The sequence below is a fragment of the Enterobacter sp. CC120223-11 genome, assembly GCF_900215375.1.
Classification (GTDB): domain Bacteria; phylum Pseudomonadota; class Gammaproteobacteria; order Enterobacterales; family Enterobacteriaceae; genus Scandinavium.
On sequence record NZ_OBEF01000001.1, the window covers coordinates 115,344 to 173,014 of the forward strand.

The 57,671-nt window shown below is 56.4% G+C and carries 51 protein-coding genes (2 of these 51 cut by a window edge); 18 read left to right on the forward strand and 33 right to left on the reverse strand.

All coding sequences use genetic code 11. The annotated features are described in order from the left end of the window. Window positions 1-67 carry the 3' portion of a cytochrome d ubiquinol oxidase subunit II gene (gene cydB, locus CRO87_RS00510; RefSeq protein WP_097160968.1) on the forward strand. 944 nt of this gene lie to the left of the window's left edge, so 67 of the gene's 1,011 nt are visible here — the last part of the coding sequence; the start codon falls outside the window, past its left edge; the stop codon is at window positions 65-67. Next, on the forward strand, window positions 67-192 hold the full coding sequence (locus CRO87_RS00515; RefSeq protein ID WP_097160969.1) for a DUF2474 domain-containing protein: 126 nt from the start codon (window positions 67-69) through the stop codon (window positions 190-192). The genes cydB and CRO87_RS00515 overlap by 1 nt, the downstream gene beginning before the upstream one ends. Window positions 193-255: 63 nt before the next feature. Here CRO87_RS00515 and CRO87_RS00520 read toward each other — a convergent pair whose 3' ends face one another. Further along, window positions 256-1,314, reverse strand: a complete 1,059-nt coding sequence (locus CRO87_RS00520; protein ID WP_097160970.1) for an SDR family oxidoreductase — start codon at window positions 1,312-1,314, stop codon at window positions 256-258. Window positions 1,315-1,411: 97 nt separating this feature from the next. Between CRO87_RS00520 and CRO87_RS00525 the strand changes: the two genes are divergently transcribed. After that, window positions 1,412-2,305, forward strand: coding sequence for a LysR family transcriptional regulator (locus CRO87_RS00525; RefSeq protein WP_097160971.1), 894 nt, complete (start codon window positions 1,412-1,414; stop codon window positions 2,303-2,305). Window position 2,306: 1 nt separating this feature from the next. Here CRO87_RS00525 and CRO87_RS00530 read toward each other — a convergent pair whose 3' ends face one another. Next, a complete protein-coding gene (locus tag CRO87_RS00530; protein ID WP_097160972.1) occupies window positions 2,307-4,271 on the reverse strand; it encodes a U32 family peptidase in 1,965 nt (654 codons plus the stop codon). Here CRO87_RS00530 and CRO87_RS22435 point away from each other — a divergent pair. Next, window positions 4,251-4,472 (forward strand): hypothetical protein, encoded by a 222-nt coding sequence (locus tag CRO87_RS22435; protein WP_141398649.1) that lies wholly within the window; start codon window positions 4,251-4,253, stop codon window positions 4,470-4,472. The genes CRO87_RS00530 and CRO87_RS22435 overlap by 21 nt on opposite strands. 30 nt (window positions 4,473-4,502) lie before the next feature. On the opposite strand, the gene CRO87_RS00535 is transcribed toward CRO87_RS22435, so the two are convergent. Further along, the gene (locus CRO87_RS00535) at window positions 4,503-5,054 is read right to left on the reverse strand and encodes a helix-turn-helix domain-containing protein (RefSeq protein ID WP_097160973.1); all 552 of its coding nucleotides are present in this window, start codon (window positions 5,052-5,054) and stop codon (window positions 4,503-4,505) included. Window positions 5,055-5,144: 90 nt separating this feature from the next. Here CRO87_RS00535 and CRO87_RS00540 point away from each other — a divergent pair, with 90 nt between their 5' ends. Next, window positions 5,145-6,305: a benzoate/H(+) symporter BenE family transporter gene (locus CRO87_RS00540; RefSeq protein WP_097160974.1), complete on the forward strand. Its 1,161-nt coding sequence runs from the start codon at window positions 5,145-5,147 to the stop codon at window positions 6,303-6,305. Here the strand turns inward: CRO87_RS00540 and CRO87_RS00545 are convergent. Beyond that, window positions 6,285-7,157, reverse strand: a complete 873-nt coding sequence (locus CRO87_RS00545; RefSeq protein ID WP_097160975.1) for a helix-turn-helix domain-containing protein — start codon at window positions 7,155-7,157, stop codon at window positions 6,285-6,287. The genes CRO87_RS00540 and CRO87_RS00545 overlap by 21 nt on opposite strands. A gap of 186 nt (window positions 7,158-7,343) precedes the next feature. On the opposite strand from CRO87_RS00545, the gene CRO87_RS00550 reads away from it, so the two are divergent. Beyond that, window positions 7,344-8,252, forward strand: a complete 909-nt coding sequence (locus CRO87_RS00550) for a DMT family transporter (RefSeq protein ID WP_097160976.1) — start codon at window positions 7,344-7,346, stop codon at window positions 8,250-8,252. An 87-nt stretch (window positions 8,253-8,339) separates the two neighbouring features. On the opposite strand, the gene CRO87_RS00555 is transcribed toward CRO87_RS00550, so the two are convergent. Beyond that, a complete protein-coding gene (locus CRO87_RS00555) occupies window positions 8,340-9,008 on the reverse strand; it encodes a DUF3313 domain-containing protein (RefSeq protein ID WP_097160977.1) in 669 nt (222 codons plus the stop codon). 135 nt (window positions 9,009-9,143) lie between these two features. Beyond that, entirely contained in the window at window positions 9,144-10,736 is a 1,593-nt protein-coding gene (locus CRO87_RS00560; RefSeq protein ID WP_097160978.1) for an ABC transporter substrate-binding protein, read from the reverse strand. A gap of 93 nt (window positions 10,737-10,829) precedes the next feature. Between CRO87_RS00560 and pepT the strand changes: the two genes are divergently transcribed. Then, window positions 10,830-12,062 carry a peptidase T gene (gene pepT / locus CRO87_RS00565; RefSeq protein ID WP_097160979.1) on the forward strand — a complete coding sequence of 411 codons (1,233 nt, stop codon included), beginning with the start codon at window positions 10,830-10,832 and terminating at the stop codon, window positions 12,060-12,062. Here pepT and tehB read toward each other — a convergent pair. Continuing rightward, a complete protein-coding gene (gene tehB, locus CRO87_RS00570; protein WP_097160980.1) occupies window positions 12,059-12,655 on the reverse strand; it encodes a tellurite resistance methyltransferase TehB in 597 nt (198 codons plus the stop codon). The genes pepT and tehB overlap by 4 nt on opposite strands. Further along, entirely contained in the window at window positions 12,655-13,656 is a 1,002-nt protein-coding gene (tehA, locus tag CRO87_RS00575; RefSeq protein WP_097160981.1) for a dicarboxylate transporter/tellurite-resistance protein TehA, read from the reverse strand. The genes tehB and tehA overlap by 1 nt, the downstream gene beginning before the upstream one ends. Before the next feature lie 112 nt (window positions 13,657-13,768). On the opposite strand from tehA, the gene ydcK reads away from it, so the two are divergent. After that, entirely contained in the window at window positions 13,769-14,749 is a 981-nt protein-coding gene (gene ydcK / locus CRO87_RS00580) for a YdcK family protein (protein WP_097160982.1), read from the forward strand. Here the strand turns inward: ydcK and rimL are convergent. Then, on the reverse strand, window positions 14,741-15,307 hold the full coding sequence (gene rimL, locus CRO87_RS00585; RefSeq protein ID WP_097160983.1) for a 50S ribosomal protein L7/L12-serine acetyltransferase: 567 nt from the start codon (window positions 15,305-15,307) through the stop codon (window positions 14,741-14,743). The genes ydcK and rimL overlap by 9 nt on opposite strands. Before the next feature lie 141 nt (window positions 15,308-15,448). Between rimL and hpxO the strand changes: the two genes are divergently transcribed. Next, a complete protein-coding gene (gene hpxO / locus CRO87_RS00590) occupies window positions 15,449-16,606 on the forward strand; it encodes an FAD-dependent urate hydroxylase HpxO (protein ID WP_097160984.1) in 1,158 nt (385 codons plus the stop codon). A gap of 2 nt (window positions 16,607-16,608) precedes the next feature. Here the strand turns inward: hpxO and CRO87_RS00595 are convergent, their stop codons facing one another. Next, complete coding sequence (locus CRO87_RS00595; protein ID WP_097160985.1) at window positions 16,609-17,520, reverse strand: LysR family transcriptional regulator; 912 nt, start codon at window positions 17,518-17,520, stop codon at window positions 16,609-16,611. Window positions 17,521-17,690: 170 nt separating this feature from the next. Here CRO87_RS00595 and CRO87_RS00600 point away from each other — a divergent pair, with 170 nt between their 5' ends. Further along, window positions 17,691-18,476 carry an SDR family oxidoreductase gene (locus CRO87_RS00600; protein ID WP_097160986.1) on the forward strand — a complete coding sequence of 262 codons (786 nt, stop codon included), beginning with the start codon at window positions 17,691-17,693 and terminating at the stop codon, window positions 18,474-18,476. Window positions 18,477-18,533: 57 nt separating this feature from the next. On the opposite strand, the gene CRO87_RS00605 is transcribed toward CRO87_RS00600, so the two are convergent. From CRO87_RS00605 to CRO87_RS00635, 7 genes are all read right to left on the reverse strand, one after another. After that, the gene (locus tag CRO87_RS00605) at window positions 18,534-20,189 is read right to left on the reverse strand and encodes a glucan biosynthesis protein D (protein WP_097160987.1); all 1,656 of its coding nucleotides are present in this window, start codon (window positions 20,187-20,189) and stop codon (window positions 18,534-18,536) included. 209 nt (window positions 20,190-20,398) lie between these two features. Next, complete coding sequence (locus CRO87_RS00610; RefSeq protein ID WP_097160988.1) at window positions 20,399-22,810, reverse strand: DUF2235 domain-containing protein; 2,412 nt, start codon at window positions 22,808-22,810, stop codon at window positions 20,399-20,401. Next, on the reverse strand, window positions 22,798-23,397 hold the full coding sequence (locus tag CRO87_RS00615) for a DUF3304 domain-containing protein (protein WP_097160989.1): 600 nt from the start codon (window positions 23,395-23,397) through the stop codon (window positions 22,798-22,800). The genes CRO87_RS00610 and CRO87_RS00615 overlap by 13 nt, the downstream gene beginning before the upstream one ends. 45 nt (window positions 23,398-23,442) lie before the next feature. Beyond that, a complete protein-coding gene (locus CRO87_RS00620; protein ID WP_097160990.1) occupies window positions 23,443-24,042 on the reverse strand; it encodes a DUF3304 domain-containing protein in 600 nt (199 codons plus the stop codon). Between the two features lie 45 nt (window positions 24,043-24,087). Beyond that, window positions 24,088-24,684 (reverse strand): DUF3304 domain-containing protein, encoded by a 597-nt coding sequence (locus tag CRO87_RS00625; RefSeq protein WP_097160991.1) that lies wholly within the window; start codon window positions 24,682-24,684, stop codon window positions 24,088-24,090. A gap of 248 nt (window positions 24,685-24,932) precedes the next feature. Then, window positions 24,933-25,706, reverse strand: coding sequence for an ABC transporter substrate-binding protein (locus tag CRO87_RS00630; protein ID WP_097160992.1), 774 nt, complete (start codon window positions 25,704-25,706; stop codon window positions 24,933-24,935). A gap of 12 nt (window positions 25,707-25,718) precedes the next feature. Beyond that, window positions 25,719-26,888: a pyridoxal phosphate-dependent aminotransferase gene (locus CRO87_RS00635; RefSeq protein ID WP_097160993.1), complete on the reverse strand. Its 1,170-nt coding sequence runs from the start codon at window positions 26,886-26,888 to the stop codon at window positions 25,719-25,721. A 147-nt stretch (window positions 26,889-27,035) separates the two neighbouring features. Here CRO87_RS00635 and CRO87_RS00640 point away from each other — a divergent pair, with 147 nt between their 5' ends. Further along, window positions 27,036-28,646: an FAD-NAD(P)-binding protein gene (locus CRO87_RS00640; RefSeq protein WP_097160994.1), complete on the forward strand. Its 1,611-nt coding sequence runs from the start codon at window positions 27,036-27,038 to the stop codon at window positions 28,644-28,646. 46 nt (window positions 28,647-28,692) lie between these two features. Next, entirely contained in the window at window positions 28,693-29,556 is an 864-nt protein-coding gene (locus CRO87_RS00645) for a LysR family transcriptional regulator (protein ID WP_097160995.1), read from the forward strand. On the opposite strand, the gene CRO87_RS00650 is transcribed toward CRO87_RS00645, so the two are convergent. Together CRO87_RS00650 and CRO87_RS00655 are read right to left on the reverse strand one after the other, a co-directional pair. Then, window positions 29,528-31,036: a carboxylesterase/lipase family protein gene (locus CRO87_RS00650; RefSeq protein ID WP_097160996.1), complete on the reverse strand. Its 1,509-nt coding sequence runs from the start codon at window positions 31,034-31,036 to the stop codon at window positions 29,528-29,530. The genes CRO87_RS00645 and CRO87_RS00650 overlap by 29 nt on opposite strands. A gap of 76 nt (window positions 31,037-31,112) precedes the next feature. Beyond that, entirely contained in the window at window positions 31,113-32,456 is a 1,344-nt protein-coding gene (locus tag CRO87_RS00655) for a VOC family protein (protein ID WP_097160997.1), read from the reverse strand. A gap of 244 nt (window positions 32,457-32,700) precedes the next feature. Here CRO87_RS00655 and pcaH point away from each other — a divergent pair, with 244 nt between their 5' ends. The 3 genes from pcaH to CRO87_RS00670 all read left to right on the forward strand — a co-directional run bounded on the left by pcaH (window position 32,701) and on the right by CRO87_RS00670 (window position 35,149). After that, window positions 32,701-33,441, forward strand: a complete 741-nt coding sequence (pcaH, locus tag CRO87_RS00660) for a protocatechuate 3,4-dioxygenase subunit beta (protein ID WP_097160998.1) — start codon at window positions 32,701-32,703, stop codon at window positions 33,439-33,441. After that, window positions 33,438-34,058, forward strand: a complete 621-nt coding sequence (gene pcaG / locus CRO87_RS00665) for a protocatechuate 3,4-dioxygenase subunit alpha (protein WP_097160999.1) — start codon at window positions 33,438-33,440, stop codon at window positions 34,056-34,058. Before pcaH ends, pcaG begins: the two co-directional genes overlap by 4 nt. A 164-nt stretch (window positions 34,059-34,222) precedes the next feature. Beyond that, window positions 34,223-35,149, forward strand: coding sequence for a LysR substrate-binding domain-containing protein (locus tag CRO87_RS00670; protein ID WP_097161000.1), 927 nt, complete (start codon window positions 34,223-34,225; stop codon window positions 35,147-35,149). A gap of 94 nt (window positions 35,150-35,243) precedes the next feature. Here CRO87_RS00670 and cybB read toward each other — a convergent pair whose 3' ends face one another. After that, complete coding sequence (cybB, locus tag CRO87_RS00675; RefSeq protein WP_097161001.1) at window positions 35,244-35,771, reverse strand: cytochrome b561; 528 nt, start codon at window positions 35,769-35,771, stop codon at window positions 35,244-35,246. 181 nt (window positions 35,772-35,952) lie between these two features. Between cybB and gap the strand changes: the two genes are divergently transcribed. Beyond that, a complete protein-coding gene (gap, locus tag CRO87_RS00680; protein WP_097161002.1) occupies window positions 35,953-36,954 on the forward strand; it encodes a type I glyceraldehyde-3-phosphate dehydrogenase in 1,002 nt (333 codons plus the stop codon). A 52-nt stretch (window positions 36,955-37,006) separates the two neighbouring features. Here the strand turns inward: gap and CRO87_RS00685 are convergent, their stop codons facing one another. The 4 genes from CRO87_RS00685 to CRO87_RS00700 all read right to left on the reverse strand — a co-directional run bounded on the left by CRO87_RS00685 (window position 37,007) and on the right by CRO87_RS00700 (window position 41,283). Then, window positions 37,007-38,161, reverse strand: coding sequence for an acyltransferase (locus CRO87_RS00685; RefSeq protein WP_097161003.1), 1,155 nt, complete (start codon window positions 38,159-38,161; stop codon window positions 37,007-37,009). Window positions 38,162-38,260: 99 nt separating this feature from the next. Then, a complete protein-coding gene (locus CRO87_RS00690) occupies window positions 38,261-38,677 on the reverse strand; it encodes a GFA family protein (protein WP_097161004.1) in 417 nt (138 codons plus the stop codon). A gap of 158 nt (window positions 38,678-38,835) precedes the next feature. Further along, a complete protein-coding gene (gene aldA, locus CRO87_RS00695; protein ID WP_097161005.1) occupies window positions 38,836-40,275 on the reverse strand; it encodes an aldehyde dehydrogenase in 1,440 nt (479 codons plus the stop codon). 210 nt (window positions 40,276-40,485) lie between these two features. Next, window positions 40,486-41,283, reverse strand: coding sequence for a YdcF family protein (locus CRO87_RS00700; RefSeq protein ID WP_097161006.1), 798 nt, complete (start codon window positions 41,281-41,283; stop codon window positions 40,486-40,488). 404 nt (window positions 41,284-41,687) lie between these two features. Between CRO87_RS00700 and CRO87_RS00710 the strand changes: the two genes are divergently transcribed. Continuing rightward, a complete protein-coding gene (locus CRO87_RS00710; RefSeq protein WP_097161008.1) occupies window positions 41,688-43,007 on the forward strand; it encodes an MFS transporter in 1,320 nt (439 codons plus the stop codon). A gap of 52 nt (window positions 43,008-43,059) precedes the next feature. Here CRO87_RS00710 and hrpA read toward each other — a convergent pair whose 3' ends face one another. Next, window positions 43,060-46,962 (reverse strand): ATP-dependent RNA helicase HrpA, encoded by a 3,903-nt coding sequence (gene hrpA, locus CRO87_RS00715; protein ID WP_097161009.1) that lies wholly within the window; start codon window positions 46,960-46,962, stop codon window positions 43,060-43,062. A gap of 200 nt (window positions 46,963-47,162) precedes the next feature. On the opposite strand from hrpA, the gene azoR reads away from it, so the two are divergent. Further along, on the forward strand, window positions 47,163-47,768 hold the full coding sequence (azoR, locus tag CRO87_RS00720; protein WP_097161010.1) for an FMN-dependent NADH-azoreductase: 606 nt from the start codon (window positions 47,163-47,165) through the stop codon (window positions 47,766-47,768). A 411-nt stretch (window positions 47,769-48,179) separates the two neighbouring features. Here the strand turns inward: azoR and CRO87_RS00725 are convergent, their stop codons facing one another. From CRO87_RS00725 to paaG, 8 genes are all read right to left on the reverse strand, one after another. Further along, window positions 48,180-50,090: an alkyl/aryl-sulfatase gene (locus CRO87_RS00725; protein WP_217992660.1), complete on the reverse strand. Its 1,911-nt coding sequence runs from the start codon at window positions 50,088-50,090 to the stop codon at window positions 48,180-48,182. Window positions 50,091-50,783: 693 nt separating this feature from the next. Beyond that, window positions 50,784-51,380 carry a phenylacetic acid degradation protein PaaY gene (paaY, locus tag CRO87_RS00735; RefSeq protein ID WP_097161013.1) on the reverse strand — a complete coding sequence of 199 codons (597 nt, stop codon included), beginning with the start codon at window positions 51,378-51,380 and terminating at the stop codon, window positions 50,784-50,786. A 10-nt stretch (window positions 51,381-51,390) separates the two neighbouring features. Then, window positions 51,391-52,326, reverse strand: coding sequence for a phenylacetic acid degradation operon negative regulatory protein PaaX (paaX, locus tag CRO87_RS00740; protein ID WP_097161014.1), 936 nt, complete (start codon window positions 52,324-52,326; stop codon window positions 51,391-51,393). Between the two features lie 176 nt (window positions 52,327-52,502). Continuing rightward, entirely contained in the window at window positions 52,503-53,816 is a 1,314-nt protein-coding gene (paaK, locus tag CRO87_RS00745; RefSeq protein ID WP_097161015.1) for a phenylacetate--CoA ligase PaaK, read from the reverse strand. Window positions 53,817-53,844: 28 nt separating this feature from the next. Continuing rightward, on the reverse strand, window positions 53,845-55,050 hold the full coding sequence (gene pcaF, locus CRO87_RS00750) for a 3-oxoadipyl-CoA thiolase (protein ID WP_097161016.1): 1,206 nt from the start codon (window positions 55,048-55,050) through the stop codon (window positions 53,845-53,847). After that, window positions 55,050-55,487: a hydroxyphenylacetyl-CoA thioesterase PaaI gene (gene paaI, locus CRO87_RS00755; protein ID WP_097161017.1), complete on the reverse strand. Its 438-nt coding sequence runs from the start codon at window positions 55,485-55,487 to the stop codon at window positions 55,050-55,052. The genes pcaF and paaI overlap by 1 nt, the downstream gene beginning before the upstream one ends. Then, window positions 55,477-56,901: a 3-hydroxyacyl-CoA dehydrogenase gene (locus CRO87_RS00760; protein WP_097161018.1), complete on the reverse strand. Its 1,425-nt coding sequence runs from the start codon at window positions 56,899-56,901 to the stop codon at window positions 55,477-55,479. Before CRO87_RS00760 ends, paaI begins: the two co-directional genes overlap by 11 nt. A 2-nt stretch (window positions 56,902-56,903) precedes the next feature. Further along, a protein-coding gene (gene paaG, locus CRO87_RS00765; RefSeq protein ID WP_097161019.1) for a 2-(1,2-epoxy-1,2-dihydrophenyl)acetyl-CoA isomerase PaaG crosses the window boundary here: on the reverse strand, window positions 56,904-57,671 show its 3' portion. 21 nt of this gene lie beyond the right edge of the window; the window shows 768 of its 789 coding nt (coding positions 22-789); the start codon falls outside the window, past its right edge — the gene reads right to left on this strand; it ends in the stop codon at window positions 56,904-56,906.

The window sequence follows — 57,671 nt, forward strand, 5'->3', positions numbered from 1 at the left end:
GATTTATACCTTCTGGAGCTACTACGTGTTCCGTGGCAAAGTCCAAACTGGCGAGGGGTATCACTGATGCAACAACCGCTTTATAAACGGCTGCTCTGGCTGGTGATGTTATGGGGCGGCAGCGTGCTGGCGCTGGCGACGGTGAGCATGTTTTTCCGCCTGCTGATGAGCGCAGCTGGGTTCAAATCCTGAAAGCGTAGCAGGACAGGCAGTCTGTCGGGGTTATCCCCGACAGATGTCACCTCTGCGCCGCCATCACGGAATGATGCGCGCAGCCCTTAACTGGCTAAAGATATTAAAAAACATCTCATCCGTTGCCTGATAACCCGTAAAGCCTGCCCGGCGCAGCTCACTGCCATCGCCAAACATGTCGTAGTTCCAGCCAAACACAAAATCAGCAAACTGCCCGTCGTTTAGCCGTAAAATATCAGCCTCGACAAGCTGCTGTTGCGCCGCCAGCGCATGCCAGACATCGCGGTATTCGTTAAAAAGTGCCCGAAATGAGAGCCGCACCGGAGGCGCAGATTCCAGTTCAAACCACTGCGCGATCTGCGGCCACAGCTCGCTCCAGCGCCAGATATCCCCATTATTGACGTTAAACGATCTGTTTTTCGCGGCCTCTGCGGTCGCCGCCCAAAGCGTGGCGTCGGCAAGCAAACCGGCATCCGTATGATCGACAATGCTGTGCCAGGTTTCTGCCGAGCCGGGAAAGCGCAAAGGAAGACCCTGCGCCTTACAGAGTGAAGCGTAAATCGCAATCCCGAGCGCCAGGTTCATCATATTTCCCGCCACCGCGCTGCCCACCACGCCAGGACGCAGCGCATGCCAGTGCCAGGCTTTATTGCGCTGGAAATTGCTGAGCCATAACTGCTGAGCAGTATTGAATTCAGCGCCGGGGATAAACGGATCGCTTTCACGAGCGGGCGTTTTAAAAGGGCCAGGATGGGCACCGTAGACTTTATAGCCCTGCATCAGGCTGACCGTCTGCAACGGCGCGTTACGTTCGACGTTGCTCACCAGGTTTTGCAGCATCGTCAGGTTGGGTGCCACCATCTCGGCCCAGCTGGCGGCATTGAGCCATGCGCTGTAGAAGATATGGGTGACATTATTCAGGCTTTCCAGCGCCTCAGCACTCTGCCGGGCATCCAGCAAATCAACGACAACGTGCTTTATGTTGTCCTTTTGCGAGGGGATCTGACGCGACAGGCTGATTACCTGCCAGTCATGCTGTAAAAGCGTTTTGACTAACTGGCTGCCTACAATGCCGCTGGCCCCGGCAACCAACGCCACGCCTGAGCGATCGAATGAAGTCATGGTGTTTCTCCTGTGAAGGGTTCATCAGGAGTGTGTGCTACTCTTTTACCGATAAATAGCCCGCTTTTTTGATGGCACCTATCAGAAAAAAACGTAAATGAATAATAAGCTCACAGCCATTCGCACCTTTCTCCACGTCGCCAGCGCAGGATCGTTTTCTGCCGCTGCGCGCCAGTCCGGGATGAAACAATCTGCCGTCAGCCAGCAAATTGCTGCGCTCGAAGCCGAGCTCGGCGCGGTGCTTTTCTACCGGACAACGCGCGTGATGACCCTGACGACGCAAGGCGAGCAATATCGCCAGCAGATCCAGCCGTTGCTTAACGCCATGCAGGAAGTCGAAGATCGGCTGCAACCGGAGCAGCATGCATTTCAGGGGAAAGTTAGCATCCAGCTTCCCGGCGGGATTGGACGCTTCTTTTTGCCGCATTTGCTGGCATTACAGGCGGCTAACCCTGAACTGCATCTGACAATTTCGCTGGAGGATCGAATCTCAGACCTGGTGAGAGAAGGCGTGGATGTCGCCCTGCGGCTCAGCGCAGAACCACCTGATGCTTTTGCGGCGAGGGTGCTGGCCAGGGTTGAAACACCGCTGTTTGCCGCGTCGGGTATTGCCCCGGTGATGAGTCTGGAAGAGCTGAGCGAGAGGCCTTTCGTGCGGTTCAGCGGCATCGGCATGGCTGCGCCGCTGCGGCTGGTTACAGATGCGGATAGCGTTGAACTGACCGTGAATACTGTATTCCGTGCGAGTTCAAGCGAGGCGCTTCTGCTGGCGATTGAGGCGGGTATTGGCGTCGGAGGGTTACAGTTACCGCTTGCGGCAAAGGCACTGCAACAGAAAACAATCGTTCAGATTTTACCGGCCTGGCGCCTGCCCGATCGCTTTCTGTATGCCATTTTTCCTGATGCGCGCTTTATTCCACCGCGCGTTCGCCGGGTTGTTGAGGTCATTGAGTCTCAACTTCCCGGACTGACAGGTATTTTCCCGGTGTGAGTTAAGCGCCCTTGCGTTTCGGCAAAGTCTTCATCAGATCGTCCGGGCTCACGGAGGCCACAATACTGCCTGCGTGAGGCATTTTCAGAATGTGGTTTTTGATTTTTCCCACCACGTGCATTTCGCACGGACGGCAGTCAAACTTCAGCGTCAGCACTTCGTCGCCGTGCATCAGCTGCATGGGCGTTGCTTTCCAGCTCTTGATGTTGCCTTTCGCCTGTTTCGGACACAGATTGAAAGCAAAGCGCAGGCAGTGTTTGGTGATCATCACCGGCACGTCGCCCTTCTCTTCGTGCGCTTCATAGGCCGCGTCGATCAGCTGCACGCCATAGCGATGGTAAAACTCACGCGCTTTATGGTTGTAGACGTTGGTTAAAAACGTCAGGTGCGTTTCCGGGTAGACCGGCGCTGGCGTGGAAACCGGTTTGCGGCTGCCGCGCTCGTATGCCGCCAGGCGCGCTTCGTCGAGCATTTCAACCGTTTCACGGCGCAGCTGGTTCAGCAGGCTGTTTGGCACAAACAGCGCACCCGGCAGATTCACCTGTACGTCACGCGGGTAGTAAATGGTCTGGCCGAGCTTCGCCACGCCATCCTTAAGGTTGCTCAACGCTTTTTCGGCGTTGGACGCTTCTTCAAAATCGCCGTCGAGGGTGTGCGTGACGCTGACGCCCTCTTCGCTGGTCATCGTCAGAATCAGTTGCTCCTGCCAGCCGCCGATCTCGATATCCACCGCAACACGGCGTTCGCTGGAGGTTTTGGTCAGCGCCTGGGACCAGTTGTGATCGAGGTTGCGGTTCAGCGCGGTGTGTGGACGCACCTTATGCAGATCTGCAGGCATTTCATTCGGCCATACGCGATAGCGATTTTCAGCGGTTTTCTCTACCGTATTGGCGCGGAAGCCAACTACTTCGCGTTTGATCAACACGTTCAAACCATCGCCGTTCGCCAGCGGCTCAGTCACTTCAACGTCGAGGTGATCTTTGCTGACCTTCAGCACTTCACCCACCGGCAGGCCGATAAATTTCGGGGAGTCGAATGCGCCAATGTCGCCTTTACGGGCATTCACGAAGTAATCTGTGCTGCCGCGGTGGAAGGTTTTATCGGTGGATGGCACGAAGAAGTGTTCGGTGCGGCCGTGTGAAGAGCGCGCCAGATCGCCGCGATCTTCGATAATTTTGTCGAGCATCTGACGATAGTGAGCGGTGATGTTTTTCACGTAGCTCATGTCTTTGTAGCGCCCTTCAATCTTGAAGGAGCGCACGCCCGCGTCGATCAGTTGCCCAAGGTTGGCGGTCTGATCGTTGTCTTTCATCGACAGCAGGTGTTTTTCATACGCCACCACGCGGCCCTGATCGTCTTTCAGGGTGTACGGCAGGCGGCAGGCCTGAGAGCAGTCGCCGCGGTTGGCGCTGCGCCCGGTCTGAGCGTGGGAGATATAACATTGGCCTGAGTACGCCACGCACAGTGCGCCGTGAATAAAGAATTCAATGGTGGCGTCGGTGTTCTCGTGAATCGCTTTGATCTGCTGCAAATCCAGCTCGCGCGCCAGTACGATCTGGCTGAAACCTACATCGGAGAGGAACTTTGCCTTCTCAACGCTGCGGATATCGCACTGGGTGCTGGCATGCAGCTCAATAGGCGGCAGATCCAGCTGCATAATCCCCATGTCCTGCACGATCAGCGCATCCACGCCGGTTTGGTACAGGTCGGTAATCAGCTTTTGCGCCGGTTCCAGCTCATCATCGTGAAGAATGGTGTTGATGGTCACAAACACCTTTGCGCCGTAGCGATGGGCAAACGGCACCAGTCCGGCGATATCGCTCAGGCTGTTACTGGCGTTATGACGGGCACCAAAGCCAGGGCCGCCGATATACACGGCATCGGCACCGTGAAGAATCGCTTCGCGGGCAATGCCGACGTCACGGGCCGGGCTCAGGAGTTCAAGATGATGGTTTTGCAGGCGCATCGTTATTATCCGTTGGATCAAAATGGCGGCTATTGTAGTCAGAACTGGCGCGGGGTGAAATCATTTTCCGTGCCGTGCAGGCAGGCATTTTCTGCATTCCGGCAAAGCATTGAAGAAATTGCTATTTCACGACGAAGCGGCACGGCATTACAGTGGCTGCGTATTCCGGATTTTTCCTCGTCGCGTTATGAATTTTTATGAAGTTTTATAAAGTCGTCGTTTTGCCGCAGCTCAGCCTGCGGCTTTTTCTTTTTTATTCTGCGGGTAATGGATCAGCGAGTGGAACAGCACCGTCCGATCGGTACTGTTGCGATAGGCGTGCGGCTTGTCGCCCGCGAATCTTAGCCCTTCCCCTTCTGACACCGGCTGCCACTGCCCGTCAATGCACATATCAAGCGTACCGTTGATGGCGACAACATGTTCAATCACCCCGTCCTCATGCGGCGTGGACTCACTTACCGCGCCCGGTGCGAGGGTTATCGCAAAGTGATCGTAGTGCAATACCGGGTCCCAGGGAAATACTGGCGTCACCACCATCGCCTGCTGCTGCGGATCGTAAGCCGTCTCTTCGCCTTCTGGCGGCGTGATAAATAGCGAAAACGGCACGTTCAGCCCGGTGGCGATTTTCCACAGAGTGGCGATCGTCGGGCTGGATTCGTGGCGCTCAATCTGCCCGAGCATCGCTTTGGAGACGCCCGTCTCCTCTGCAAGCTTCGACAGGCTCCATTCGCGCTGCTGGCGAAGGGTTTTCAGGGTGGTGGCCAGATGGTGGGCAATATTCATAGCGACTCCTTTTTTGCCGCAGTTTAGCACTTGTGCGCTATAACGCCCAATGCTACATTCCACGGACGTTATAACGCACAAGAGGATTTTATGCGCGCACTTCCTTTCTCCACGCTGCTCGCCGGATTCGTTGCCGTACTGGTCGGTTATGCCAGTTCCGCCGCTATTATCTGGCAGGCCGCTGCCGCTGCGGGGGCAGACGCACAGACTATCGCGGGCTGGATGACGGCGCTGGGTCTGGCAATGGGTGCCAGCACGCTGGTGCTGACGCTGTGGCGCAAAGTACCCGTTCTGACCGCCTGGTCTACGCCGGGCGCGGCGCTGCTGGTGACGGGCCTGCAGGGCGTGACGCTGAATCAGGCAGTCGGTATTTTTATTTTTGCCAACGCGCTGATTGTGCTGTGTGGCGTCACAGGCCTCTTCGCCCGACTGATGAAAATTATCCCGCATTCGCTGGCGGCGGCAATGCTCGCGGGGATCCTGCTGCGCTTTGGCTTACAGGCGTTCAGCAGCCTGCAAAATGAGGGGCTGCTGTGCGGGGCCATGCTCGCGTCCTGGCTGGCGCTGAAGGCGATTGCACCGCGCTACGCGGTGGTGGCGGCGCTGATCGCAGGCTGTCTGGTTGCTATTTTTAGCGGCGGGTTACAACCTGATGCGCTGCACCTGGAGTTTGTGATGCCGCGCTACGTGGCTCCGGCGTTTGATTTTTCACTGCTGCTTAGCGTCGGCGTGCCCTTTTTCCTCGTCACCATGGCCTCGCAAAACGCGCCCGGCGTCGCCACAATGAAGGCCTCAGGCTACTCAGCGCCGGTGTCGATGCTGATGGTGGTGACGGGTGGCATTGCGTTGGCATTTTCCCCGTTCGGCGTCTTCTCGATTTGTATTGCGGCGATCACCGCCGCGATTTGTCAGAGTCCGGAGGCTCATTCCGATCCTGCGCAGCGCTGGAAAGCGGCCGCGGCGGCTGGCGTGTTCTATCTGCTGGCGGGAATATTCGGCGGGTCAATCACGTCGCTGATGGCGGCTTTGCCTGTGGCAGGAATACAGATGCTCGCCGGACTCGCCCTGCTCGGCACCATCAGCGGCAGCCTGGTACAGGCGCTAGCAAAAGAGAACGAACGTGACGCAGCGATTGTCACTTTCCTGCTGACCGCCAGCGGCGTGACGCTGTTCGGCATCGGGTCTGCTTTTTGGGGGCTTGTTGCCGGGGGCGTATGCTTTAGCGTGCTGTCACTGGCCCGACGCGCGTAGCTGCGACGGCGTCATGCCCAGTGCGCTTTTAAAGCGGTTGCTGAAGTGGCTGGCGGAGCTGAATCCACAGGCAAGGGCTATCTCGGTCAGCGGTAAAGCGGTGTTACGCACCAGATCCTGCGCCCTTGCCATCCGGCGCTGCATCACGTACTGATGCGGCGCCATATTCATCGACAGGCTGAACATGCGGGCAAAATGGTACTCGCTGAGGTTCGCTTCCTGCGCCAGATCGGCAAGCGTCAGCGAGTCGGCAAGCCGCGCTTCAATCAGCGCCAGCACGTTTCGTAACGCAGACGGTGCCAGCCCGCCGGTCACTTTCGGCAGCCGCCACTGAACGTTGGTGTAGTGCTGAATCAGATGCGTTAACAGCAAGGTGGTGGCCGAACTCAGCGCCAGGTGGTTGGCCTGCTGCTGCCAGTCGCAATCGAGCAGAAAATGGCGGTACAGCGCGGTGATTTTGTCATCGCGGGCGAAGGTTTTTTCGTCCAGGCGGAACGATGCCGGACTTTTATCCCAGATTTTCTCGCCGGTGGCACGCAGATGCTCATCGGTGCAGTAAAGGTGCACAAACGAAAGATCGTCGCGAATATCCCAGCTCGATTCACTCTCTTTTGGCATCAGGCAGAATCGGTCCGGCCCGCCGCCGTTTTTCCAGCCGAGCGGCGTTTTGTGGTAGCTCTCATAGCCGTCCGCCACGTACAGGCTCAGCGTGTGGTGATCGCTCTGCACCGTCACGGTATCGTTCTGATTAAACCAGGCCGCCAGCTGAATGCCGGAGTTCAGCGCCACCGTATCCCGCAGGATGGCGTTTTGCTGGCGCAGGGTTTTAAAAGTACCGTACTGTTCAGGCATGGGGTTCGCTGTGGCGGTGAGTCAGAGCCACAGTCTATGAAGAGTCGCCCCTGCATACCAGTCTTCTGTGTGCCCGAACGCAAAAAAATGCGCAAGAATATGCAACTCTCCGGCAACCTTCTGCAAGATGCCGTCTTCAGTCTCTGCCAGACTTCGCGCATTAAAGACTGAAGTGAGACAACAACAATGAACGTACTGCTCTATTTTCTGGTCGTGGTTATCTGGGGCACCACGTGGATTGCCATTTTCCTGCAGCAGGGCTCCGTGCCCGCGCCTGTGTCCATTTTCTGGCGCTTTGCGGTGGCGAGTATCACCCTGATGGTGGTGCTCAAACTGATGGGTCGCCTGCGTAAATTAGCGCTGCGTGACCACCTGTTTTGCATCATTCAGGGTTGCTGCGTGTTCTGCTTCAACTTCTGGTGCTTTTACAGCGCCGCAAAGTGGATCAATACGGGGCTGGAGTCGGTGATTTTCTCTATGGCGGTGCTGTTTAACGCCATCAACAGCTTCCTGTTTTATCGCCAGCAGCCGCCGGGCCGCTTTTACCTCGCCGCCCTGCTCGGCCTGACCGGCATCGTGACGCTGTTCTGGGATGATTTGCAGGCCAGCGGCATGAGCACCGAACTGCTGATGGGGATTGGTCTTAGCGCGCTTGGCACCTACGGCTTCTCGCTCGGTAATATGCTGAGTATTCGCCACCAGCGCCGCGGCCTGGAAACGCTGACCACTAACGGCTGGGCGATGCTCTACGGCACGCTGGTGATGGGCGTGATTGCCCTGATTCGCGGCGATAACTTTACGCCAGAATTTACCTTCAGCTATATGGGCGCACTGCTCTATCTGGCGCTGTTCGGCTCGGTGATTGCCTTCGGCGCTTACTTCACCCTGGTCGGGCGAATCGGGCCTGCCAATGCGGCTTACAGCACCTTGCTGTTCCCGCTCGTCGCGCTGACCATTTCCACCTTCTATGAGGGCTATGTCTGGCACGCCAATGCAGTGTTCGGCCTGGCGCTGATTTTGGTAGGGAATCTGGTGATGTTTGCCAAGCCTGAGACCTGGCTGAAACGCCGCGCATTAAGCAAAAGCGCGGCATAAATCAGGAAGCTTGCCCGGTGGCGCTAATGCTTACCGGGCCTACGGTGATTGTAGGCCTGTGCAAACGGAGTGCCGCCAGGCATGTTTTTACTTCTGAGTCGGGTCAAACTTCACGGCATCGACCGCCATCTCATCAATGACTTTTTTCAGGGTTTCAGCGGTTAACGGGGTATTTTCGTTAGCCAGGTCCTGGCCCTGGCTCTTACGCACCACTTTCACCACGGGCTTATTGGTTTTGGCATCAATCAGCTCAGCTTCGAAGAACAGGCTGGTTTCCATCGTGCGGTGCCCTGTCGCCACTTCGGTAGCCGCTGCCACCATCGCGATCGGCAGGATCTCGTAGAACTGCATCCCTTCTTTGCTGGTGTTCACCCCGGTAATTGCCCCCCGGAAAATCAGGCTGCGCGGGCCTGCGGTGGCGACAAGAGGTTTACGTTCCCCTATCGCTTGTTTCAGCTGCTGGTTGGTGTAGTTACGGATTTGATCCAGAGCCTGCTGCCCCACCTGAGTATCAGGCTTAGGCACCGGGTAATAAACGATCGGGTTGTAAACAACGTTGTCGTAATTGGCTGGATTGTAATGCGGATCTATCCAGCGCAATTCCGGCTTACCTGAAGCGGATTGCGCCTCATGAAGATCGGAATATTTCTTCAGGAATCCGGAATACTGCTCGGGTTGCGCGAGTTTTGAAGCACAGCCTGATATGGCAAGCGTGGCGGCAAATGCGGCCACTTTAAAATACGTTTTGCTACGCATAAGTAAGTCCCTGTAAATGCAAAAATGCGCGGAGGTTATATCAAAAGACACTGCAGTTTGTGTGGGAAAAAGAGCGGCGAGGTAAATATTAGGAATTTAACTATCACCCGCCGTGACGACGGGTGAAGCGGGCTTTTACTTCATGTCGACTTGCCAGAACAGATGCTTGCCGAACGGGTCAATTTCGTAGCCGGTGACGTTTTTGCGAACCGGTTCAAAAATGGTGGAGTGAGCAATCATCACCGCAGGCATCTGGTCGTGCATCATCTGCTGCGCCTGCTTGTACAGTTCGGTACGTTTCTGTTGATCGGTTATCGATTTCGCTTCAGCAATCAACTTATCGAACGGCGCGTAGCACCACTTCGCCGAGTTGGAACCGCCCTGTGCCGACTGGCAGGTAAACAGCGGGCCGAAGAAGTTATCCGGATCGCCCGTCGCGGTTGTCCAGCCCATCAGCGCCGCCTGGTGTTCACCGTCCTTCACCCGCTTCAGATACTCGCCCCATTCATAGGTGGTAATGGTGGTTTTGACGCCAATTTTCGCCCAGTCCGCCTGGATCATCTCCGCCATGCGTTTAGCATTTGGGTTGTACGGACGCTGAACCGGCATAGCCCACAGGTCCACGCTGAGGCCGTCAGCAAAGCCCGCTTCTTTCAGCAATGCTTTGGCCTTTTCAGGATCGAAATCGTAATCCTTCAGTTCGCTGTCTGCGCTCCACACACCCGGCGGCAGCAGGTTTTTCGCCGCAGTGCCCGTGCCCTGGAAAACCGCTTCGATGATGGCTGGTTTGTTGATGGCCATCGCCAGCGCCTGGCGCACCTTCACGTTATCAAACGGCGGCTTTTGCGTGTTGAACGACAGGAAGCCGGTGTTCAGCCCCGCCTTGCTCATCAGGTTGATGTCTTTGTTAGCCTTCATTCTCGGCAGATCGGCCGGGTTGGGGAACGGCATCACCTGGCACTCGTTTTTCTCAAGCTTTGCGTAGCGCACGGAGGCGTCTGGCGTGATGCTGAACACCAGTCGGTCGATTTTCGATTTGCCCATCCAGTAGTCCGGGTTGGCGGTATACAGAATGCGCGAGTCTTTTTGATACTGCGCAAGCTTAAACGGCCCGGTGCCGATCGGATCCATATCGACCCGCTCCGGCGTGCCCGCCTTCAGCATGGCATCCGCGTATTCTGCGGAAAGTATCGAAGCAAAATACCAGCCCAGGTCTGCCACGAAAGGCGCTTCCGGGTGCGCCAGCGTGAAGCGCACGGTGTGGTCATCCACTTTATCAATGGCCGTGATCAGCTTGCCAAATTCCAGACTTTCAAAGTTGGCATAGCTGCCGCCGGAGACTTTGTGATACGGGTTGTTCTCATCCTTCTGGCGCATGAACGAGAAGATCACGTCGTCGGCGTTAAAATCACGAGTGGGTTTGAAATATTTATTGCTCTGGAACTTCACTCCGGGCCGGAGATGGAAGGTATAAACCTTGCCGTCTTCACTCACGTCCCAGCTTTCTGCGAGGCTCGGCACCAGTTCCGTGGTGCCCGGTTTGAAATCAACCAGACGGTTGTATACCGGCACGGCGCTGGCATCCACGCTGGTGCCAGAGGTGTACAACTGCGGGTTAAAGTTCTCCGGCGATCCTTCCGAACAGTACACCAGCGTTTTCGCCGCCACGGTGGAACTTACCGTCAGGGCGAGCATGGCCAGCGTCAGCGTTGTCAGTTTGCAATTCATGTCCATTTCCTGTTCTTATTGGTTTAGCCTTCCATTGATAACATCAAAAACATTCTGCAAACACCTGAAAACATGAATAAAGAAGGAATCACTATGTCACTGCCGCTCGCCAGTCAATTAACCCAACGCTTCTTCCGCTACCTTGCCATCACCAGTCAGAGCGACCCCAGCGCAACAACCTTGCCGACTACCGTCGGTCAGCACGAGATGGCACGTGAACTGGCGAAAGAGCTGAAACAGCTGGGTCTGGCCGATATTGAAATTGATGAGCACGCCACCGTGACCGCCGTTAAAAAAGGGAATGTCCCCGGTGCGCCGCGCGTCGGTTTTATCACCCATATCGACACCGTGGACGTCGGTCTCGCGCCGGATATTCATCCACAAATTCTGACGTTTACTGGTGAAGATCTCTGCCTCAATGCGCAGAAAGATATCTGGCTGCGCGCACAGGAGCATCCTGAAATTCTGGCCTATCCGGGCGAAGAGATTATCTTCAGCGACGGCACCAGCGTGCTCGGGGCGGATAACAAGGCTGCGGTAACCGTGGTGATGACGCTGCTGGAAAACATAAAACCTGAGCATCGCCACGGCGATATCGTGGTGGCGTTTGTCCCAGACGAAGAAGTCGGCCTGCGTGGTGCGAAAGCGCTGGATACCGAACGCCGCTTCAACGTCGATTTTGCCTGGACCATCGACTGCTGCGAACTCGGCGAGATTGTTTATGAGAACTTCAACGCGGCCGCCGCGGAAATCCGCTTTACCGGCGTCACCGCCCACCCGATGTCGGCCAAAAACGTGCTGGTCAATCCGCTGCTGATGGCGACGGACTTTATGAGCCACTTCGATCGTCTGGAAACGCCGGAACACACCGCAGGCCGCGAGGGCTATGTCTGGTTCAACGGCATGGAAGCCGTACAGAGCAACGCCGTACTGCATGCCAGCATTCGTGACTTTGATAAAGCGAGCTTTGAGCGCCGTAAACAGCAAATTGGCGAAGTAGCCGGGAAAATTGCCGCGCAGTACCCCACGGCCAAAGTGGAGTATCAGATCAGCGATACCTACAGCAACATCAGCAACGCGATTGGCGAAGATCGTCGTGCGGTAGATTTGATGTTTGAGGCGATGGAGAGTCTCGGCATCACGCCGAAACCAACGCCGATGCGCGGCGGCACCGACGGCGCGGCGCTCTCCGCCAAAGGATTACTGACCCCGAACTTCTTCACCGGCGCGCATAACTTCCACTCGAAGTTTGAATTTCTGCCGCTGAAATCGTTCGAGGCCTCGTACAACGTTGCCCTGCAACTCTGCCTGCTGGCCGCGCGTTAAGCGGGTTTGCGGGCGAGCATGGTGGCGAAGCGCAGTTTGATGCGGTTGCCGTCGGCGTCGGTACGGTGCAGTTCGCCAACGTCTTCGTTGTAGCGCTCGAACGCCCAGCCTTCGTAGTAATTTTTCAGTTCGCCCGCTTTAAAAGCAAACGGGAAGCCGACGGTGCAAGGATAATCGTCGGTGTCCATCGCCGCCACGATCAGGTTCCAGCCGCCCGGCTTCGTGCAGCGTTGCATATTGGCGATAAGTCCCGGAATGGTGTCCGCTTCGAGGAACATCATCACCACGGTGGAAAGAATAAAATCGTACTCGCCGTCAAAGCTCAGCGTATTGAGGTCTGCCTCTTTTGCGTGCAGATTCTCCAGCCCTTCCGCCTGACGAATCGTCTCCAGATTATTGATGCTCATCGCGTTTTTATCCCACGCGGTGACGTCAAAGCCGTTGGCCGCCAGGTACAGGCTATTACGCCCGCTCCCGCAACCCAAATCGAGGGTTTTGCCAGGTTGAATTTTTGTTGCCGCATGCAGCACTTCTGAATGCGTGCGGGTCAGGCCATATTTGTCGGTGAAGTAGTTCTCATCACGAAGGGTCATCAGGCATCCTTATCAGGTAATAGCGTATTGCGATCGACACGGGTCAGCAGTTTACCGCAGACCAGCAGATGCAGGGTACGAACGATCAACAACGCAATAATTGCATTGGTGAAAATAAACAGCGGCAGCGCGAGATGATGGAAAAAACCGTCCGGCGCGGCGTGGCCAAGATGCAGCCCCGTGGTGGCAAGGGCAGAAATACCAAATGAAAAACTCCAGAACGAGGCATTAAACGGCTGTGCCATAAACCAGGGCAGCAGGCGCAGCATAAACAGCAGCTGCAGCAGACCGTAGCCGAACAGCATTTTTGCCAACACATCCGCATGACCGCCGTTCACGGCAAACCAGGCGCTGCAGGCCACCAGTGCGGGTGCCAGCTGAATGCCAAGCGAGGTGCGCAGCGGCGCGGGCAATTCACCGGCGCTGCGCAAGCGCTGAAGGATAACCGGTTCCAGGCTCAGCCAGGAGAAGATCCCGGCGCCAAGAAACACCAGACCCACATCGGTATAGCCCAGCGCACCGCACGCCATCGCGCTGATAAAATTGTTCGCCACCGTCGGCAGATAGAGGCCCGGCGTTGTCGCCTCATTCGGGTGCTGCCCTCGCCATAATCCTGCGCTCTGCCACGCGGCATAGCACAGCTGCACTGCCACGCCGAAACCAAACATCACGACGGCCAGCCCCCGACACCACGGCGTCACGCCAATGGCGACCAGCATGGTCGTTGCCGGAAAAAGACTGACAAAGCTGCTGGCAAACGGGTGACGCATTTCAGTCAGCACGCTGTGGGGGAAGCGCATCAGCCGCAGCAGAAACGCCATGGTCAGCAAAACCCACAGAGCGATTGCCAGGCTCACAAACAGGTCACCAATCAGCGGCGGTACCGGCCAGATCGTGCTGGCATAACGCCACGCAAACCCCATGCCGATAATGCCGAGGACCATGCCGAAGTAGCCCGCTGGCAGATGCAGAACCTTGCGTTGTTCGGAACTCGTGTTCATTTGTGTTTAATCATTCAAAAATATTTGAAGATGCATTTTAAAGGAACCTTCTGCGCCGCGTCACGCAGATTCTTTGCTACGTTTATTTTAACGCCACAGAAAGAGAACGCCGATGAACAAGTATCGCCTCAGCGAGTCCACCCGCGCGTACAGCTATCTGGAAGATGGCGATAAGAAAAACGTTACGCTGCGGCAAATCATCGCCCTGCGCGATTTCGCTGATGTGGCCGCAGGCTCGTCTGGCGGCTGGGTCGATGCGGAATCGGCACTGAGCCAGGAAGGAAACTGCTGGATCTATGACGAAAACAGCGTGGCGTTTGCCCATGTCAGCATTACGGATAATGCGCGGATCACACAGCCCTGTACGCTTTCGCACGGTGTGATTGTTGAAGGTAATACATGGATAGACAATGCCACGCTCAGCCACCAGGCACGAATAAGTGACAACGTCACCGTTCAGTGTTCGCGCGTACGCGGCGAATGCCACCTTTTCGGTGATGCACGCATCCTCAACCAATGCGACATCATCGCCGCCATCGGCCTGACGCGCGACAATACGCAGCATCTGCAAATCTATGATCGCGCCACCGTGAGCCGGTCACGCATTGTTCACCAGGCACAGATTTACGGTGACGCCATTGTCGATCAGGCGTTCATCGAACACCGGGCGGAAGTCTTCGACAACGCGCTCTTACAGGGCAACGAGGAAAACAACGTTTGGGTGTGCGACTGTGCGAAAGTCTACGGCAGCGCCCGTGTTGTCGCGGGCAGCGGCGAGGACGCAATTCCCACCCTGCGTTACAGCTCTCAGGTAGCGGAGAACGCCGTGGTGGAAGGCAACTGCGTGCTGAAGCATCACGTGCTCGTTGGCGGGCACGCCTGGCTGCGCGGCGGCCCGATCCTGCTGGATGACAAAATCCTGATTGAAGGCCATGCACGCATCAGCGGTGACGTGGTGATTGAGCACAGGGTGGAAATCAGCGGCAACGCGGTCATCGAAGCCTACGACGGCGACACCATTCACCTGCGCGGACGCAAGGTGATCAACGGCGAGGAGCGAATCACCCGCACGCCACTGCTTGGCTCACTCTGAACCTTCATCAATAATGCGGGCGTAAATATTCTGGTCGTGATAGTGCCCGTTGAGAAACTCCGCCTGCCGCAGACAGCCTTCCAGCACAAACCCATTGCGCAGCGCCACCCGGTTGCTGCTTTGGTTTTCGACACGGCATTTGATCACAAACCGCCGGACTTCACCCTGCTGTGAGTAATAGCGAATAAAGGCCTCCAGGCAGGCGGCCAGAATGCCCTGTCCCTGGTGCGATTCGTCCAGCCAGTAGCCAATATACCCGGTCTTATTGAGCGGCTCGATGGCGTTAAACGACAGCACGCCCACCACCTCTTCGCTTTTCACAATCAGGAACATCTTGGCGTAGCCCCGCTGATGCAGCAGACGATTGCTCAGCATATTTTGCCGGGTGTCTTCTTCACTGCCGACAAACTGCGGCCAGTTCAGGGAGTGCTGTAGCCACTGGCGGTTTTTAAGAATCAGTTGGTGCAACTCTGAAACAAAAATATCATCGGCAGCCTTCAGCTTCAGCTCAGGTGAAACCTCTATCATTTCGTCCTGAAGCGGATTTTCCGGGATCATCATGGCTCCTTTTCTGGGTAAGCTTGCACTAAAACAATGCAACATTCGTTTTTTTCGGACGCCAGCCCGCCACGGGTGGCTTTACAACGACTGGCACGCATTTTGCCTTATCCCTTTGTAACCCAAAGGAGAGACAGCAAGATGAAAGCAATCGTGATTGGTGGCGGCATTGGTGGCCTCTCGGCGGCCATCGCCCTGAAGCAGTGCGGCATCTCGACCGAAGTCTATGAGGCCGTGAAACAGATTAAACCGGTTGGGGCCGCCATTTCAATCTGGCCTAACGGCGTTAAGTGCCTGAACTGGCTGGGAATGAAGGAGCAACTGCGAAAATTAGGGGGGCCGATGGAGTATATGTCCTATCGCGATTTTCGCCTGAACCAGACCATGACGCGCTTCAGCATGGAGCCGCTGGTGCAAAGCGTCGGCGAACGCCCCTGGCCCGTGGCCCGCGCAGGGTTACAGGAGATGCTGCTGGAGACTTACGGACGCGATGCCGTGCAGTTCGGCAAACGCGTGGTCAGCGTTGAATCCTTTTCCGACGGCGTACGCGCCACCTTCGAGGACGGACATACCGCAGAGGCGGATCTGCTGATTGCCGCAGACGGGGCGCACTCGACAATCCGTAGCTGGGTTATCGGTGAACAGACGGAACGCCGCTACGCGGGGTACGTAAACTGGAACGGTCTTGTGACCATTGATGAAGCTCTGGCCCCGGCAAACCAGTGGACCACCTGGGTCGGCGAAGGCAAGCGCGTCTCGCTCATGCCCGTGGCAGGAAACCGCTTCTACTTCTTCTTCGATGTGCCGCTACCAAAGGGGCTCGCTGAAGACAGGACCACGGTTCGCAGTGATTTAGCGCGTTACTTCAGCGGCTGGGCCGAACCTGTACAGAAGCTGATTGCGCAGATCGACCCTGACACCACCAACCGCATCGAAATTCACGACATCGAACCGCTTGAAACGCTGGTACGCGGCCGTGTGGCCCTGCTTGGTGATGCCGGACACAGCACCACGCCAGACATTGGCCAGGGCGGCTGCGCGGCAATGGAAGACGCGGTAGTGCTGGCGATGACGCTGCAGACGCACTCACTCGGCATTGAGGATGCCCTGCTGCGCTACCAGGAAAAACGCGCCTGGCGGGTGAAGGACCTGGTACTGAAGGCCCGCAAACGCTGCGACGTCACCCACGGAAAAGATATGCAGGAAACCCGCGCCTGGTACGACTCGCTGTGGCAGGAAAACGGCGACAAAATCCTCTCAGGCATGCGCGAAACCATCGTCGGTGGGCCGCTCGGCTAGCCTCACTCCCCGGCTTTCACAAAGTCGATAAACGCCCTCAGCGGTGGCGGCAGCAGTTTGCGTCCGGAATAGTACAGATACGGCCCCGCAAACGGCTGCCACCAGCCCTCAAGCAGCGGCACCAGCCGCCCACTGTCCAGATGCGGCTGCAGCCAGGCCTCGAACAGAGAGATCACACCGATGCCCTCCAGCGCCATCGTCACGCCTAAATCGACCGCCGTGCCGCCGCTGTAAATCAGCGGGCCGTGAGGTTCAATGTGCCGGATCTCCTCCCCACGCTGAAAGGTCCAGCGTTCGAGGTTACCTTTGGCGAAGCGCCCGCGAATGCAGGGCATTTTCAGCAGGTCATCGGGATGCTGAGGCGTGCCGTATTTTTCAAGCAAGGCGGGAGCCGCCGCCGTGGCGAATCGCTGCTCGCGCGGCCCGATCGGAATGGCAATCGTGTCCTGCTCCAGCCTCTCTTCGTAGCGGATCCCCGCATCGCACCCGGCGGCAAGAATATCCACCACGCCCGTTTCGGCGATCACCTCCACGCTGATGTCCGGGTAGCGTTGCAAAAAGCGCGTCAGCAGCGGCGCGAGAAACAGCCGCGTGGCATTCACCGGCACGTTCAGACGAAGATTCCCGGCGGGCTTATCCCTTGCTGAGGTCACTGTCTGCAACGCATTCTCCAGCTCGGCAAAAGCAGGCGCAATCCGTTCGAGTAGCTGCTTACCCTGCTCCGTCGGCGACACGCTGCGAGTTGTGCGGTGCAGCAGCCGCACGCCTAAATGGGTTTCCAGCCGCCGTACAGCATCGCTCAACCCCGAAGGACTGAGCTGTAGCAGCCGCGCGGCCTCGCGAAACCCGCCCACATGGGCCACGGCGGCAAAGGCTTTCAGATCGCCCAGCTCATCAGCTGTCCGTTTTGGCATGACTTTCTCCGTGATATCACCGGCAATTGGCACATTATATTGCTCACTGTCCGCTTTAGCGAACGGGCCGTACGCCGCTGAGAGTCTTATCACGTCCGGGAGACGCGACTAAGCTGTGACGCATCTAAGCACGCCGGACGGTTTCGGCCACGAATATCAGGAGCACATTCATGTCTCATTCAGCAAAACGTTTAGCCCTCGTCACAGGTGCCACTTCCGGAATCGGCCAGGCTTTCGCCCGCCGCCTCGCCGCTCAGGGTTATGAAGTGATCGCCGTTGGCCGTCGTCAGGACCGCCTCGACGAGCTGGCCACTGAGTTTCTTGCCGGGCAAATTCGCCCCGTTACAGCAGATTTAACTCGTTTTGAAGACGTGGAGCGTCTGAGTGAAATCTGCCGCCAGGAGCCTCTCTCACTCCTGATTAACAACGCGGGCGTCTCGCACTATATGGGCTTTATTGACCTCCCTGTCGAAAAAGCCAGTGAGCTGCTTCAGGTGAAAATTGTCGCCCCGACGCTGCTGGCTCGCAACGCCGCCCCAGGCATGGTGGAACGTAAAAACGGTACCATCATCAACGTGGCTGGCATGCTGGGCTTCGGTGCCACCGCCCCGCTTGGTAAGGCTGCTGGACGCGCGACCTATGTGGCTTCGCTGTCTCATCTGATTTCGCTGTCGCTTGCGCTCAGTGAAGAACTTAGGCCAGAAGGATTGCGGGTGCAGGTTCTTTGCCCTGGCGTGGTCGCCACCGAGTTTCACACCCGTCAGGGCATGGATTTAAGCGCCATTCCGCGCATGAGCGCCGATGACGTCGTTAGCGCCAGCCTGAAATCACTGGCAATGGATGAAGTGGTTTGTGCACCGGGCGTGGAGGATGTCACGCTGATTGAACGCGCGTTAAATGCGAATTTGCAGGCGTTTGGCGGGCAGTCACCGAATCTGGCGGGGCGTTATTTGTAAGTAGATTACCTGGCATGTAAAAAAAACGGGCCCGCATAGTACGGGCCCGTTTCGGTGTTATTTCATCACGCGGTCATCGACGTAATTACGCTTGTCCGGCGCCGGTGGGAAATACTGATACAGCCAGGTTTCGCTGACCGCATCGCCCTGACAGCGCAGGAACATGCGCATGTCCACCGGGTCGGTGGAGTCGTTGGTCGGGTACCAGTCGAACAGAATGCGGTAGCCGTCGAACGGTTCGACGTAGAGAATTTCGACCTGCTTCGCTTCACCGTTAGAAAGCGTAATAACCGGTTCGATACCTTTCGGTGCTGCGGCTTTCAGATCGCCGCCAACAAAGTCGATGGCAAAGCGACGCGCCCATTTTTCCGGATAGTGCTCGCCCGGAGCCCATCCTTCCGGGAAGCCGCCCATACCGGTACGGGTTGCCATGACTCGCGCCAGCGGGGAACGCACCGGAGGCTGCGCGGCCCAATAGAGACGATATTTGAAGCCCAGCTCATCGCCCGCCTTCATCGGCTTTTTCGGCTGCCAGAAGCAGACGATGTTATCCAGCGTTTCGCCGGTGGTCGGGATCTCCATCAGCGACACGGCCCCTTCGCCCCACTGGCTGCGCGGTTCTACCCACAGACTTGGGCGCTTGTTGTACCAGCCCATCACGTCCTGATAGTGCGAGAAATCGCGGTCAAGCTGCAGCAGGCCAAAGCCGCGCGGGTTTTTGTCCTGATAGGCGTTGAACTGTAATTTTTGCGGGTTGTTCAGCGGGCGGCAGATCCACTCGCCGTTGCCACGCCACATCGCCAGACGGTCGGAGTCGTGAATTTGCGGGTGGATGGTGTCGCACATACGGCGTTCGTTGTTGCCGCAGCTGAACATGCTGGTCATCGGCGCGATGCCGAGCTGTTTAATGTCCTTGCGCGCAAAGAGGTGGTTTTCCACATCCATGATTACCTGGGTTTCCTGGCAGTTCACGGTGAACTTGTAGGCACCGGAAATGCTTGGGCTGTCCAGCAGCGCATAAACGGTAAACACCGTGGCGCCAGGCTTGACGGTTTCAAACCAGAAAGAGGTGAAATCAGGAAACTCTTCGAGGCTGTCGGTGTAAGTATCGATAGCCAGGCCACGCGCGGACAAGCCGTACTGATAGGTGCTGTCTACCGCGCGGAAGTAGCTCGCGCCGAGCCATGACACGATATCGCGACGCGCCAGTTCAGGCGCCTTAAAGGTGCGGAAACCGGCAAAACCGAGATCCGTTTGCCCTTCCAGCTGTTTGGTGTCCACGCCCGCGTCGTTGTATTTGAACAGCTCCGGACGGAAGTGGATTTCGCGCGCCTGCTGCGTTGCAGAATCCAGCGAGAACATACGCACGCGACGGCGGAAGCCCATCCCGACGTGGAAGAACTGAATATCGAGCTGACGATCGGGAATGTTGTTCCACAGCGACTGGCTCGCATCGTACTGAATGGCGTTGTAGGCCTGCGGTGTCAGTTCTGCCAGCGTTTTCGGCAGGTCTTTCGGCTTGCCGCCCCACGGCTGGCTGGCAATATCGCGGGCCATGGATTGTAAAACGGAGAAATCAAAGCGGCGCGTCTGCCCGTCGGCAATGGCCGAATCGTCGGCTAACGCGGCTTTAGAAAACAGGGAGGCAACGCCGGTTGTCGCGCTCACCGCGGCGACAGCCATGGAGGATTTGATAAAGTGTCTGCGGTTCATGCCTGAGTCAGCGTCCTTATGAGTATCGACTTCGCTAAGATGCGCCCACTCTAGACAAAAAACGCTGATAATCCAATTGTTGCCCGCGCAAAATCCGCGCAAACCGGGAAATAAATTATTGCGATCGGAAGTGCCTGATTCCGGGTGTAAATGTATGTATAAAACGTGGGCAGAAGACTGCATACGAAGCCTTCTTCTGCCACTGACCTTTACTGCGTAGATTGCGCCCACATTTCCTGAACCAACGCCATTTTGCGCTCCCAATCCTGCTGTTGCGCATTCTGACACTCGGCCTGAACGGAGGCTGGGTGCTGAACGCACACGATCTGCCGCGATTTGTCCTGCAATATGTCCTGCTGCTGTTCGTTTTCAGCGCTGACCACCGTGATGGTTTCATGGGCTGCCGATGCCTTAGCCAGGGGTTGATCCTCAGAGAACCGTTTTATAGTGAAGCGGACATCCTGGACTGACACCGGCGCCGCGAGCCCGGCGACGTAACCCAGCATCGCCAGGGGCTTCACTTTTTTACTCATGGCTTCACCAAAGTAGATCATCCAATACAGGAAATAGCTCCCCCATGGCTCCCGGCTGCCTATCGCGTTGTGCATAAACCAGGCCCGGGAATCATGAATCTGATCGTCAAACAGCGCACGCGTCAGCCCGGAAGCTTCGCTGGCGTTGCTCTGTTCCCCCTGCGGAGGGAAAAGTATTGCCACCCGTTGGTCTCCATCCTGCTTTATGCGCCTGAACTCCACGGGGACGTCATCCTGGTTAAAGGCGTAGACAAAACCTTTAAACCAGTCCATCACCCTGTAGGTCGTGCTTTTCGCCTGGCTGCGGGGCTGTTCGTGGTAATCCTCTTTGAATTCGATTGCCGCCTGCAGGAGCTGAGTTTGACCTAGCGCCGCATCAAAATCTTTTACTCCAGCAGGGAGCAGGACGAATGGAGCCTCGCGGGGATGCCTTGCAAGCTCATGTAAACGCGCTTTTCTGACCTCCTCCTGCGCTTTGTCACGTACTCTTTCACGGGCCATTCTGATGCGAGGATCGTTGTCCTGATCCTGATTATTGAGTGCCGCATCATGGTAAAAGCCCTGAGTGCGGAAGCTACCGCCGGCATAGCGATTGATGCGCCAGGCGGTAATCCAGCCGATCTGGTTTTCCAGGGCCTGAATGATATTGACGGGGGCGCGGACAGGGCTAAATTGGGCGGCCTGCTCGTCGCTGATGGGGCCGGAGTCAGGAATGTTTAGGGTGAGTTTGCGCCAGTTGTTGAAGCGCTGGACAGTAACAGGTCCTACATCAAATTCATGACCTAGTTCTACAGGCATGATGCGCCAGGAGTCTTTTTTAAGATCGTTTGGCAACGCTTTTTCTAACACCTTCAATGGGGCCCCAACAGCAAATGCAGCAGCATACATCTCATTCAATGGAATCTGCGACATCAATAGCCGATCGTTACTTCCGCTGGCTTTCCCCTGCTCTCCGGGTGGATAACCACCGCCAAGATCCGAATGCACACCTGGGTACACGACCTCAACGCTGTTAGCCGGATATCGCCCATCTGCCCGGCAAATCGAGTCCAGCGGGAAACAGAGCCTCTGCTCGTGCGAGGAGACCAGATGCACGCAGCGTTTAACCAGCCCGTTGTCCGGTAGCTCCATGGTGCCGTCTGCCCAGCTCATATGCCCTTCTGCCACCGGGGCCATATGCGCCACCCCAACGGAGGCAACGGTATCGAACAGCCCAAGGAATTCAACGCTGAGCGGAATATCGCCAGCCGTAGACGACAGGCAAAGCGGCTGCGCCTCGCCTCTGTTTTCAGGCTCGGGCATCAGCTCGCTGAGCCAGTTGACAAACGCCCGGGCCGTAGCCGCCCCACGCGAGAAGCCATACACGTAAAGCTTGATCCCCAGCAGCTTCGGATGCCCCGGAAAAGGCTGCTCCAGCGCGGGCTTAAGCTCCTTATTCAGATTATCGAGCAGGCGTCGAAACTCCTGACGCCTGGCGTACTGACCGATAAGTTTGGGATCGGCGACCGTGGTTGCCATGGCTTTTATCGATTGCCAGTTTTCAACATCGCTGAGCTTTCCCTTCCCCAGGGTACGACGCAAAGCGTCTATCAGACGTAACAGTCCCCAGTTGATGCGATCCTCGCCATATGTTGCGAAAGCCAGGCCATCGGCGCTGAAATCCAGATCCATAATCTCCGGGAAAGGCGTGCCCACGCCGGGAATATAGTATTTGTAATACTGATTTCCCGCCGATCCCTCCACGTCAACCAGCCACTGGTTATTGTCGCCAGTGCCAGCGGCATAGCCCTGGCCAATGCTGGCACGAAACAGACGGGCAATATTGGTCGGGTGTTTGGGGTCTGCCGTATAGAGGTCATGATTAAGATTGTTCCCGGTACCGTCAAAAAACAGGCTGATATGCAGGGTCTTACAGCAGGGGCGGGACACCCGCCGCCCTGCTGCCGCACAAAGCGCATCGTGGTGCGCCCTCTCCAGACTCTCCTGCTGGTAACAGTTTTGCCCAATCAGAACGGACTGAGAGGGTAACCTTCCCTTTTCAGGAAACTGTGGTGGAAACCAGGCTAGATCGGGGGTTACTGTGGACATACGCTGGGTTTCTCCATATGCACGGGGTCTTTAATTGGGTAATCAGGGCTGCCATAGTCGGCACAGCTGGTCGTGACTTTAATCTGATCGCAGGGAAGAAAATGGACGGTAATACCGCAGGTTTTCTGTCCCGTGTAGTCTGGTACAGAAACAAGACGTGAATGCCTTTTGCTAAATGCTTTTATCCTGCTATACCATTCTTCTTTCTGATCGGAATACTCCTGCCATGCATGATATCTGGCATTTTCATCCATATTTTTTGTATCTGGTTCATCAGGTTCAGGGATCTCCGGCACATCACTGGCGAAAGCCACCCCGGTTTCCCATTCCACTTTTACCTTCAGATCCGGCGTCCAGACCGCCGGGGCGCCATAGCTTCCGCCTCCGCCTCCGCCCTGATACGGGCCAATAATATCGACGGCGTTCTGCCCGTCGACGCTGAAATGATTAATTGCCCAACTGGTGTGGTTGATGGCTTCAATCGGCCCGGCACCGCCTCCGCTAACGGGCATTTTTATTTGTTCGGGCCTGTCGCAACCGCTGAGTATCAGCGAAAGCCCTAAGAACGCACACGGCATATATTTCATCTGAATTTCCTTTTCTTACTGAACTCAATTATCGACGCGGCAGTATCACTTCGGACATACGCTGGGTTTCTCCATGTGTACGGGGTCTTTGATCGGATAATCAGGACTGCCATAGTCGGCACAGCTGGTAGTGACTTTAATCTGATCGCAGGGAAGAAAATGGACGGTAATACCGCAGGTTTTTTGCCCGGTATAGTCGGGAACAGGAACGATAAGGGAATGCTGTTTACTGTATTCCCTTATTTTTTGCCGCCATTCCCGGCGTTTTACTGCATATTCCTCCCAAACTTGATACCTTGCATTTTCATCCAAGTTTTTGGTGTTCGGCTCTTCAGGTTCAGGTATTTCCGGTACATCACTGGCAAAAGCCACCCCGGTTTCCCATTCCACTTTTACTTTCAGGTCCGGCGTCCAGACCGCCGGAGCGCCATAGCTCCCGCCGCCGCCGCCGCCCTGATACGGCCCAATAATATCGACGGCATTCTGCCCGTCGACGCTGAAATGGTTAATTGCCCAGCTGGTGTGGTTGATGGCTTCAATCGGCCCGCCACCACCACCGCTAACGGGCATTTTTGCTTGTTCAGGCCTGTCACAACCGCTGAGAATCAGCGAAAGCCCTAAGAACGCACACGGCATATATTTCATCTGAATGTCCTTTTCTTACTGAACTCAATTATCGACGCGGCAATATCACCTCGGACATATGCTGGGTTTCTCCATATGTACAGGGTCTTTAATCGGGTAATCAGAACTACCATAGTCGGCACAGCTGGTAGTGACTTTAATCTGGTCACAGGGAAGGAAATGGACGGTAATGCCACAGGTTTTCTGTCCTGTGTAGTCTGGTACAGAAACAATGCGGGAATGATTTTTACTGAACGCCTTTATTTTGCTATACCACTCATCATATTTTTTTGAATATTCTGACCAAGCTTGATGATAGTTTTGCTCATTCATACCATCTGTATTTGGTCTCTTGGGTTCAGGTATTTCAGGAACATCATCTGCAAAAGCCACCCCGGTTTCCCATTCCACTTTTACCTTCAGATCCGGCGTCCAGACCGCCGGGGCGCCATAGCTTCCGCCTCCGCCACCGCCCTGATACGGGCCAATAATATCGAGAGCGTTCTGCCCGTCGACGCTGAAATGGTTAATTGCCCAGCTGGTGTGGTTGATGGCTTCAATAGGCCCGGCACCGCCTCCGCTAACGGGCGTTTTTACTTGTTCAGGCCTGTCACAACCACCAAGAAGCAAAACGAAGAGAAAAACACAATTGCGAAAATCCATACGCATGTCCCTGCCTGACCAGAAAAATCCGTTTTAACCCCAAAAAGCCCTGGGCCGCCTGTCTACCCTGAATGCTGATTTATTATCCAGAAGATGAGTAACCATACTTTTATCACTGCAAAATGAAAACTGTTATTCCATAACTAAAATCTGATTTTTACTTTAACTGTTAGTGGGTTAATTAACAGCAGATATAAAAAAGCCCCGGAAGCGACATCACTCCCGGGGCCAAAGACGTCTTCTCGTTATTATTTTACCGCTACGTCGATACCGGGGAAGTATTTCGCCGCAAGCGTGGTAATGGTGCCGTCAGCACGGACTTTGTCGATGGCGGCGTCGAGCTGTTTCTTCTGCTCTGCATCGCCTTTACGCAGGCCAAAGCCAATCCCGCTGCCGAGGATAGTGTCGTCCGCCACCGGTTTGCCGATAAAGCCAAAACCTTTGCCCTGCGGCTTGCTGAGGAATCCGGCCTGGCCCGCCGCAGACATCACTAAACTTGCGTCGATCCGCCCGTTCAGCAAATCCGCCCACGCCATATTCTGATCTTTATAAGACACTACGGTGACGCCGTGCTTTTCCCAGTGCTCTTTGGCGTAAGTTTCCTGAATGGATCCCTGCAGCACGCCGATGCTTTTGCCTTTCAGACCTTCCGGCGTCGCCTGCATGCCGCTGCCCTCTTTCCCGACTAACTGGGAAGGAATACGGTAGATAGGCTGGGTGAAATCAATGCTTTTGCGCCGCTGTTCGGTGATGTTCATCGCCGAGTTTATGGCGTCGAACTTCTTCGCCACAAGGCCCGGGATCAGCGAATCAAATGAACTTTCCACCCAGCTGCATTTCAGCTGTGCCGCTTTGCAGATGGCGTTACCCAGATCGATATCAAAGCCCTGCAGTTCGCCCGCAGAGTTACGGCTTTCAAACGGTGGATACTCCGCCTCTACGCCGAAACGCAGCTCGCCTGCCGCAAAAGAAGAAACAGAACAGAACAGGCCGAAGCCCGCAATCAGTGCTTTTACTTTCATCGCCAACGCCCCTTAACGTGGTTTTACCTGACACAGGGCCGCAGCGCCTGCCCGTAAAGTTGCCTCATCTTTGGCAAAAGAGAGGCGGATCAGTTTGTTATCCGTGCCATCGGTGTAGAACGCCGACAGCGGGATCGTCGCCACGCCGTGGTCGACAATCAGCCGTTGCACCATTTCGCTGTCGCGCTCATCGCTGAAGGCGCTGTAGTCCGCCAGCAGGAAGAACGAGCCCTGGCTCGGCAGCAGCTTAAACGGCGATTCCGCCAGCAGCGACTGCAGCAGATCGCGCTTGCGCTGATAAAACGCCGCCAGCGACAGCCAGGTTTGCGGGTCCGTCATGTGCTCGGCAAACGCGTACTGCATCGGAGTATCGGCCGAGAACATCAAAAATTGATGCACTTTGCAGATTTCATCCATCAATTCCGCCGGAGCCACACAATACCCCACGCGCCAGCCGGTGACGTGATAGGTTTTTCCGAAGGATGAAACAATCACGCTGCGCTCGGCAAGCTGCGGATGCGTTGCCATGCCGTGATGCGGCTGGCCGTCAAACACCACGTGTTCGTAGACTTCGTCAGACAAAATCACGATATCGGTGTTGCGGGTCAGCGCCGCCAGCTGTTGCAGATCGTTGGCATCGAACACTTTTCCGCTCGGGTTATGCGGCGTGTTGATGATAATCATGCGCGTGCGTGGCGTAATAGCCGCGCGGACTTCATCCCAATTGACGGTGAAATCCGGCACCGTCAGCTTGATGGCCACCGGCGTTGCGCCCTGCAAACGCACAATCGGCGCGTAGCTGTCGAACGACGGTTCAAAATAGATAACTTCATCGCCCGGATGCACCAGCCCGCTGATCGCGGAATAGAGCCCTTCGCTGGCGCTCGCGGTGATCAGCACTTCGCTGTCGGCGTCGTAGCGCGTGCCGTAGAGATCGGCAATTTTTTCCGCGATGCGGGTTTTCAGCGCATGCAGGCCGGTCATTGGCGCGTACTGGTTATGCCCCGCTTCCATCGCACGGGTCACGCCCTGCACCAGTCGCGGATCGCAGGCAAAGTTCGGCGCGCCCTGGGAAAGGTTGATGGCGTTATGCTGTGCGGAGAGCTGGCCAATCACGGTAAAGATGGTGGTGCCCACGTCGGGCAGCTTGGTGCGGGTTTTCACCGGAGAACGCAGAGTCATCGCCAATCCTTTCTCAGAAAATATGCATAACTATTCAATCGAAAGCCCTCCGCGCCGACAATCGAATTGTTGTCATACTAGCCATGAGAAAATTGCATAGCTGCATTCCCGCACTACACTTGAGGCAGACAACTCAGGTGAAAATCCATGAAGAAAATCGCCATTATCGGCACCGGCCCGACCGGCATTTACACCTTCTTTTCGCTCTACGGGAACAATACGCCCGTCGCCATTTCGCTGTTTGAACGCGCCGACGAGGCGGGCGTCGGGATGCCCTACGCCGATGAAGACAACTCGCGCCTGATGCTGGCGAACATTGCCAGCATTGAAATCCCCCCGCTGTTTGAAACCTATCTGGCGTGGCTGAAGCGCCAGCCGGAAAGCTACCTGATGCGCTACGGCGCAGATCCTGCCACCCTGCACGACCGGCAGTTTTTGCCGCGTATTCTTCTCGGCGACTACTATCGCGCGCAGTTTCTTACCCTGATGGAAAAGGCAAAAGAGAGGGGTTATCAGGTTAGCGTGCATGAATCCTGCGAAGTGACCGACCTGCAGGTGGCGGAATCAGGCATTCAGCTGTGGGTAAACAATGCCGCTGTAGCTGACAGGTTCGATCTTGCCGTCATCGCTACCGGGCACGTCTGGCCGGATGACGAAGAGGCCACCCGTTCATATTTCCCGAGTCCATGGTCCGGGCTGCTCGAGGCGAGCATTCCTGCGGGCCGCGTCGGCATTATGGGGCTTTCCCTGAGCGCCATTGATGCGGCGATGGCCGTTGTCGCGCAGCACGGCACATTCGATGAAACGGATGAACACAGTGTCACTTTTACGCTCGATGAAAACAGCGCTGCGCTGAGCCTGACGCTGATGTCGCGATCCGGCCTTCTGCCCGAGGCAGATTTTTACTGCCCTCTCCCTTATGAACCGCTGCAAATAGCGACGGAGCAGGCCGTAGCAAAGGAAGTTGCCGCGGGTTCTCAGGGGTTACTCGATCGTATTTTTGCGCTGATGGTGAGAGAAATAGCGCTTGTCGACCCGAAGTGGAGCGAACAAATTGGGCTACATCAGCTGACCGCCGATACCTTTCCCGACGCCTGGTTTGCCGACAGGCAGCAAAACAATCCTTTTGCATGGGCGCACGAGAATCTGCAGGAAGTCGAGCGCAACAAGCGGGAGCGGCACACGGTGCCCTGGCGCTATGCCGTCCTGCGCATGCATGAGGTGGTTGAGGATGCGGTGGCACATTTCGATGAAGGTGACCGGCAGCGTTTTAGCGAAGGTCTGGCGCGGGTTTTCATCGATAACTACACCGCGATTCCTTCGGAGTCTATCCGCCGTCTGCTGGCCCTGCGGGAAGCGGGGATCCTGACGATTCAGACACTTGGGCAGGACTATTCGCTGCAGAGAATGGCAGACAGAACCCATATTTGCGGGCAAAACGGCGAGCTGATATTCGACACGTTCATTGACGCTCGCGGGCAAAAGCCGCTGAAAATAAAAGCTTTACCCTTCCCGCGCCTTCGTCAGCAGATGGCCGTCACCGGGGATGATTTCCCGCAGGTGGCGGAGGATTACACATTGCTGGCGCCCGAAACGCTGCGCGGTCGGATCGCGTTTGCCGCCCTGCCTTATCTGATGCACGACCAACCCTTCATCCAGGGGATAACCGTCTGCGCAGAGATCGGCGAATGCATCGCACAAGCCGTCACTGGCCCGGCCAGTCGCCTGCGCCGACGCCTGCCGTTTATTGAGCGTTAACGCTATGTCATACTCGCCATGACCAAATTGCATAGCTGGAGTCAGCATGTCCCGTAGACAGTTGCCTTTGAACGCCATCGAAACCTTTCTGGTGACGGCCCGTCATCTCAACCTGACCCATGCGGCAAAAGAGCTGTGCCTGACCCAGGGCGCGGTAAGCCGCAAGATTGCGACGCTAGAGGCGTGGTTTGGCTTCCCGCTGTTTGAGCGTCTGGCTCGCGGCCTGCGCCTGTCGCCCCAGGGCAGCGCACTCTACCCGGAGCTGATGACGTCCTTCAACCAGATGGTTATGGTGGCCGAACAGGCGCGCCAGCAGCAGACTGTGGTCAGGCTGAAAGCCCCGACCTGTGCGATGCGCTGGCTGGTGCCGCGGCTGGTTGAAATTGAACAGCGCTTTCCAGAGATGCAGATTGCGCTGACCACCACCACCGAACATTCCGTCAATTTCAAAACCGAGCCGTTTGATGCGGCGATCGTCTTTGGCACCCATATGAATGCGGGAGATTTGCTGTTTGAAGAGTCGCTGACGCCGGTCGTCAGCCACCGTCTGGCAGACAACAGGCAGTTTGCCGGAATGACATTCCTCCATCCGACGCGCGATAAAACCGACTGGTCGCTGTGGCTCGCCAGACTGCCGGAACCGCTGCCGTCTGCGATGCAAAAAAATCAACACTTCGACACTATGGACCTCGCCATCACCGCTGCGGTGCAGGGTTTTGGCGTGGCGATTGCTGACGAGACGCTCGTTCAGGAAGATTTGCTGAGCGGCAGGCTGGTGCGACCTTATGCACTGAGCGTAAAAACCGGGGCCAGCTACCGGCTGGTGGTGCGGGAGGTGTCAGCCAAAGCCATCGGGCTGACACAGTTTCGCGACGGGCTGCTTAATCCAGCGTCACATGATGGCGCATAACGCGGCGGAAAAGCGCCAGCCGCGCCCGCATAAAGCGGTTTTCCACCCTGAATCCTCTATGTTTGTTGAGCCCTATCCGCAGTAATCTGTCGCGGCCTTTTATTGCGGCAGGCCAGCGCAGCGGACCGTGCAGCGTATCATTGGCCACGCTTGCATCACGGGCGAAGCTTACCCAGTAGTCCGCCACCAGCTTCGCAAACGCCAGGTCATGCTCATTTACGTACTGCCGCGCGGGTTCGGTGAGCGTCAGCGTATCAAAGACATAGGGCACTTCGTTGCCGTGCCATGCGCCGTTTTTGTAGGTGTCATGTTCCGCCTGCGCGACATAATCGAACCAGTAACGCCAGCACGGCTGCCCGATGCGCTGCTGCGCCTGCATCACCACAAACCCGAGCGTGGTGAAGGCCATATCGCGGCACACCTGGCGGCCAAGTTCCTCATCACCCTTCACGCCTGGATAGAGCAGTTTTATCAGCCCCAGGCCTAAACGACGCTCCCGGCGCAGCTTCTGGATTTGCTCAGCCAGATCGACGCCAAACACCGCCATCACGCTCGCTTCATCGCTGTTTGAACCAATCATGAGCGGCACCGGGTGCTGACGCGCCGTGAAGAAGGTTTCCAGCATCGGTTCGGGCAAAACGGCATCGCCACAGACGGGCACCGGCCCGGGCTTTAACGCACCTTCCAGCGGCCAGAAGGCGTCGGCGGGAATTTCGCGGAGCTGTTCGGCCGTGGCGTTTTGAAGTCCGAAATGGGCGGCAATGGCTTCACCCTGGGCCAGCGCCTTGTCGACAGGCGTGTCCGGGAGCGTGTAGCCGCTCTGAATAATTGCCTTATGGAATAAGCCGTTAGCTTTTGGTGAAGCCAGTAACGAGAGCACGCTGCGAGCGCCAGCGGATTCACCAAACAGCGTGACGTTGTCACGATCTCCACCAAAGGTTTCGATGTTTTCTTGTACCCATTTCAGGGCAGCAATCTGATCGAGCAGAGCAAAATTGCAGATGCGCTCGCCCTCTTCACCGTCCAGCGCCGGGTGTGCAAAGCAGCCGAGATGCCCGAGCCGGTAGTTGATGGTCACCACCACCACACCGCGCTGTGCCAGCTGTTTTCCGTCGTAGGGCGGCAAACTGCCTGCCCCAATCGTATACCCGCCGCCGTGCAGCCAGACCATGACCGGCAGAGGCTGCGCGTGGGTGGCTGGCGCCCAGACGTTCAGATAAAGGCAATCTTCAGAAAAACGGCCCGGATCGCCGCCGCCAAGTTCAAGGCAGTAATCAATATTTTGCCAGCTTGCCGCAGAAAAGTGCTGAGCTTCACGCACGCCCTCCCAGGGCGTAACGGGCTGCGGGGAACGCCAGCGCAGAGCACCAACGGGCGGGGCCGCGAACGGTATGCCGCGATAGACATGAAGATTGTCGTCGGTTGAACCCAGCAGGGATCCCTGCCGGGTATGGGCCAGCGGTGTTGCAGGATGATGCATTGTTCTCTCCCTTTACGTGCATTCATCCCAGTGTATGCGGGTTGGCGCGCCGTTAGCAACGCCGCGAAAGGCTGATTTACAGCAGCCCGCAGCGCCGTTTACTGCGATCTTCCGCTTCCTGATACAGCTCAAACTCATTCATAACCGGGCAGCCGAGCGCGTCTTCAAATGCCGCCTGGCTCGAATTACCGTGGCTGCGGGCCTGGGTTTCATTGCCGAGATTTGACTGGAAAATGCCTGCCGCGCTCACCGGCAAGAAGTCTTCATAAGTGATGGGCTGCGCTACCAGCCAGCCACGCTCGATAAGCGGCTGCGGGTCGTCACCCGGACGGAATGCCTGGCGATGGGCTTCGCCCGCGGGCGTCAGACGATAGCGGAAATAGGCCAGCGCCTGGCGGCGAAGGAACATCTCGCTGTCGGGGAAGGATTTGAACATCTCCGAAAGATGCTGCTGATGGCTGAGGTTGTCCTTGCCGGTGCCCGCTTCCGTCAGCAGCGAGTCATACAATGCGCGCCCTTTCGGGGTTAACGCCACGCCGCGCTGCTCGATCTCCCCGAAGCGCGCAGTGTGCGTGCCACGGTGCTCTCCGGCAAACAGCACAGGTTCTTCCAGCGCTTTGAAACTGGTCTGACGCAGCAGCACAGGCACCTCGCGGCGCGGCGGGCCTTCGATCAGAATCTTCGGCTCAATGCCGTACTCCGGCATCAGCTGCTGCACGCGATCTATGTCCAGCGTGCGAGGCGTCAGGTGGTTAATGTGGCAGCCCGGGAAGCACACCACATCAGCAATCAGCCGGTGTTCGTTGTGCAGTGCGAGATAGGTATCCTGCTCCACGGTGGCGTGACTGTGCCAGCGGAAGGTTTCCAGCGCTTCTTTCACAAACTCTTTGGCTTCCGCTTCGGTCAAATCGCCCTGCACTTCATGCTGCGCAATCAGATCGAGACAGCGTGAGGTAAAAATCTGTCGCTTTGAGAGGATCTCCGCGGCCTTGTCGCGCAGCTCAACGTTATCAATCAGCTCCAGGCGCAGCAGCGAAGTAAAGACGCGGAACGGGTTGCGGGCAAGCGCGGCATCTTCCACCGGACGAAACGCGGTGGAATGCACGGGCACGCCTGCCTGGGAAAGATCGTAATAGCTGACGGGGTACATCCCCATAACGGCAAACATGCGGCGAAGCGTCGACAGCTCTTCCGCTGTGCCCACGCGAATTGCCCCGTGCCGTTCGACGTTCAGCCTGGCCAGTTCGTCAGCGTTTGCCAGCTGTTCGTGCAGCTTAGGATGACTTTCCAGCACCGCCAGGTTCACATCCGCCACAAGCTCCAGCAGCGTGCCGTACTGCGGAACTTCCTGCTGGTACATCGCTGACATTGCCTGCGAAAAGTTTTCCCGAATCTCATCAGCCGTGATGGTGTTCGCCATGATGTCATGTCTCCAGTGAATATTACCTGGAGTGTACATAAGCCATTTGCTGCCGGGAGGAAGAATTTCTGAATTGTGATCGCGGATAACCTCTGTAATTACGCCCTGCGTTCGTGCGGTTTATAACCTGCTGTTATGCAAAAACCGTTATAAATTCACTTTAAATTAACAATTTCATTACACACACTGCCGGTGACGAAACAACAACAACGACAACAACCTTTCCTCTCACCCGGAGCGCCCTATGACCGACAAATGGACACCACGTGAAGTGGTGCACCGTGACTACAACAGTCACCCGCCTGCCTTCGCACCCGGCTATAAAACAAGCGTGCTGCGTTCGCCACGCAATGCGCTTATTTCGCTGCAAAACTCGCTGTCGGAGATAACCGGCCCGGTGTTCAGCAGCGACGATCTCGGCCCTCAGGATAACGACCTGATCCTCAACTACGCCAAAGACGGCCTGCCGATTGGCGAGCGCATCATCGTTCACGGCTACGTGCGCGACGGTTTTGGCCGCCCGATGAAAAACACGCTGGTTGAGGTGTGGCAGGCCAACGCCGGAGGCCGCTACCGCCATAAGAAAGATCAGTACCTGGCCCCTGTCGACCCCAACTTTGGCGGCTGCGGGCGCGTGCTGACCGATGAAAATGGCTATTACTTCTTCCGCACCATCAAGCCCGGCCCCTACCCGTGGCGCAACCAGGCCTCTGACTGGCGGCCTTCGCACATTCACTTCTCGCTCTCCGGCGAGGCGTTCGCCCAGCGTCTTATTACGCAGATGTATTTCGAAGGCGACCCGCTGATCAAGCAGTGCCCGATTGTGAAAACCATCAACAACGATGACGCGATCCGCACGCTGATTGCCGAACTCGACACCCACGCCGCCGTGCCGCTGGACTGCCTGGCGTATCGTTTCGACCTGGTGCTGCGCGGCAGCCGCGCCACGCTGTTTGAAAACCGGACTCAGGGAGCCGCCCGATGAAAGATTACTTACCGGAAACCGCGTCCCAGACTGCCGGGCCTTACGTGCATATCGGCCTCGCGCCGGAAGCCGCCGGGTTCCACATCTTCGAGAAAAATTTCGGCCCTGTGCTGACTAACTCGCAAACTCAGGGCGAACGTATCGTGATTGAAGGCCGCGTCTTCGATGGTTCAGGCACGCCTGTTCGCGATGTGCTGCTGGAGATCTGGCAGGCCAACGCCGCAGGCCGCTACAACCACCCCGCCGATCGGCAGTCAGGCAAAAATCTTGACGCCGATTTTCGCGGCTGGGGGCGCGGCTGCTCAGATTTTGACTCCGGCGTCTGGCGGTTTGACACCATTAAGCCAGGCGCGGTGACGGGCCGCGACGGGCGCATCATGGCCCCGCACGTCAATCTGTGGATCGTGGCGCGAGGTATTAACATCGGCCTGAATACCCGCATGTATTTCTCCGACGAGCAGGAAGCAAACCGCACGGACCCGGTGCTGAACCTGATTGAGTGGGAAGTGCGACGCAAAACGCTTATCGGCCAGCGTGAACAGCGCGGAAGCGAAACTGTCTACCGCTTTGACATTCATCTTCAGGGCGAAGCTGAAACGGTTTTCTTCGACCTCTGAGCCACTTTCAGCCCGATGGCCGCGCGGCGTCGGGCTCTTTACTGCCTGTTCCATAACCCTTCGTCACTCAATCCCGACAGATGTTAATGATATTTTGCTAGCAAGTTATCAAATTTAAACAAGTTGTCTTGATTGCCGCCTCTGACTCTCTTTAACATCCGGTTATGGAAAAAAATGGTCTCTTCAGTCAGCGCATTCGCTTGCGCCATTTGCACACCTTTGTCGCCGTCGCTCAACAGGGAACGCTGGGGCGCGCGGCGGAAACGCTTAACCTCAGCCAGCCTGCGCTGTCGAAAACCCTTAATGAGCTGGAACAGCTGACGGGCACCCGCCTGTTCGATCGTGGGCGTTTGGGCGCTCAGCTGACGCTCGTTGGCGAGCAGTTCCTGACCCATGCGGTGAAAGTGCTCGACGCGCTGAACACCGCCGGACAGGCGCTGAGCCGCAAAGAAGGTATCAGCAGCGATGTGGTGCGTATCGGTGCCCTGCCGACCGCCGCGCTCGGCATTCTGCCTGCGGTCATTGGCCCCTTCCACCAGCAGCAAAAAGATATCACCCTGCAGGTCGCCACCATGAACAACACCATGCTGCTGGCGGGGCTGAAATCAGGGGAAATCGACTTAGGGATTGGCCGCATGTCCGACCCGGAGCTGATGACCGGGCTGAACTACGAGCTGCTGTTTCTCGAATCGCTGAAGCTGGTTGTTCGCCCGGACCACCCTTTATTGCAGGAAACCGTCACCCTCAGCAAAGTGATGGAGTGGCCGGTTGTCGTGTCGCCAAAAGGGACGGTCCCGCGGCAGAATGCCGAGACGCTGGTGCAGAGCCAGGGCTGCAAAATCCCTCCTGGCTGCATTGAAACGCTTTCAGCTTCGCTGTCGCGTCAGCTGACGGTGGATTTTAATTACGTGTGGTTTGTGCCCTCAGGCGCGGTAAAAGATGACCTCCGCCGTGGCACGCTGGCGGCACTGCCGGTGCCGACTCAGGGCGCAGGTGAACCCATAGGGATTTTAACGCGAGTGGATTCACCGCTGTCGACCGGCGCCCAGACGCTGCTGAGCGCGATTCGGAAATCAATGCCGGGTAGTTGATAGCCCTGGACTGCCGGATGCGCTGTGCTTATCCGGCCTACGTTTCCCCCGTAGGCCTGATAAGGCGAAGCCGCGTCAGGCAATTAAGAGGCGATTATTTTTTTCGCGGCATCATCCGCAGCAGCGTGTTGTCCTTCCAGAAATAGTGATGCATCAGCGCCGCCAGCGCATGCAGGCCAATCACGTAATAGCCGAAATTCGCCAGCCACACGTGGTATTCCTTCAGCGTATCCACCAGATCGAAATTCGCTTCCGCCGCGTGCGGCATAACGATACCGAAGGCGATCCACGGGTTACCGCGGTTGTACATCATCACCAGCCCGATAATCGGCAGAATGATAAACAGCAGATAGATAACCAGGTGCCCCAGATGCGCCATGCCGGTCATCCACGCTTTCGGTTTCGGCACAATTGGCGGTGATTTGTGCTTCAGGCGCACCAGCAAACGCGCCACCATCAGCACCAGGATCGAAATACCGCAGGAGACGTGCACCATATTGAAGTACGGACGATAGGTCCGTGGAAAGAAGCCGCGCAGCTCCATGGCACAGTACGCGCCAATCACCAACAAAAAGACCAGCCAGTGAATGCCAATTTGCAGCCCCGTATATTTATCCCGCATTGTGTTTGCTTCCCGGAAAAACAATGAAAACGCTACCATAGCGGCCCTGCGTTAAAAATTCATTAACTTTTCCGAGTCAATTTCCAAACCTTTCATCTCCCTGAGTTGCCCAATCAGAGCGACTGGTCTAAGCCTGGAGGAGTTTGTTCGCACATAAAACAACCCCGAAAGGAGAGTCTTAATGAGCAAAATTGGCATTAACGGTTTTGGGCGCATTGGCCGCCTGGTGCTGCGTCGCCTGCTGGAAGTAAAAAGCGCGCAGGAAGTGGTGGCGATTAATGACTTAACGTCGCCGAAGGTGCTGGCTTACCTGCTGAAGCACGACTCCAACTACGGCCCCTTCCCGTGGAGCGTGGACCACACCGACGATGCGCTGATTGTCGATGGCAAAAAAATCGCCGTCTACGCGCAGAAAGATGCCGCACAGATCCCCTGGAAATCAGCAGGTGTGGAATACGTTATCGAATGCACCGGGTTCTACACCGCCAGCGACAAAGCCAAAGCGCACCTTGATGCAGGCGCGAAAAAAGTGCTGATCTCCGCCCCGGCAGGTGAGATGAAAACCATCGTCTATAACGTCAATGACGATACGCTCGATGCGAACGACACCATTATTTCAGTCGCATCCTGCACCACTAACTGCCTGGCTCCGATGGCGAAAGCGCTGCACGACGCCTTTGAGATCAAAGTCGGCACCATGACCACCATTCATGCCTACACCGGCACGCAGGCGCTGGTAGACGGCCCACGCGGGAAAGATTTACGCGCATCCCGCGCGGCGGCTGAAAACATCATTCCCCACACAACGGGGGCGGCGAAGGCCATCGGTCTGGTGATCCCGGCGCTAAGCGGCAAGCTGAAAGGCCATGCGCAGCGCGTGCCGGTCAAAACAGGCTCGGTAACGGAGCTGGTGTCGATCCTGGGTAAAAAAGTGACCGCCGATGAGGTAAACGCGGCGCTGAAAAAGGCCGCCGACGGCAACGAGTCCTTCGGCTATACCGAGGAGGAAATTGTTTCGGGTGACGTTATCGGCAGCCATTTTGGCTCGGTGTACGACGCCACTCAGACGGAAATTACCGAAGTAGGCGATCTGCAATTGGTGAAGACCGTCTCCTGGTATGACAACGAATACGGCTTCGTGACCCAGCTGGTTCGCGTGTTGGAAAAATTCGTTAAGCTGTAAGCGTAAGAAAATAAAGATAAAGGCATAAGCGATCCTTATGCCTTTATTCTTTTCACGGCAGGTTTAGCGCTCGTTCTGTTTTATTTCCGCGCTGAATAACCCTTTTCCCGATGGCAATGCCTCGCATTTCAACGGCCCGGTGTAAAACCGATGCGAGGAGATAGACTATCGGGAAACAGATCCCGACGGTAATCAGATAGCGCGCCCCGCTTCCATAGTTTGCCAGATGGTCATGACTGAGCAGTAGGCCAATCACCGGCGTCACCACCAGCAGATGCAGCAGATACACAGAGAACGAGACGTCGCCAAGCCAGGTGAAAAAGCGATGGCATAGCAGCGCGCGCGGGACGCTGAACAGGCGCTGCAAAAGGTTTTTCTGCTGCCACGGCCACAGCACGCCAGTCATGCCCAGGATCATCAGCGCCTCGAAAAAGACCTGCACGCCGTCCATGCGGATATTCATCAGGGCGCTCGCCACCGGCGCCAGCAGCGCCAGGCCGATAAACAGGATCCTCCGCTGCCTGACCGCCTCCGCCATCAGCATACCGGCAATAAAAATATGCAGTTTAATCAGGATCATCGACGGCATCGGGAAAGCCGTATACAGCTCTGGCAGCAAATAACGCCCCGCCAGGACCACTATCATCAGGGTGACCAGGGCCTGCGCAAAACCCAGGCGTAGCGTCAGCAGCATGATGAACGGGAACAGGACGTAATACTGCATCTCGAGGCCGATGCTCCAGTCCGGCAGTGCCGTTTCGTAGGCATATTGCGGCAGGTCGCCAAAGACGAAGGTCAGGTGTGCCAGGACGTTGAAAAAGGAGAAGTCGCTGTAGCGAGACGTTTCTGTTGCCGTGGAGGGAAAGGCTCCGGCGATAATTTCACGCATTTCGCCAAGATAACTCCCTGCCAGCAGCGCCACCAACATCAGCACGTAATAGAGCGGCGCAATGCGAAAATAGCGCCGCAGCCAGAACGTTTTGATGGTCTGCCATTCTCCCCAGGGCTCTTTCGTTTGACGCTCAAAATAATTTTTGGCCATCAGATAACCGGACAACAAAATAAACAGATCGACGCCCAGTTTGGGCACCGCAATAATCGGTATTTTACAGTTCACCAGCAGCGCGATATGCCCGAGAAACACCCACAGCGACGCGACGCCGCGCAGGCCTTCCAGCTCCGGAGACCAGTTTTTAGTCGTTGCCATAATCACCTCATTAAAAAAGGCATCATAGCAACATGTTCTTTGAAGAAGGTCCGAAAGCCCGGGCGGGAAAAAACTTTCAGATTAAGGCCATGCCCCGTATCACGCGGGTTTGGCTGGCGTGTAGCGTAAGATTCCGGCTATGCCGCCACCGCCATCAGAGGGATGATTAACGCCGTCGGCCACGGTGACTTCGGTAAAATCAAAGGGCGACACGTTCTCAATGCAGGCAACGTTCACACCGTACTGATTGGGGTTAGATCGACGCTGATGGAAGGTATAAATTCCGCAGACTGAGCAAAAATAGTGTGCGGCGCTGCGGGTGTTGAAACGGTATTCCGTTAGCTTCTCTTTCCCCTCGATAACCTCGATTCCGGAAAGCGGCGCTGACACCACCACCGCGCCGCGCATCCGGCAAAAAGAGCAGTTACAGCGGCGGATGGTGTTAAATCCATCGGATAACTCAGCGGTAAATTTCACTGCGCCACAGTGGCACTGGGCTTTCACTTTTTCAGTCATGGGCACACCTCGTTGTTGAGAGAAGTGCCCTAAGTTGTAGCACAGCGCGGGCCTGTTGTCGGGTGACGACTTCGCCTTACCCGACCTACCCAAAAAATAACTTTTATATCAGTCTCGTAGGCCGGGTAAGCATCAGCGCCACCCGGCACTTCTCAAACTTACGATTGCAAATAAACCACCTGCGTTTGCAGATACTCTTCCAGGCCATGACGACCGTCTGCCCCGCCGATCCCGGACTTGCGCCAGCCCGCGTGGAAGCCCTGCATCGCCTCAAAGTTTTCGCGGTTGATGTAGGTTTCGCCGAACTTCAGCCCTTTTATCGCCTTCATTGCTTTGTTCAGATCCTGAGTGTAGACCGATGACGTCAGGCCATATTCGCTGTCGTTCGCCATCTGCAACGCCTCTTCAAGCGTATCGAAGGCCACCACCGGCAGCACCGGCCCGAAGGTTTCTTCGTGCATGATGCTCATCTCCTGATTCACATCCAGCAGCAGCGTCGGCGGGTAGAAATAGCCTTTTCCGTCCGGCGCTTTGCCGCCAAGCACGACCTTCGCGCCCTGCTCAACCGCTTTCGCCACCTTTTGCTCTACGCGATCCAGGGCCGCCGCATTAATCAGCGGACCCATTGCAATGTCGTTGCGCTGTGCCGGATCGCCAAACTGCACCGCTTTCATTGCCTCGCCCAGACGATTGACGAAGCGGTCGTAAATGCCTTTCTGCACATAAACGCGCTCGGCACAGTTGCACACCTGCCCGGTGTTGATCACGCGTGAATCCACAATCGCTTTCACCGCCAGCTCCAAATCCGCGTCATCCAGCACGATTGCCGGAGCCTTACCGCCCAGTTCCAGACACACTTTGGTGATGTTCTTCGCCGCCGCAGCCATGATTTTCTCGCCCGCGCCGACGCTGCCGGTCATGCTGACCATCGCCACTTTCGGGTTGGCCGCCAGCTCCTGCCCGACCGTTTCACCCCGGCCGAGAACAAGGTTGAACACGCCTTTTGGCAGCCCAATCTCATGCACGATTTGCGCGAAGGCGATGGCGTTGTTCGGCGTGAATTCGCTTGGCTTAATGACGATGGTGTTGCCAGTAATCAGGGCTGGCGCGAGCTTGCGGGCAATCAGGAAGAACGGGAAGTTCCACGGCAGAATACCAGTGGTGACGCCCAGCGCGCGCTTGAAGACAAAGATGTTCTCGCCCGGACGGTCGCTTTGCAGAATTTCCCCTTCGTAACGGCGCGCCCATTCAGACATGTAGTCGAGGTAATCCGCAGTGAAGGCCACTTCCACCTCGGCCAGTTGCTGAATTTTGCCGCCTTCCGCCACGATAAGTGAGCTGATTTCCGCCGCTCGGTCGCGAATGCCCTGCGCAATCTTGCGTAACCATCCCGCACGTTGAATCGCCGGAAGCGCTTCCCAGGCTGGCTGTGCGCGTTCCGCGGCGTCGATGGCCTGCTGTGCCTCTTTGGCAGTTCCGTCCGGAATGCGGGAAATCAGCGCTTCGGTTGATGGGTTAACCACGTCAATCCAGGCGTCGCCCTGCCAGGACACAAACTGACCGTCGATATACATAGGGTGTTGAACGGGTGCTGTCATGCGCTGCTCCTGTAAATGCATCGTTTTTAACAAGTGAATTTATTGTTAAATAACCAGATGAAGCAGTCGGGAACCAACGCTATGAAGCTGAATCTGTGAGATATCTCATAAAAGTGACGGGCTGGATGCGATTCAGCGGCAACACTGCATTAACAAAAAATGCCCGTTTGAGCACATTGCGCCGCAAACGGGCATTTCAGGCAGGAACCACTATCCCAGCGAACGGCTGGCTAATGCCTCACGCAACAGCCCATCATCACGCAGCGCCTGCCAGGCATTTTGTACGGCCTCCGGCATATCAACGTGAGCGATAAACCCCTTGCCGCGCGGGCCGTAGCCGTTTTCATCATCCCGTATGCGGGGCAGTTCGCCCAGAATGAGCGACAGGTAACGCTCCACGGGCCAGACGTTCTGCGCCTCATCGGTAAAAGTCAGGCCAAATTTGTCGTTACGCAGCACGGGCAGATAACCTGGATAGCTGTGCCACTGCGGCGCGCTGTTATCGCCCTGCCAGACCTGAGCGAACGTCGCCATGGTGCGTCGTTGCATGGTTGGGTCCTGTACGACGATGGCGTTACGGCAGACAATGCCTCGCTCCTGCATAACGTCACGCGTAAATCGGGCGTTTTCACCACAGTTAGTGGAACGGTCTTCCACGATGATGCGCTCGTGCGGGATGTTCCAGAACTGATGGGCAATATCCGCGAGCAGCGCTGCTTCAGGCCGCCCGGTTGTGGGCAACGAGTTGTAACGCGGGTGACGAGCCACGGCGGCATAAAGAAAGGTTGTTGAGTGACCAATACCGCCGCTGATAAGCAACGTGCGGTTCTCCGCGGCCAGGCGGCAGGCGGCATCAATGGTTGGCATGACCGCATTACCGGCCAGCACCACCAGATCCGCCTCAGCATTTACCGGCGGCTCGGGGTAATCGTTTTGCGCCAGCCATTCGCCCACGCAGTTCGCGGCCTGGAGCGTTTTCTCATTCAGATGTGGAAAAGTGGTCAGCATATTTTTTCCTTCTTTACTGGGTCATCCCACAGGGTAACGCCCTGAGGTGGGCCGAAAAGTGGATCACTCTGAAAGCACAGGCCCCCGAGAATGCCACCAAAATGTAACCAGAATGAAATAACCAGAAACATCCAAAAATCATCGGGTTGCACCTGAACAATACACCAGTAACGCTGCCAGTGGCAGAGCATTAGCCACACAATACGGCAAATTTTCAGCCGAAAAAGCCACAAAAAAGCCACAAAAAAGCCCTCATCTGACCAGCAAAACAGCGCCAGGGACTTGCCAAAATTAACACCCCACCCTAGTTTGCCTAACAATTACACAACTTTTTATCCTCCCGGTTGCACCTGAAGCGCGCCAGGTAGCACCCGGACTCATTCATCTCTCTGACGAGGTTTTCGGTGATGGCTATGCAAGAAAGCAGTACGTCGATTCTGCGAAAAAACAAGAAGGTGTTGGTTGCCAGTCTGACCGGTAGCGCCATTGAATGGTTTGACTATTTTCTTTACGGCACCGCCGCCGCGCTGGTGTTCAATAAAATCTTTTTCCCGATGGTGGACCCGGTCATCGGGCTTATTCTCTCGTATCTCTCTTTCTCACTGACGTTCTTTATTCGCCCGATTGGCGGGGTGATCTTTGCCCATATCGGCGACAGAATTGGCCGTAAAAAGACGCTGGTGCTAACGCTGTCGCTAATGGGAGGTGCCACCGTACTGATTGGCCTGTTGCCCACCTATGAGCAGATAGGCATCTGGGCACCGGCGCTGCTTATCCTGCTGCGCATCGTTCAGGGAATGGGGATCGGTGGCGAATGGGGCGGCGCGCTGCTGCTGGCCTATGAATATGCCCCGGAGAAGCGCAAAGGCTTCTTTGGCAGTATCCCGCAGGCGGGGGTGACTATCGGCATGCTGATGGCGACCTTTATCGTGTCGCTGATGACGCTGTTTAGCGAGGAGCAGTTCCTCTCCTGGGGCTGGCGCATCCCTTTCCTGCTGAGTTCGCTCCTGGTGCTGCTGGGACTGTGGATCCGCAAAGATATTGATGAAACGCCAGAGTTTCAGCGATTGAAAAAAACCGGTACCGTCGCCAAAGCGCCACTTCGCGACACCCTCAAATTCCACTGGCGTGAAGTGATCATTGCCGCAGGTCTGAAGGTGGTAGAAACCGCACCGTTTTACATCTTCTCGACCTTTGTGGTCAGCTATGCCACCACCATTCTCGCCTATCAAAAATCACAGGCGCTGGAAGCGGTCACGCTCGGGGCGCTGGTTGCCACCGTGATGATTCCGCTAATGGGGCTGTTGTCAGATAAGGTGGGCCGCCAGCGGATGTATGCGGTCAGCGTCGCCCTGCTGGGTCTGTTTATTGTGCCGTGGTTTATGCTGCTCGATACCGGTACCACCTGGGGTATCATGCTCGCCACCGTCATCGCCTTTGGTGTGCTCTGGGCACCGGTCACCGCCGTGCTGGGCACGCTGTGTTCAGAGATTTTCAGCGCCAACGTGCGCTACACCGGTATCACCCTGGGCTATCAGTTAGGTGCCGCGCTGGCTGGCGGGACGGCACCGCTGATTGCCACCGGCCTGCTGGCGAAGTACAACGGCGACTGGAAGCCCGTTGCCTGCTATCTGGCAATAACCGTGCTTATCTCTCTTACCGCTATTTTCTTCGCCAGCCGCCGTCAAACCACAGCGGTGGCGGCCCAAGGGGAGATGCTCTGATAAAAAAAGGCCCGCGAAATGCGGGCCTTTGATCTGTCCTGACGAACGTTATTTAAGCGACGACCTGCTCCATCGCCTGCAAAATTCGCTTGTCGGAGATTGGATACGGCGTGCCAAGCTGCTGAGCAAAATAGCTGACGCGTAGCTCCTCAATCATCCAGCGGATCTCTTTCACATCATCGTCTTCACGACGGCCCGGCGGCAGCTTGTTCAGCCACTGCTGCCACGCCTGCTGCACGCTTTCAACCTTCAGCATGTTGGCGCGATCGCGGTGCGGATCGACGGCCAGTTTTTCCAGCCGTTTCTCAATGGCGTTGAGATAACGCAGAGTATCGCCGAGACGCTTAAAGCCGTTACCGGTGACAAAGCCACGGTATACCAGCCCTGCCATCTGCGCCTTCACGTCAGAAAGCCCAAGCGCCATGGTCATATCCACGCGCCCTTTCAGCCGTTTGTTGATATTAAAGACGGACGTCAGGATCTGCTCGACCTGTTTGGCAATCTCCACCACGGTATCATTCAGCTCTGCGCGAACTTTTTCATGAAGTTTTGTGAAGTTCTCTTCAGTCCACACCGGGCCACCCGCTTCATGGATCAGCTTATCGACACCGCAGGAGATGCAGTCGTCAATCAAGTCCAGCACTTTGCCGTACGGATTAAAATACAGCCCCAGCTTGGCCTTATTCGGCAGCTTTTCGTGCAGATATTTAATCGGCGACGGAATGTTCAGCAGCAGTAAACGGCGCAGGCCACGCCACATTGCCTGCTGCTGCTCCAGCGGGTTATCAAACAGTTTGATGGCCACGCTGTCGCGTTCGTCCACCAGCGCAGGCCAGGCCTTCACTTTGTAGTTACCGCGCTTCTGCTCATAGCTTTCGGAGAGCGTCCCGAAGCTCCACAGATGCAGCCCACTCTGCTCGATGCCGTCATCCGCCACGGCGGAGAGCGTCTCCTGCACTTTGCCTTTTAAAGCATCTTTAAGCGCCGTAAGGTCACGCCCTTCCTGAAGTTTCTTGTTCTTATCGTCAACCACGCGGAAGGTCATTTTCAGGTGATCGGGTACCTGATCCCAGTGCCAGTCTTCGCGATCGACGGTGACGCCGCTCATCCGGCGCAGCTCACGTTCCATTGCGTCCAGCAGCGGCATTTCCAGCGGCGTAATGCGGCCCAACAGGGCTTCGGCGTAGTTTGGCGCAGGCACAAAGTTGCGGCGTACAGGCTTCGGCAGCGACTTGATAAGCGCAATCAGCAGTTCGCGGCGCAGGCCCGGTATTTGCCATTCGAAACCGGCCTCTTCCACCTGATTCAGCAGCGGCAGCGGAATATGAACCGTCACGCCATCGGCATCTGCGCCAGGTTCAAACTGGTAGCTCAGGCGCAGCTTCAGGTTGCCCTGATGCCAGAAGTTCGGGTAATCGAGCTTGCTGACGTTCTCCGCGCCCTCTTTGATAAGCATGCTCTTTTCAAAGTTGAGCAGATCCGGCGTTTCCCGGCTGGCATTTTTCCACCAGCTGTCGAAATGGCGGGCGGAAATCACGTCATGGCTGATGCGCTGATCGTAAAACTCGAACAGCGAATCGTCGTCCACCAGAATGTCGCGGCGGCGTGATTTGTGCTCCAGTTCCTCGATTTCCGTGCGCAGCTTGTTGTTGTCGCGGAAGAACGCGTGGCGCGTCTGCCAGTCGCCTTCCACCAGCGCATGGCGGATGAAAAGCTCGCGACACAGCGCCGGGTCAATCTGGCTGTAATTCACCTTGCGCGCCGCCACAACCGGCAGACCGTAAACGGTCACTTTCTCCGTGGCCATCACCGCACCCTGCGAGCGTTCCCAGTGCGGTTCGCTGTAGGAGCGCTTAATCAGATGCTGTGCCACAGGCTCAACCCATTCAGGATCGATTCGCGCGGCAATGCGCCCCCACAGGCGGCTGGTTTCCACCAGTTCGGCCACCATCGTCCATTTCGGCGGCTTTTTGAATAAGCCAGAGCCCGGGAAGATGGAGAAACGGGCGTTGCGCGCGCCGGTAAATTCCTGTTTATCGGTGTCTTTCATACCGATATGGGAAAGCAGCCCGGTCAGCAGAGCGACATGCACTTCGCGGTATTCAGCGGGTTCGCTGTTCACCGGAATACCCAACTCTTTCACCACCTGGCGCAGCTGCGTGTAGATATCCTGCCACTCGCGCACGCGCAGATAGTTGAGATAATCGGTGCGACACAGGCGACGGAACTGATTCGACGACAGCGCTTTTTGCTGCTCGCCGAGGTAGTTCCACAGATTCACAAACGCCAGGAAGTCCGACTCTTTGTCGTGGAACCGGCGGTGTTTTTCATCCGAAGCCTGCTGCTTGTCCATCGGCCGCTCGCGCGGATCCTGAATCGACAGCGCAGAGGTGATAATCATCGCCTCACGCACGCAGCCGTGCTTTTGCGCTTCCAGCACCATGCGCGCCAGACGCGGATCGACCGGCAGCTGTGAAAGCTGTCGGCCCAGGGTGGTCAATTTATAGACCGTCTGCTGTTCATCAGTGGTGATAGCGCCAAGCTCTTCCAGCAGGCGCACGCCGTCCTGAATGTTGCGCTTATCGGGCGCTTCCACGAACGGGAAAGCGCCAATATCGCCGAGCCCCAGCGCGGTCATTTGCAAAATAACGGATGCCAGGTTGGTACGCAGAATTTCCGGGTCGGTAAATTCAGGGCGTGACAGGAAATCGTCTTCCGAATAAAGCCGAATACAAATCCCTTCCGACACGCGTCCGCAGCGCCCTTTACGCTGATTCGCCGAGGCCTGTGAAACAGGTTCAATCGGCAGGCGCTGCACTTTGGTGCGATAGCTGTAACGGCTGATGCGCGCGGTGCCCGGATCGATAACATATTTGATGCCCGGCACGGTGAGCGAGGTTTCTGCGACGTTAGTCGCCAGCACGATGCGCCGCCCGCTGTGAGACTGGAACACACGGTTCTGCTCGCTGTTCGACAGACGTGCATACAGCGGCAGAATTTCTGTGTGGCGTAGATCGCGTTTGCTCAGCGCATCGGCGGTGTCGCGGATTTCGCGCTCGCCGCTCATAAAGATCAGAATATCGCCGGGACTCTCCTGCCCCAGCTCATCAACCGCATCGAAAATGGCCTGCAGCTGATCGCGTTCGGTATCGTCCGCCTCTTCAACAATTGGACGATAGCGCACCTCCACCGGGAAGGTGCGGCCAGAGACTTCGATAATCGGCGCATTATTGAAATGTTTTGAGAAACGTTCCGGATCGATGGTTGCCGATGTGATGATAATTTTCAGATCAGGGCGCTTCGGCAGCAGTTCGCGCAGATAGCCGAGCAGGAAATCAATGTTCAGGCTGCGTTCGTGCGCTTCATCAATGATGATGGTGTCGTACTGCATCAGCAGGCGATCCTGCTGGATCTCAGCCAGCAGGATACCGTCGGTCATCAGCTTGACCATGGTGTTGTCGCTGACGTGATCGCTGAAGCGGACTTTGTAACCAATGCAGCCGCCCGGCTCGGTTTGCAGCTCTTCGGCGATGCGGTTGGCCACGGTTCGTGCCGCCAGTCGGCGCGGCTGAGTATGGCCAATCAGCCCTTTCAGCCCACGGCCCAGCTCCATGCAGATTTTCGGCAACTGGGTCGTTTTCCCGGAGCCGGTTTCCCCCGCCACGATCACCACCTGGTTGTCGCGAATGGCGTTGAAAATATCCTGTTTTTTCTGGCTGACCGGCAGGTTTTCCGGGTAGGTAATCAAAGGTCGCGCCGCTTCACGCAGCAGGACTTTACCCGCTGACTGGGCGATCTCCTGTGCCATCTCCTGCATAATGGCCTGTTGTGATTCAGGATTTTTAACCTTTTTCACGCCGTGCAGACGGCGGGCAAAGCGCATTTTGTCGCGCAGCATCAGGCCATCGAGCTGTTCATGCAGCTGAGAAAAGGTCAGTTTCTGTTGTTCTGTCATAGTCTTGTCGGGCAGCGCACTGCCGGGAAAGTCTCTTTATTTTGATTGTGTCAGATTACCACATCGGGGCTTCGCTTTCCTTCATCAATAAATTTGAACGAAGGATTCGATATATTGCGCTATCCCTGCGACAGGATTGTGAATAGAGTGTCAACAAGCAACAGGGCACGGGCCCGTCAATCTCATATAAGGAAACACCCATGAGCAAAGTATTAGTTCTCAAATCCAGTATTCTGGCAGGGTACTCTCAGTCTGGTCAGCTGACCGACTATTTTGTTGATCAGTGGGCTGAAAAACACCCGGCAGATCAGGTAACCGTTCGTGACCTGGCTGCACAGCCGATCCCGGTACTGGATGGTGAACTGGTTGGCGCCCTGCGTCCGAGCGACGCTCCGCTGTCTCCACGTCAGCAGGAAGCGCTGGCGCTCTCTGATGAGCTGATTGCCGAGCTGCAGGCACACGACGTTATCGTTATTGCTGCGCCGATGTACAACTTCAACATCCCAACCCAGCTGAAAAACTATTTCGACCTGGTGGCGCGTGCTGGCGTGACCTTCCGCTACACCGAAAACGGTCCGGAAGGCCTGGTGAAAGGCAAACGCGTTATCGTCGTCTCCAGCCGTGGCGGTATCCATAAAGATACCCCAACCGACCTGCTGGCACCGTACATGAAGCTGTTCCTGGGCTTTATCGGTATCACCGACGTGAACTTCGTGTTCGCTGAAGGTATCGCTTACGGGCCAGAAGTGGCAACCAAAGCGCAGACCGATGCCAAAACTGCTATCGACAGCCTGGTCGCAGCCTAAGATTTTCAGCCTCTCACCGCCCGGTGAGAGGTTTTTTTTATCCGCAAAATCCTTTCGTTACAATTCTTTCCGAGCACGATCGTAAAATCAGCAGACTTATCTTTCGAGTTATTCGGCGCAGCGTAGACTGGCGTTGGGTGCTTGGGGCTTTTTGTTTTCAGGCGTGAAGCAGGCAGTTCGTGCCGGAGTTGGATCATTTCAACCTGAGCTCAAGGTGTTAGGGTAAATATCCTGAGGTTTCGTCTGTTATGAGCGAAAAGTGGAAGTTCGAAAGGTATTTTTTCATCACAGTATTTTGAATAACAGTGAACTGCTTACTACTAAATCACTCAACAGAGCAGAATATCGAATTTAAAAAATACGTAATAAAAAAGGGCAGCTTTCGCTACCCTTTATTTCTATCACCGATAATTACTGCTGAATCTGGTTCGCCTGCTGCAGAGGCAGAACCAGGTTCATATCATTCTTGATATTGGTATCAAGCGTTGAGGCAATCTGCTTCAGGATATCGCGATCGCCATCAATTTTCGCTTTATCGTTATTGAGCAGGTCGTCCATTTTCTCTTTACCCGTCACAACACCGATCAGATCCACTTTCGAGATTTGCACAGTCACGTCCGCTTTCTGGGTCGGCATATCATCCAACAATTCGACATAGTTCAGTACGCCATTGTGGAGGTCGAGCAGGAACTTATCGTTATCCATGTTCAGCGCAATCGTATGGTTGCCCAGTTTTTCTGCCTTGATCTGATCCGAAATCATACTGATATACGCCAGTAACAGCTTCGGCGGAAGGTTGGCAATCACTTCCGGAGACGCGGTGCTCAGTTTGTTTGGCACGCTGCCACCCACACGCAGCTCATTGGCTGCTGACAGGTAGAGGTTGCGGGTCAGGGCAGTTTCTTCCTGATAACCAATCTGCTCGAGGGCGTCAGCCATCAGGTAGTTTGCATTTTTATCCGAAGCATCATAGGCAACAATGTTGTTCAGCAGATCTACTGTGAAGCGATAATCACCTTCTTTGTAGCTCTGAACCGCCAGATCAACCACCTTGCTTTCACCGCCCATTGCTTTCACGTAGCGTTTGCCGCGCTCGGCATCAGGATATTTCGCCAGCTCCGCGGCGTTACCACTGAACCAGCCAAGATTCTTGATGTAGGTGGATTTCAGGTTATTACGGGTATTGCCGTAGTAAGGACGGTTATCCCATTTGTTGAAGACTTTCTCTGGAAGTTTCGCATTCTCAGCGATGTCATCAGGACGGTAGCCGTAGTTTGCGTAACGAATGGTGGTGTTATAGAGCGACTGATAGGCATCACGCTGATCTTTCAGATACTCAACGACATTCTGGTTGCCCCAGACAGGCCAGGTATGCGGCCCAAACTGGACTTCCACTTCGTTGCCCCAACGGGCAATCGCGGCATTAATGTAAGACGCCCACTCACTGGCATCACGGGTCTTAGCTCCGCGCAGCGTGTAGATGTTGTGTTGCAGGTGGTTAACTTCTTCTGCCATGGAAAGTGCTTTCCACTGCGGGATATACACCACCATTTCTGCCGGAGCTTCCGCACCAGGTGTCAGATAGAAGACAAAATCAACACCGTCGATAGTCGCCTTTTCACCATCTTTAGTGATGAAGTGGTTAGGAATCGCAAGAGAAGAGGCACCGTTTGCGAGAACCGGGCCGAGAGCCGCCGTAATGGTGCCGGAAGGGTCCTGTTTCAGCACGTTACCATACTGGTAGCCTGCACGACGGGCCATGATATTACCCGCCATCACGTTCTCACTGACTGCCTCCTCAACGAAACCTTCTGGTGCGTAGTAAGGAATTTTGCCGCTCTTGATATCGTCAGGAGTAGCAAGACCCGCGGCATAAATACCGGCAAAACCGCCAAAGTGGTCTGCATGGCTGTGGGAAACAATGATGCCTTTCAGCGGCTTTTTCCCACGCTCTTTCTCGTAAAGTTCAATGGATTTTTTGAAGGCATCAACGGAATATTCAACGTCATATAAGACTATACCGCTGTTGGTTTCAATAATGGTCAGGTTTGAAATATCCTGGCCACGAACCTGATAGATGTGATCAGAGACTTTGTACAGACCGCCACGGTTAACCAGTTGCGCGTGACGCCACAGGCTCGGGTTCACAGATGCAGGAGCTTCTTTGTTCTGCATAAAGTTCATGCCAGTCGCGCTGATAACGCCCGGGATGTCACCGTTGTTTAGCAGTGGGGCAATAAACCCTTTATCCACGTTCTCGAAATCAGTTTTACTTGCAAAATCGAGTTGCTTATATACGGCTTCGTTTTTTGTTTTAGTCACATCAGTAGCAGGTTTACTGTCAGCAGAAAACTGATAATCGGCAGCTAAAACAGAACCTGAAATCATCAATCCAGCACATAACAGTGCCAGCGGCTTTATCTTCAACATTTTTCTATCTATCTCCAATTCATCAAGTGTTGTTTTTGCCCTTAAAACAAAAACCCGCATTTAATCTCTTGCAAAAAGGATAGTCCCAAATGGTATTTTAGATAGAGAAAATGTGTTCAAAAGTAAATTATCGAGGTGGCAATAAGCCAGTTAACTAGTTTCTATTGAATTACTGAGCGATGGAAAATTGCCAGAATATTCAGCTTGAAGTTTATGTAAGCATTCTGAACAGCCAGTAATCGTCAGCTTTTGGCACACAGCAGACCTTCACGAAGGTTTTTCTGAACGCCAACAGGACACTTCTGCCTCGCAGCACAAGTGCCCTTTCTTTTTAGCGTTGGCAACATGCTGAGAAAGTACGCCCTGATAACGGTGATCGTGCTGAATATCACCGTTAGGGGCATCACGTTGAAGGTCTTTGAAACGCCGTCAAAGAGCGTAATGGTTTGGAAATCAGAGCGGTTCTCGCCTGTGAATCGAGAAAGTGACTCACCTACGCGGGTGATCATCCCCCGCGTCTGGCGGGCAGGAATGGATCCAAAAGCTCCCGCTTTAGCCCTCTTCAGTTGAAGAGGGCTAATTTCATCATTTGGATGATTTAGGCCGCAGGTTCTCATCAAATACCAGGCGAGTGCGCCCTGCTTCCACTTCCCGCAGCGGTTCCACCTGGTGCATTGTCAGCTTGCAGCGTTCCACCAGCACCTGATACTCGCGCGTGCCGCGCTTTTTCCATTCCATTTCTTCGGCGCTGAGGCTACGGATCGCTTTCGCCGGGCTGCCGATGATCAGGTGATCGGCAGGCATTTCTGCCCTGGCTTTCACAAAAGCCGCCGCGCCGACAATGCTGTTTTCACCGATGACTGCGCCATCCATGACCACTGCATTCATGCCAACCAGCGCATTACGACGGATCACGCAGCCATGCAGAATAGCGCTATGGCCGATATGGCCGTCTTCTTCCACCACTGTGTCCTGCTCCGGGAAGCCGTGCATGACGCAATTATCCTGAATATTGGCGCCATCTTTCACTACAATGCGGCCAAAATCACCGCGCAGGCTGGCGTTCGGCCCTACGTAAACGCCTTTGCCGAGGATCACATCCCCGATCAGTACTGCCGTCGGGTGAACGTAACTCTCTTCCGGAACGACGGGCGTTAGGCCATCAATCTGATATACCGGCATGATTCGCTCCCTATTTTAAAGTCAGACCGCCAAATCGCTGATAAAACGGTGATGCGGGCTGCGGCAGCGGGCCGACGGAGGTTTCGCCCTTCTCGCTGACCCACGCCAGCGCGCCTGCAGCAACGCTCTGATAAATGTTAATACACAGCTGTCGCGCGGCCTGTCCTGCCCAGTGCGCGGGCAAAAGTTCTTCCGGCAACAGCGGATCCTTCAGAATCACCCGGCGATAAAGATGGATTGCCAGCAGCTGAATCGCGAAACAGCGTGCAGGCGTCAGTTCGTCGGGAGTCGCATCGCGTAACAGCGGCAATAACGGTCTGAAGGTGTTGATAAAGTTCTCATACATCTGGTTCTGCTCGGTCAGCTGCCAGCACTCTTCCACGCGGGACCGCAGGGCGCTTACCGAGGTCGCTAAGGGTGACTGCGCCTCAAAGCAGATGACGTTTTCCGCCACGCCCGCCTCGTGCAGCAGAGCCTGAACGTCTGCCAGCTTCTGCGAAGGCGACGCCATCAGGCTCGGGGCCAGCGTGCCGAAGCCCTGCCAAATCAGCTGCTTTTTGACGTCGGTCAGCGTGTTTTTATCGAGCCCTTCTGAAAGCAGCAACAGCCAGGTGCCGTCCCAGGCGGGCGGTTCAGCCCGGTAAATTTTGCTCTCCGCGCGGCGGGTCAGGCGCAGCCCTTTGTCACTCAGACGATAAAAACTGCGCCGCCCGATACGCGACACGTCCAGCCAGCCCTCTTTGTTGAGTCGGAACAGCGAGGTGCGCACGAAGCGGTCGCCAAAGCCCAATCCTTCCAGGAGGGCCGTCAGGCTGCCAAGCCAAATTTCTCCGCCACGGTGAGATAACGCATCGCCATAGAGAGAGGAAATAAGGGACGTCCCACTGACGGGAACGGCGGCAACGGCGTGCTGAATAAAGGTATCGAGTTTACTCATCTGATTCATTCATCTGTTATTTTTTCCCTGAGTGAATCATAGCACAGTTGTTCCCCTCACCCCGGCCCTCTCCCCACAGGGGCGAGGGAGGAAAACAGATCCAGCGCACCTTCCCACGTTGAGAAGGGGAAAAAAGACGACTCGATTCAATCCCCTCTCCCACAGGGAGAGGGAGTTCACAGAAATTACCCGTTCGCCGCCACTTTACGCAGGTCGAACACGCGGCAGGCTTTGCCTTCAGAGCGCGGGATGCTGCCGCAGTTGACGATCATCACATCGGTGGAAATGCCTACCATCGACTTGATGCGGTGGCGCAGCTGATGGCACACCTGGCAGCGCTGCTCGTGGGTCAGCGACAGGCTGCTCTCTTTCAGTTCCACCTTGATGGAGAGCGAATCGAGATGCCCACGGCGGTTCACTTCCAGCTGATAATGCGGCGACAGGTGCTCAAATTTGACAATCTCCTCTTCCAGCTGTGACGGGAAGACGTTCACGCCGCGAATGATCAGCATGTCATCGCTGCGTCCGCTGATGCGGTCCATACGGCGCATGGTGCGGGCGGTGCCCGGCAACAGGCGCGTCAGGTCGCGAGTGCGGTAGCGAATCACCGGCAGCGCTTCTTTGGTCAGCGTGGTGAACAGCAGTTCGCCCTGCTCGCCGTCGGCCAGCGGTGAGCCATCGTTCGGGTTGACGATTTCCGGGTAGAAATGGTCTTCCCAGATGGTCGGCCCGTCGGCGGTTTCGATACACTCCATCGCCACGCCTGGCCCCATCACTTCTGACAGGCCATAAATATCCAGCGCGGTGATGCCGAGGCGGCGTTCGATCTCTTTGCGCATCGCCAGCGTCCACGGCTCTGCACCGAACACGCCAACGCGCAGCGAGCATGAGCTGGCGTCGCCGCCCATCTGGCGCTCCATCTCTTCAATCAGGTTCAGACAGTAGGACGGCGTCACCATGATCATGTCGGGTTTGAAGTCACGGATGAGCTGCGCCTGCTTCTCGGTCTGTCCGCCGGACATCGGGATCACCGTTGCGCCCAGGCGTTCAGCGCCGTAGTGCGCGCCCAATCCGCCTGTGAACAGGCCATAGCCGTAGGCGACGTGAATTTTGTCCTTCGCGCTGCCACCGGCGGCACGCAGGGAGCGCGCCACAATGTTCGCCCAGGTGTCGATGTCGTTCTGGGTATAGCCGACAACCGTTGGTTTACCCGTGGTACCGGAGGAAGCATGAATGCGCACCACCTGCTCCATCGGCACGGCGAAGGTGTCGAACGGGTAGTTATCACGCAGATCCTGTTTCGTCGTGCACGGGAACTTCTGGATGTCCTTCAGTTCTTTGAAATCGTCAGGGTGTACGCCCGCCTCATCGAACTTGCGGCGGTACATAGGCACATTGCTATAAGCGTGATTCAGCGTCCACTTCAGGCGTTCGGTCTGTAAGGCCTGCAGTTCATCAACGGACGCGGTTTCGATCGGATCTAATTTTGTTGTTGTCATTTTGTAGGGTACTCGCAGGTTAATCAGCTCACACGCGCTCCAGGATCATGGCAATGCCCTGACCCACACCGATACACATCGTGCAGAGGGCGTAACGCCCGCCGCGACGGTGCAGTTCATTACTGGCGGCCAGCGCCAGTCGGGCACCGCTCATCCCCAACGGATGGCCTAACGCAATGGCCCCGCCGTTCGGGTTAACATGCGGGGCATCGTCCGGCAGCCCCAGTTGACGCAGGACACCGAGCGCCTGGGCAGCAAACGCCTCATTCAGCTCGATGACGTCCATATCGTTAATGCTCAGCCCCGCGCGCTCCAGCACTTTGCGGGTGGCAGGCACCGGGCCGAGGCCCATCAGGCGCGGCTCCACGCCCGCCGTCGCCATCGCCACGATGCGGGCACGCGGCGTTAAGCCTTGCTGTTTCGCCATTTCAGCGCTAGCGATAATCAGCGCGGCGGCACCATCGTTCACACCGGAAGCGTTGCCCGCGGTAATCACGCCGTTCGCACGGAACGGGGCTTTCAGGCTAGCAAGTTGCTCAAGAGTGGTTTCCGCACGCGGGTGCTCATCCTGGGTCACTTCGGTAACCGCGCCCTTTTTGCCTTTCACCGCAACCGGCACAATTTCCTGCGCCAGAACGCCGTTCTGCTGGGCGACGGCGGTCCGCTGCTGGCTGCGCCACGCGAAGGCATCCTGATCGGCACGGCTTATTTTTAACAATTCAGCTACATTCTCTGCCGTTTCCGGCATGCTGTCAGTACCAAATTGCTGCTGCATGAGCGGGTTCACAAAACGCCAGCCGATGGTGGTGTCAAACATTTCTGCCTGACGCTGGAATGGCGTGGTCGCTTTGCCCATCACAAACGGCGCGCGTGACATGGACTCCACGCCGCCCGCAATCAGCAAATCGGCATCGCCGGAACGAATAGCACGGGCCGCAAAGCCGATGGCATCAAGGCCAGAACCGCACAGGCGGTTGATGGTGGTGCCGGACACCGTCTGCGGCAGACCCGCCAGCAGGGACGCCATACGCGCCACGTTGCGGTTGTCCTCCCCGGCCTGGTTGGCGCAGCCGAAAATCACGTCGTCGATAAGCTCCGCATCAAGCTGCGGATTTCTCTCCAGCAGCGCGCGCAGCGGCACTGCGCCTAAGTCATCGGCGCGCACGCCAGACAGCCCACCGCCATAACGCCCTACCGGGGTTCGCACACCGTCACAAATAAATGCATCACGCATCAGGCTTCTCCCGTTACGCTGCCGCCGATGCGGTGTGATTTTCCGCGAAACAGGGCGACAGTTTTTTGTTGTTGGTTAACGATTTCAATGTCATACACGCCGGTCAGTTTGCCCTGATGCTTCACCCGCGCGGTGGCGGTGAGCTTGTCCCCGGCAAAGCCCGGACGCAGAAAATCGATATTGCAGGCCGAAGCCACCGCCGCCAGCCCCTGACTGTTGCAGGCGTAGGCGAATGCGGTGTCCGCCAGCGAAAACAGCTGCCCGCCATGGCAGGTCTGATGGCCGTTGAGCATCTGCGGCGTGACGGTCATCGTCAGCACCGCAAAGCCTTCGTCCATCTCAATGATGTCGATGCCGAGCGCCTGCGCGCAGGTGTCTTTTTCATACATCACGCGGGCGTTGTGCCAGGCACTGTTCCCGGTAAGGTTATGACTCATAGCTACTCTCCAGAAGCGCTCGCTGGCGCAGCAGGGAACAGGGGCGATAGCGCTCTTCGCCGTAGTGACGTTGCAGGTTTTCCAGCAGCTCAAGCACGCGCTGCCAGCCGAGCAATTCGCCCCACTGAAGCGGCCCGCGCGGGTAATTCACGCCCAGACGCATGGCGATGTTGATATCCGCCTCGCTGGCGACGCCTTTCTGCAGCGCATCCAGCGCTTCGTTAACCAGCATCGCCACGGTGCGCCACACCAGCAGGCCCGGGTAATCGGCAATCAGCAGCACTTTTTTGCCCTGCTGCTGGAGCCAGTAAATCGCTTTTTCCGTCTCTTCGAGGCGGTTGCTGGCGGCGGCGGCAATCACCACCACGTCGCTTTCGCTTCTGTCCATCACCACCACCGGGCGTTGCAGACGAGTCGCTGCGGCCTGGGCAGTTTCGCCGTGAGTTTCCAGCAGCAGCACGCTATCAAGAGTGACAACGTCACGTTCTTTCTGCACACTCTCCGCCTGGCGATGAGCGGGAACCGTTGGATAAAACGCCACTTCAGCAGCGCCCTGTGGCCAGCCGTACACGCCCTGCCCGGTTTTTTTACCGTAGCGCCCCGCCAGCACCAGCTCCTGCTGAACCAGCGACGGCAGGAAACGACGCTCCTGCCAGAAGGCGTTAAACACCGAACAGGTCACCGCGAAGTTCACGTCCTGGCCAATCAAATCGGTCAGCGCCAGTGGGCCCATCGGGAAGCCGCCCGCTTCGCGCAGCGCGGTATCAATCGCTTCCGGGGCCGCCACCTGCTCTTCCAGCGCACGCCAGGCTTCGGCGTAGTAAGGCCGCGCCACGCGGTTGACGATAAACCCCGGCGTGGACTGGCAATGCACAGGCTGTTTGCCCCAGGCCAGCACGCACTGGCTGAGCTGCGTCACCACTTCTTCGGAAGTCGCCACGCCGCTCACCACTTCCACCAGTTTCATCACCGGTGCAGGGTTGAAGAAGTGCAGCCCCGCCACGCGCTCCGGGTGCTTCACGCCTGCGGCGATGGCGGTGATGGAGATAGACGATGTGTTGCTGGTCAGCAGCGTCTGCGGCGGGCAGATTTCGCCGAGCTGGCCGAATAAGGCTTTTTTGATGTCGAGGTTTTCGGCAGCCGCCTCAATCACTAAATCAGCAGCGGCAAGCGCGGCGATATCGGTGACGGGCACAATGCGCGACAGGCCGCGCTCGCAGGCTTCAGCACTCAGTTTGCCTTTCGCCACTCGCGATTCCAGGCGGCTGCGCAGTGCGGCAATGGCGCGGGTCATGGCGTCGGCAGAGATGTCGTGCAGCAAAACCTGCTGGCCCGCCATCGCCGCCACTTCGGCAATGCCTGCCCCCATGGTGCCGCTGCCAATCACCGCCACGGTTCGGATGTTCTGGCTCATGATCATTTCCCGCTGAACTGTGGCTGACGTTTGTTCATAAAGGCGCTGACGCCTTCGCGATAGTCGGCGCTGCGTCCGGCCATGCGCTGGTAATCACGCTCAAGATCGAGCTGCGTGTCCAGCGAGTTAGTTTCTGCCGCGTTAATCGCCTGCTTAATCAGGCCGAGGCCGTAGGTCGGCTGTGTCGCCAGGTGGCGGGCCAGCTGCCCGGCGGTGTCGCTGAGCTGCGCGTCTTCCACCACCTGCCAGATCATGCCCCACTGCTGCGCCTGCTCTGCGCTGAGTTTTTCGCCCAGCAGCGCCAGCGCCATTGCACGGGCACGCCCGGCAACTCGCGGTAACAGCCAGGTGCCTCCGCAGTCAGGAATCAGGCCCAATTTGCTGAAAGCCATGACGAAATTCGCCGAACGTGCGGCGATCACGATATCGCAGCCGAGCGCTAATGTTGCCCCCGCGCCCGCCGCCACGCCGTTCACCGCACAGATAACGGGTTTAGGCAGCTTTGCCAGGCGTTTCACCAGCGGGTTGTAGAAGGTTTCCACGGAGTAACCCAGGTCCGGCGCGGGGCCGTTCGGGTCGACGTTACGGTCGTTCAGGTCCTGTCCTGCGCAAAAGCCACGCCCGGCTCCGGTTATCAGCAGGCAGCGAATCGTGTCGTCGCGTTCCGCCTGCGTCAGGCATTCTGCTAACTGCTTGTGCATGACGTCGTTAAAGCTGTTCAGCCTGTCAGGGCGATTGAGCGTCAGGGTCATCACGCCGTGTTCGACGTG

Bases quoted from the DNA above. Each gene is read 5' to 3' on its own strand.
- CRO87_RS00645 (WP_097160995.1), top strand. From the start codon at position 28,693: ATGTCCCGTAGACAGTTGCCTTTGAACGCCATCGAAACCTTTCTGGTG.
- aldA (WP_097161005.1), bottom strand. From the start codon at position 40,275: ATGACAGCACCCGTTCAACACCCTATGTATATCGACGGTCAGTTTGTG.
- CRO87_RS00550 (WP_097160976.1), top strand. From the start codon at position 7,344: ATGAACGTACTGCTCTATTTTCTGGTCGTGGTTATCTGGGGCACCACG.
- pcaH (WP_097160998.1), top strand. From the start codon at position 32,701: ATGACCGACAAATGGACACCACGTGAAGTGGTGCACCGTGACTACAAC.
- CRO87_RS00605 (WP_097160987.1), bottom strand. From the start codon at position 20,189: ATGAACCGCAGACACTTTATCAAATCCTCCATGGCTGTCGCCGCGGTG.
- CRO87_RS00670 (WP_097161000.1), top strand. From the start codon at position 34,223: ATGGAAAAAAATGGTCTCTTCAGTCAGCGCATTCGCTTGCGCCATTTG.
- cybB (WP_097161001.1), bottom strand. From the start codon at position 35,771: ATGCGGGATAAATATACGGGGCTGCAAATTGGCATTCACTGGCTGGTC.
- CRO87_RS00635 (WP_097160993.1), bottom strand. From the start codon at position 26,888: ATGACTCTGCGTTCTCCGGTGAAAACCCGCACCAAGCTGCCCGACGTG.
- CRO87_RS00595 (WP_097160985.1), bottom strand. From the start codon at position 17,520: ATGCCAAAACGGACAGCTGATGAGCTGGGCGATCTGAAAGCCTTTGCC.
- pepT (WP_097160979.1), top strand. From the start codon at position 10,830: ATGTCACTGCCGCTCGCCAGTCAATTAACCCAACGCTTCTTCCGCTAC.
- CRO87_RS22435 (WP_141398649.1), top strand. From the start codon at position 4,251: ATGATGGTTTTGCAGGCGCATCGTTATTATCCGTTGGATCAAAATGGC.
- ydcK (WP_097160982.1), top strand. From the start codon at position 13,769: ATGAACAAGTATCGCCTCAGCGAGTCCACCCGCGCGTACAGCTATCTG.
- CRO87_RS00690 (WP_097161004.1), bottom strand. From the start codon at position 38,677: ATGACTGAAAAAGTGAAAGCCCAGTGCCACTGTGGCGCAGTGAAATTT.
- pcaG (WP_097160999.1), top strand. From the start codon at position 33,438: ATGAAAGATTACTTACCGGAAACCGCGTCCCAGACTGCCGGGCCTTAC.
- CRO87_RS00525 (WP_097160971.1), top strand. From the start codon at position 1,412: ATGAATAATAAGCTCACAGCCATTCGCACCTTTCTCCACGTCGCCAGC.
- CRO87_RS00640 (WP_097160994.1), top strand. From the start codon at position 27,036: ATGAAGAAAATCGCCATTATCGGCACCGGCCCGACCGGCATTTACACC.
- CRO87_RS00610 (WP_097160988.1), bottom strand. From the start codon at position 22,810: ATGTCCACAGTAACCCCCGATCTAGCCTGGTTTCCACCACAGTTTCCT.
- CRO87_RS00615 (WP_097160989.1), bottom strand. From the start codon at position 23,397: ATGAAATATATGCCGTGTGCGTTCTTAGGGCTTTCGCTGATACTCAGC.
- CRO87_RS00555 (WP_097160977.1), bottom strand. From the start codon at position 9,008: ATGCGTAGCAAAACGTATTTTAAAGTGGCCGCATTTGCCGCCACGCTT.
- paaX (WP_097161014.1), bottom strand. From the start codon at position 52,326: ATGAATCAGATGAGTAAACTCGATACCTTTATTCAGCACGCCGTTGCC.
- gap (WP_097161002.1), top strand. From the start codon at position 35,953: ATGAGCAAAATTGGCATTAACGGTTTTGGGCGCATTGGCCGCCTGGTG.
- paaY (WP_097161013.1), bottom strand. From the start codon at position 51,380: ATGCCGGTATATCAGATTGATGGCCTAACGCCCGTCGTTCCGGAAGAG.
- CRO87_RS00600 (WP_097160986.1), top strand. From the start codon at position 17,691: ATGTCTCATTCAGCAAAACGTTTAGCCCTCGTCACAGGTGCCACTTCC.
- CRO87_RS00630 (WP_097160992.1), bottom strand. From the start codon at position 25,706: ATGAAAGTAAAAGCACTGATTGCGGGCTTCGGCCTGTTCTGTTCTGTT.
- CRO87_RS00520 (WP_097160970.1), bottom strand. From the start codon at position 1,314: ATGACTTCATTCGATCGCTCAGGCGTGGCGTTGGTTGCCGGGGCCAGC.
- CRO87_RS00530 (WP_097160972.1), bottom strand. From the start codon at position 4,271: ATGCGCCTGCAAAACCATCATCTTGAACTCCTGAGCCCGGCCCGTGAC.
- paaI (WP_097161017.1), bottom strand. From the start codon at position 55,487: ATGAGTCATAACCTTACCGGGAACAGTGCCTGGCACAACGCCCGCGTG.
- CRO87_RS00685 (WP_097161003.1), bottom strand. From the start codon at position 38,161: ATGGCAACGACTAAAAACTGGTCTCCGGAGCTGGAAGGCCTGCGCGGC.
- tehA (WP_097160981.1), bottom strand. From the start codon at position 13,656: ATGAACACGAGTTCCGAACAACGCAAGGTTCTGCATCTGCCAGCGGGC.
- CRO87_RS00760 (WP_097161018.1), bottom strand. From the start codon at position 56,901: ATGAGCCAGAACATCCGAACCGTGGCGGTGATTGGCAGCGGCACCATG.
- CRO87_RS00700 (WP_097161006.1), bottom strand. From the start codon at position 41,283: ATGCTGACCACTTTTCCACATCTGAATGAGAAAACGCTCCAGGCCGCG.
- pcaF (WP_097161016.1), bottom strand. From the start codon at position 55,050: ATGCGTGATGCATTTATTTGTGACGGTGTGCGAACCCCGGTAGGGCGT.
- CRO87_RS00625 (WP_097160991.1), bottom strand. From the start codon at position 24,684: ATGGATTTTCGCAATTGTGTTTTTCTCTTCGTTTTGCTTCTTGGTGGT.
- azoR (WP_097161010.1), top strand. From the start codon at position 47,163: ATGAGCAAAGTATTAGTTCTCAAATCCAGTATTCTGGCAGGGTACTCT.
- tehB (WP_097160980.1), bottom strand. From the start codon at position 12,655: ATGACCCTTCGTGATGAGAACTACTTCACCGACAAATATGGCCTGACC.
- hpxO (WP_097160984.1), top strand. From the start codon at position 15,449: ATGAAAGCAATCGTGATTGGTGGCGGCATTGGTGGCCTCTCGGCGGCC.
- rimL (WP_097160983.1), bottom strand. From the start codon at position 15,307: ATGATCCCGGAAAATCCGCTTCAGGACGAAATGATAGAGGTTTCACCT.
- CRO87_RS00535 (WP_097160973.1), bottom strand. From the start codon at position 5,054: ATGAATATTGCCCACCATCTGGCCACCACCCTGAAAACCCTTCGCCAG.
- CRO87_RS00655 (WP_097160997.1), bottom strand. From the start codon at position 32,456: ATGGCGAACACCATCACGGCTGATGAGATTCGGGAAAACTTTTCGCAG.
- CRO87_RS00620 (WP_097160990.1), bottom strand. From the start codon at position 24,042: ATGAAATATATGCCGTGTGCGTTCTTAGGGCTTTCGCTGATTCTCAGC.
- CRO87_RS00545 (WP_097160975.1), bottom strand. From the start codon at position 7,157: ATGCCTGAACAGTACGGTACTTTTAAAACCCTGCGCCAGCAAAACGCC.
- CRO87_RS00515 (WP_097160969.1), top strand. From the start codon at position 67: ATGCAACAACCGCTTTATAAACGGCTGCTCTGGCTGGTGATGTTATGG.
- paaK (WP_097161015.1), bottom strand. From the start codon at position 53,816: ATGACAACAACAAAATTAGATCCGATCGAAACCGCGTCCGTTGATGAA.
- CRO87_RS00560 (WP_097160978.1), bottom strand. From the start codon at position 10,736: ATGAATTGCAAACTGACAACGCTGACGCTGGCCATGCTCGCCCTGACG.
- CRO87_RS00650 (WP_097160996.1), bottom strand. From the start codon at position 31,036: ATGCATCATCCTGCAACACCGCTGGCCCATACCCGGCAGGGATCCCTG.
- hrpA (WP_097161009.1), bottom strand. From the start codon at position 46,962: ATGACAGAACAACAGAAACTGACCTTTTCTCAGCTGCATGAACAGCTC.
- CRO87_RS00540 (WP_097160974.1), top strand. From the start codon at position 5,145: ATGCGCGCACTTCCTTTCTCCACGCTGCTCGCCGGATTCGTTGCCGTA.